Here is a 56346-nt window from a genome sequence, read left to right as displayed (position 1 = left end):
ATGCGGTACGGCATCGAGGACGGCCGCGAGCGGACCCTCACCGAGGTGGGCAAGCAGCACGGCCTGACCCGGGAGCGGATCCGCCAGATCGAGAAGCACGCACTGCTCGAATTGAAGCGAATGGCTCACGACACGGGTTTTGACGCTGCGGCGTGAGCTCTGGTCCAGTAACCTCCGAAATGGGTCACTTCGCGTGACCCCCTGAAGCTGAGTCCCGGCGCCCACCCCCCCTGGCGCCGGGGCTCATTTCTTTGCGGCCGCCCCTTCGCGTCCCTCCGTGCCCGCCGCTTCGGGGCCTATGCCGCCCTCCTCGTGTCCAGGGGTGTCACCGGGCTGCCGCGCGGCTCAGGCGGGCGCCCAGGTCGTCCAGGTAGTCCACCAGCTGCGGCGGCTCGTGCACGGTGAACTCGCAGTCCACCAGCGCCAGTCGGACCGCCACCCACTCCAGCGAGTCCGCCAGCGCGGCCCGCAGCCGGCAGCTGTTCCCGCCGGTCGGCTCCAGCGGGCCGACCGAGGCCGGCAGCCGCGCGGACACGAACTCCGCCGGTGCCGCGAAGCTCACGTCGACCTCCATCTCCGGTCGGCTCCGGGCGATGGAACCGGCGAGGAACTCCGCCGCGTCCCCCGTCGGCAGCTCGCGCGGCGCGAACCGGGCCCCGGTCGCGAACGGTTCGCTCACCCGGTCGACCCGGAAGGTGCGCCAGTCCGAACGCCCCAGGTCGTACGCGACGAGGTACCAGCGCCACCCCGTGCTCACCAGCCGGTACGGCTCGGCCTCCCGCTTCGTCTCGGCGCCGTCGCCCGCCCGGTACGCGAACCGCAGCCGCTCCCGCCCGGTGATCGCCGACGCCATCACGGTCAGCGTCCGCGGGTCGATGGTGGAGCCGTCGCCGCGGGTCAGCGGCATCGTCGCGTTCTGCAGGGTGGAGACCCGGTGCCGCAGCCGGGACGGCAGCACCTGCTCCAGCTTGGCCAGGGCCCGTACGGACGCCTCGTCCACCCCCTCGATGGCGTGCCCGGCACCCGCCCGCAGCCCCACCGCGATGGCCACCGCCTCCTCGTCGTCGAGGAGCAGCGGCGGCATGGCGGTGCCCGCGACCAGCCGGTAGCCGCCGATCGAGCCGCGCGTGGCCTCGACCGGGTAGCCGAGGTCGCGGAGCCGGTCGATGTCGCGGCGGATGGTGCGCGGGCTGACTTCGAGCCGCTCGGCGAGTTCGCTGCCCGGCCACTCGCGGGGCGTCTGGAGGAGCGACAACAGGTTCAGCAGTCGTGCCGGGGTGTCGGTCATGGGCTCAGCCTTCTGCCGGTCTCGGCGGTTTTGAGGGGGCCATGGCAGCCTTGGTGGCCTCGGGGTCTCGGTGGCCTCAGTGATCTCGATGGTCCCGGTGACCTCAGGGGCTCGGCGGGCCCGGTGGTTCCGGTGGTTCCCGTGGTTGCCTGGTTCTCGCGGTCGGGGCGGTGCTGTGGTCTCCTCAGGATGCTCGCCCATTGGGTCACGACCTGTCCTAATGGCCCTCTAGTTTCTTCCCATGACTTCTTCCACATCTCTGCCGTCCGCGGCATCCGGGCCCGCGGGGCCCTCGGCACCGTCGGACCGGCGACGCTGGTTCGCGCTCGCCATCGTGATGACCGCGGCCTTCATGGACCTGGTCGACGTCACGATCGTCAACATCGCCATCCCGAGCATCCGGGAGGACACCGGCGCCTCGTTCAGCTCGATCCAGTGGATCACCGCCGGATACGCCCTGGCCTTCGCGGCCGGGCTGATCACCGGCGGCCGACTGGGCGACATATACGGCCGCAAGAAGGTCTTCCTCATGGGGATGGGCGGCTTCACCCTGGCCTCCGCGCTCTGCGGTTTCGCGGCGGGCCCGGAGATGCTGGTCGCCTCCCGCATCCTCCAGGGCGGCACCGCCGCGCTGATGGTCCCGCAGGTGCTGTCGATCGTGCACGCCACGTTCCCGGCGCACGAGCGGGGCAAGGTCTTCGGGCTCTTCGGCGCGATCGTCGGACTCGGAGCCGTCTCGGGACCGCTGCTGGGGGCGCTGCTCACCGAGTGGAACATCGCCGGCCTCGAATGGCGGCCGATCTTCCTGATCAACCTGCCGGTCGGCATCGCGGGCCTGGTCCTGGGCCGGAAGTTCATCACGGAGTCCAAGGCCCCGAAGGCGCTCCGGCTCGACCTGATCGGCGTCGCCCTGGTGACCCTGGGCATGCTGATGCTGATCTACCCGCTGACCCGCGGACGCGAGCTGGGCTGGCCGCTGTGGGGGTACGCGTCGATGACCGGCAGCCTGCTGGTGTTCCTGGCGCTCGTGGTGTTCGAGCGGGCGAAGGCGCGGAAGGACGGTTCGCCGCTGGTCGAGCTGTCGCTGTTCCGGGTCAAGAGCTTCGCCGCGGGCATCGCCGTGCAGCTGACCTTCGGCATCGGGCTCGGGATCTTCTTCCTGGTCTGGACGCTCTACATGCAGATGGGGCTCGGCTGGAGCGAGCTGCGGGCCGGTGTGACCGGTGTGCCGTTCTCGGTCGCCGTGTCGTTCGCCGCCGGGATCTCCGTGCAGAAGCTGGTGCCCCGCTTCGGCCGGAAGGTCCTCCAGGCGGGGGCGCTGCTGATGATCGCGGGCCTGCTGATCTACATCTGGGAGTCCGACCGGTACGGCATGGGCATCGAGTCCTGGCAGATGGCGCTGCCGCTGGTCGTCATGGGTGTCGGCATGGGGCTGATCGTGGCGCCGCTGACGGACGCGGTGCTGTCCGAGGTGCCGAAGGAGCACTCCGGTTCGGCGTCCGGGCTGATCAACACCGTGCAGCAGATGGGCAACGCGCTCGGGCTCGGGCTGGTCTCGGTCGTCTTCTTCGGTGCGATCGGGGACGGGCTGAAGCCGCAGCAGGTGGGACCGGCGTTCGGGGAGGCGTTCCGGGACTCGCTGTGGTGGGTGGCCGGGGTGCTCGCGGTGATCTTCCTCGTGATGTTCGCGCTGCCCGCACGGCCGCGGCAGCACGTGGAGGGCGGCGACGGCACGGGCGACGCGGCGGGAGTGACGGATGCGGCAGATGTGGCGCACGCGCCGGGGAGCGCGGCGGCGGACGGTCCGGGGCTCTCCAAGGAGCCCGCGCTGACGCCCTGAACCGTACGAGTCCCGGGCCTCGCCGGGAGAACGCGCAGGTGCCCGCACCGTCCTCCAGGCGCGGGCACCTGCGCGTTCACGTGGGAGCGGCCGAGGTGCACGAGCCGGGGCACACGAGCTGATGCGCGCGGGCCGGGGCGCACGAGCCGGGCCCGTGGCCGAGGTTCCTGCCCCGGGTCCCGCGGGCCGAAGCCCGTGACCCCGGGGCGGTGAGCCGGGCTCCGGGGTCAGCCGATGCGCGTGCGGTTCTCCATCGCCCCGCGTGCGGTGGCCTCGTCGCCGTACACCTCGCACATGTGGCGGCCGTCGGGCGTGGCCGTGTGCTCGACCTCCCACAGGCTCGTCTCGCTGCCGTCGAGCAGCAGGAAGGCGTGCTCGTACAGGGTGAAGCCGACGTTCCGTCCGTCGACCCGGCACTGCCGCCCGAAGACCTGGGTGATGTGGTGGGCGAAGGCGGCGCGCAGCAGCCGGGCGGTCTCGTCCCCCGGCATGTCGCTGTTCTCCGCGCGACGCAGTACGCGGCGGGCGTGGTCGGCGGAGTTGTCCGGGGCGTACGTGCGGGGCAGCGGGGCCGGAGGGGCCGTCATCAGGAACGTGAGCACCTCCAGGTCGGTCTGCGAGCCCTCGTCCCCGAACACCGGGGCCTCGCCGAAGCTGCCCGACAGCCGGGCGGCGGCGAGCCGGACGTCGGCCTCGTCGTCGTACAGCTCGTGGTGGCCCAGGTCGTACGGCATGGGCCCGGTGCGGAGTCCCGGCGCGCCCCGGGGACCGCTGTGCACCAGCTCCCACAGGGTGAGGGCGGTGCCGTCGGACAGCAGGTACGCATGCCGGTGAATCTCATGGTGCAGGACGGAACTGTGGTGCGAGGAGTGCAGGGAACTGCTGTGGGCGAGCGCGGTACCGAGTCTCTCGACCGTGCTGTCGGGCAGGTCGAAAGAGTTGAGTGCCCGTCGCATGAGTCGGTCGAGATGCTGCTCGGTTGTCTCGTACGGATCGCTCAAGGTGCTGTCTCCAGGCCGTTGCCGCGTGTTACTTGCTGCGTGCTTAACGTAGTCCCTGGGTCCGACATTGTGACCGGGTTCGTGAAAACGTATGGCGCACGCGGATGGTTCCTGCCGCTTCGTCCGAACTTCCCTACCCCGTAGGCGAGTCGGGAACCGGATGATCATGTTCCGTCCGCTCCGGACGTATGTGTGTGCGGTAGAGGTCGCCGTACGAGAGGTGGCTTTTCCCGCCGGGGCCGCCGTCGACGGTCCGGGCCGCGCGGACGCCCTTCACGATGGCGCGGGTGAGCGCGTCCGCGGCGGCCGCCAGCAGTTCGTTGAGCGCGATCGGGTTCCGCGGGTCCAGTTGCCGGGCGCCGGTGGCCAGGGCGAAGACCGTGTCCCCGTCGGTGAGCAGGTGTACGGGGCGGACGGCGCGCGCCAGCCCGTCGTGCGCGGTGCCCGCGAGTTTCTGGGCCTGGGCCCGGGTGAGGCCGGCGTCCGTGGCGACGACGGCGAGCGTGGTGTTGAGCGGAGGCGCCGCTTCCGTCTCCTGGGCGGCGGTGAGGCGCCGCTGCGCCGCGCGATGGACCTCCGGGGCCGGGTACGCCGGTGGTTCGGCCGCCCCGTACTCCCCGTACAGCACCCCGGTACGCGGATCGAGCACCGAACCCGCCGCGTTCACCACGGCCAGGGCGCCCACCGTGATGCCGGACGGCAGCCGCACGCTCGCCGTGCCCACGCCCCCCTTGAGCGGGCCGGCGAGCGCACCCGTCCCCGCGCCGACGTTCCCCTCGGCGACCGGAGTCCCCGGCTCCGTGCGCGCCGCGTCCTCCACCGCCGCGCGACCCGTGGAGGCGTCCGGGCGGGCCCGCCAGTCGCCGCCCCGTCCCAGGTCGAAGAGGCAGGCGGCCGGGACCACCGGCACCACCTGCGACGGGTCGGGGCCGACCCGCACCCCGCGCCCCCGCTCCTCCAGCCAGGCCATCACGCCGGACGCCGCGTCCAGGCCGTACGCGCTGCCGCCCGTCAGGACGATGGCATCGACGCGCTGCACCAGGTTGCGCGGATCGAGCGCGTCCGTCTCCCGGGTGCCGGGGCCGCCGCCGCGTACGTCCACGGCCGCGACCGCGCCGCCCTCGGGGGCGAGGACGACCGTGGTGCCGCTCAGCGCCCCCTCGCCCGCCAGCCGCGCGTGGCCGACGCGCAGCCCCGCGACGTCGGTCAGCGCGTCGAGGGGGCCGGTGGCGTCGGCCGGCACGCCGGCGGAGCTCATCAGCCCCGGGCCGGGGGACGACTCCGGATCCGAGCCCGAGCCCGAGCCCGGGGTCGGGGCCGGGGCCCGGGGCGGGCTCGGCGGTTCTTCCGTCATGGCGTACTCCTCACACTCTCCACGCTTGTCGTGTGCTCCGTGCCCCGTCCACCCGTGCTTCTCACGCTCCTGCCGGGCTCACCCGGCCATGTCGGGCCGCCGGGACAGCAGTACGCCCGCGCTCACGGTCGCCGCCGCCACCAGACCGGCTGCGAAGACCGCCCAGGAACCGGCGAACGTACAGGCCAGGATGGCCAGCGCGGCCACGGGGAGGGCCAGTTGCTCCGCGAGGTCGCGCTTGAAGTGGCGTGCGTGCAGTGCCCACACCGTCAGCATGAAGAGTGCGGAGGGCACGGTCACCGCGGCGGCGGCCACCTCGGTCGAGACGTGGGCCTTGCCCACGGCTTCCTCCACCGCGACCTCGATGCCCGCACCGATGGCGGCCGCGGAGCCGAGGATCAGGTAGTGCCCGTATCCCCAGACGAACGCTTCCCTGCTGCCGCGCAGATAGTCATGGATCGGCACGGCGAAGTAGATCCACCAGGCGGAGAAGACGATCAGCAGCCCGCCCGCGGCGATCGGCAGCAGCTCGCCGAGCGTGTCGTGCTCGTCCAGGGCCTCCTGGACCGCGACCGTGGCCGCCGCGATCGTCTCGCCCAGCACGATGATCGTGAACAGGCCGTACCGCTCACCGATGTGGTGCGGGTGCCAGCTGGTCCGACGGTCCCGCTCGGCGATCGCCGGAACGGCCATCTCCGCGAGCACGAGCACGACGAAGACGGCGGCACGGCCCCCGAGCGGGGCGTCGTCGGGCAGTGCCAGCATGGCGATCCAGCCCAGCTGCACCACCATGATCCCGACGGCGTACCGCAACGCGACGCGCCGTTCGGAGCCCTGGGTGCAGTGCGCGGCGCGCAGCCACTGGCTGGTCAGGGCGAGCCGCATCACCACGTAGCCGATGACGACGACCGTCCAGTCGCCCGCGTCGAAGGCGCGCGGCACGCCTGCGGCGAGGACGAGCACGCCGGTGATCTGGACCAGCGTGACGACGCGGTACAGCGGGTCGTCGGTGTCGTAGGCCGAGGCGAACCAGCTGAAGTTGACCCAGGCCCACCAGATGGCGAAGAAGACGGCCGCGTAGCCGCCGATCCCGATGAGGGCATGGCCCTCGGCGACGGCGTGGACCAGGCGCCCACCCGCCTGGGCCACGGCGACGACGAAGCACAGGTCGAAGAAGAGTTCCAGCGGGGTCGACGTGCGATGTTTCTCGGTGCGGCTGCGAGCCGTCATTACAGGCATGGAAGGCAGCACATCAGACGGGGACCGGCCGTGCCGAACGGGGAGGGCCCCGGACGGACGAGCAGCGTCACCCCACCGATCCGCAAAACAGGACCGACCATCACATACAACCCTACGGTGACGGGGTGACCGAGCCACCAGAAGCCTCCGCCGCAGCCGAGCGGCCCGCCCCCGGCGTCCGCGCCGGCCCCGCCGGAGCCCGGTCCGTCACGGCGCGCGCGACCGCGGCCGGGGTCGCCGTGTCCGCCCTGCTGATCCTCGCGATCGTGTTCGGGAGCCGGCTGCTGGAGAACTTCGACTCCGCGCTCCTCCCGTACGCCGTCGCCACCGTCTTCCTCGCCTTCGGCGTCGCCTACCGCTACACGGTCTGGGTCTCCGCCCCCGGCGCCCGGCGCCTGTTCAAGCAGGGGTGGCGGAGCTTCTTCTCCGCGGCCAACTTCCGCAGGGCGCCCACCGCCCTGCCCCGGATGATCGCCACCTATCTGGGCTTCCAGAAGTTCCTCGGGGCCCGATCCCACGCCCGCTGGGCCGCCCACCAGCTGATCTTCTGGGGCTGCGTCCTCGCGGCCCTGATCACCTTCCCGCTGACCTGGGGCTGGTTCACCTTCACCTCCGGCACCGGTTCGGGCCCCGGCTACGAGATGCGCATCTGGGGCTTCAGGATCATCGGATTCGACTCCCTGAACATCCTGGGCTGGCTGATGTTCCACGGCCTGGACATCGCCGCCGTGCTCGTCATCCCCGGCGCCTCGTACTTCCTGTGGCGGCGGATGAGGGACCGGGGCGCCATCACCGGCCAGCGCTTCGCCTACGACCTGGTCCCGCTGATCGCCCTCATCGTCATCTCCGTGACCGGTCTGCTGCTCACCTTCTCGTCGATCTTCCTGCACGGCGGCGGATACGAGTTCCTGGCGATCCTCCACATGGTGTCGGTGGTCTTCACCCTCATCTACATTCCGTTCGGGAAGTTCTTCCACATCGTCCAGCGCCCGGCCGCGGTCGGCATGCAGCTGTTCAAGTACACCGCCCGGCAGGACCAGGAGGTCTTCGGCTGCCGCCGGTGCGGGGAGCCCATCGACACCGGCCCGTACGTCGAGAACCTCCGAGGCACCATGCGCGACCTCGACCTCGGCTTCGACGAATGGGCCGAATACTGCCCGCGCTGCAAGCGGGTGCTGCGCGGCAGCGCCTATCTGACCCAGGTGAAGAAGGGCTACCAGTGACCGCGGACCCACGCGCGACCGGTTCCCGTACGGCCGTTCCTCTCGACCCCGCCCTCGCCCCGCCCGGCACCCGGGCCTTCCGGGACGCGGGAGGCATCCCGGCCGACCGATGGCGCGCCGACCAGGACGGCGAGACCCTCGTCCCCACCCACTGCTGCTTCTGCGGGGTCCAATGCGGGATGTATCTGCGCGTCGACCACGGCGGCAAGGTCTTCGGGGTCGAACCCCGCAACCACGACATCAACCGGATGCGGCTGTGCCCCAAGGGCATCAACGCCTACCAGCAGGTCAACCACCCCGACCGGCTCACCGCCCCGCTGATGCGCCGCTCCCGCGACGAGGACTTCCGCGAGGTCTCCTGGGACGAGGCGCTCGACTTCACGGTCTCCGAGATCAGGCGCATTCAGCAGAGCCACGGCAACGACGCCTTCGGGCTCCTGGGCGGCGCCAGCCTCTTCTCCGAGAAGACCTATCTGGTCGGCAAGTTCGCCCGGGTCGCCCTCAAGTCCCGGCACGTCGACTACAACGGCCGGCTCTGCATGGTCAGCGCGGCGGGCGCCAACAAACTCGCCTTCGGCATCGACCGGGCCGGCAACCCCTTCTCCGACATCCTGCTCACCGACTGCCTGCTGATCGCGGGCTCCAACGTCGGCGAGTGCTTCCCCGTGATGACCCAGTACGTGTGGGGAGCCCGGGACCGCGGCGCGAGCCTGATCGTCGTCGACCCGAGGGAGACCGCGATCGCCCGCACGGCCGACATCCACGTCGCCCTCAGGCCCGGCACCGACTCGGCCTTCTTCAACTCCGTGCTCCACGTGGTCGTCGAGGAGGGGCTGACCGACGAGGCGTATCTCGCCGCCCACGCCACCGGCTGGGAGGAGGTGAAGGCCAAGGTCGCCGAGTACCCGCCCGCCAGGGCCGCCGAGATCTGCGGCGTGCCCGCCGAGCAGATCGTCCAGGTCGCCCGCGCCTTCGCCCGCGCCCCGAAGGCCATGGCCTGGCACGCCCGGGGGATCGAGCACCACTCGCAGGGCGTCGAGAACTGCCTCGGCGTGATCAACCTCTGCACCGCCACCGGCCACATCGGCAGGCCCGGCGCCGGCTACGGCACCATCACCGGTCAGGGCAACGGGCAGGGCGGCCGCGAACACGGCCAGAAGGCCGACCTCCTCCCCGGGGGCCGCTCGATCATGAACGAGGAGCACCGCAGGCAGATCTGCGAGATCTGGGGCATCGAGGAGTCCGAACTCCCGCCCGCCGGCACCTCGATGATGGAGATGGTCTGGCAGATGCAGCGCGGCGAGATCCGCGGCCTGATCGGCATCTGCAACAACCCCTTCGTCTCGCTGCCCAACTACGCGGTGGTCAAGGAGGGGTACGACGCCACCGAGTTCCATGCCCAATTCGACTTCTTCCTCTCCGAGACCGCCGCCAACGCGCATGTCGTCCTTCCCGTCACCACCTGGGCCGAGGACGAAGGGGTGATGGCCAACGCCGAGGCCCGGGTGGTCAAGCACAACAAGGCCCAGGACCCGCCTCCCGGCGTGCGGACCGACACCTGGGTGATGTGCGAACTCGCCAGACGCCTCGGCGTGGGCGACAAGTTCGCCTTCCCCGACTCCCGCGCGGTCTTCGACGAGCTGCGGGTCGCCTCCGCCGGCACCGTCAACGACTACTACGGCATCACCTACGAACGGCTGGAGGAGACCGGCGGGATCGCCTGGCCCTGCCCCTCCACCGACCACCCCGGCACACCCCGGCTCTTCGAGGACGGCCGGACCTACCACCCCGACGGCAAGATCCATCTGCAGGTCGTCGAGTGGCACTCGCCGATGGACCCGTACGACGACGAGCACCCCATGTCGCTCACCACCGGGCGGACCGTCGCCCACTTCCTCTCCGGCAACCAGACCCGCCGTCTGGGCGCCCTCGTCGAACAGACCCCGCGCCCCTGGGCGGAGATCCACCCCTCCCACGGATTCCGCAACGGCGAACCGGTCCGCGTCGTCACCCGGCGCGGCAGCGAGGTCTTCCCCGCCCTGGTCACCGAGGCGATCCGCCCCGACACCGTCTTCGTCCCGTACCACTGGCCCGTCCCCACCGCGGCCAACGCCCTCACCATCGACGCCCTCGACCCCCGCTCCAAGATTCCCGAGTACAAGGTGTGCGCCTGCCGCATCGAGCACGCCGAGAAGATCGACGAGGTCCCCGCGCCCCCCGTCGCGCCCGGCCACGTCGCCTACCCGGAGACCCAGGTCTCCCGCACCGACCCGCTGCCGCCCACCTCCCCCCAGGGCCGCGGCACCTCGGAGAGGGGCTGATCGCCCATGATGGGCAGAACGATCTTCATCGATCCCGGGCGCTGCATCGGCTGCCAGGCATGCGTCTCCGCCTGCCGGGAGTGCGACTCGCACCGCGGCAAGTCGATGATCCACCTCGACTACCCCGACGAGGGCCATTCCGTCGCCTCCCTTCCCACGGTCTGCATGCACTGCGAGGACCCGGTCGCGCCGTGCGCCGAGGTCTGTCCCGCCGACGCGATCCTGGTGACCGCGGACGGGGTGGTCCAGCAGGCCGACACCACCCGCTGCATCGGCTGTGCCAACTGCGTCAACGCCTGCCCCTTCGGCGTCCCGAAGATCGACCTGGGGGCGAAGCTGCAGATGAAGTGCAACCTCTGCTACGACCGCACCGCCTACGGCCTCGCCCCCATGTGCGCCACCGTCTGCCCGACCGGGGCGCTGTTCTACGGAACGGTCGAGGAGCTCCAGGCCGAACGCCCCGGGGTCCAGGTCGCCGACACCTTCACCTTCGGCCGGAGCGAGGTCCGCACCGGCGTGGCCATGGTCGTTCCCGCCGACCGGGTCCGGTGGCCGGTGCCCGGCGGCCTTCCGGTCGTCGAGATCAACGGGAAGGACGTCCGCCGATGAGCGCCCCCGACCAGCCGTCCACCGACGGCCCGGACCCCGGCCGGCCGGCCTCCGGCCGACCGGGAGACGGCAGGTCGCTCGTCGATCAGTCGGTTCCCGGGCGGCCCGCCGCCGACCGCCCGGCCGGCGGGGACCCGAGGGAGGCCCTGCACGACCGGATCGCCGCCGACTCCCTCACCACCCGGCGCGACTACCTCCGGATCGTGGCGACCGTCTCCGGGGGCCTCGCGGTCGGCGGGCTCGGCGTGGCCGGCGGAATCCTGCCGCGCCACGGCGACCCCGACGACGACGCCAAGGCACCCGCGCCGAAGCGGATCGCCGGTCAGCTCCTGCCCGGCGAATCCGTCTCCTTCCACTACCCGGACGAGGAGGACCGGGCGGTGGCGGTACGGCTCGACGACGGCACCCTCGTCGGCTACTCCGCGATCTGCACGCATCTCGCCTGCGCGGTGCTCTGGCGCAAGGACCGAGGCTCCGGGGGCGAGCTGTACTGCCCCTGCCACGAGGGCGTCTTCGACGCCCGTACCGGCGAGGTCACCGCCGGGCCACCACCCCGCGGGCTGCCCAAGGTGGTGCTCGTCGAACAGACCGACGGCAGCATCTGGGCGATCGGTACGACCCACTCGGGCGAGAGCGTCGAGCACGGCCTGTGCCGCCTGCTCGACGAGGACCGCCCGGACCTCGCGTCCCGCATCGGCTGTCCCTCCGTCAGGGGCGGAGGGGCGGAGGCCCCGGAGGCCGGGACCTCGCCCGCACGGGCCGCCGAAGCCACCCAGACCCCCGGCAGGCGGACATGAGCGGCTCTTCGCGGCCCTGGAACCGGCAGCCCGGGAGCGAGGGGGGCCAGGGCCGGACAGCGGACGGCCGGGAGCCCCCGGGGCAGGGGCCCTCGGGAAGTCCGGCGTCCTCGGAGTTCCGGGAGTATCCCGAGTACCACCCGGGCAGCGCCCGCCCCGAGCTCAACCGCCCCCTGCACGAGCGCTATCCGCAGATCCGCCCCACCAGTGGCTACGGGGACCCGAGGGTCCGGCACACCGGTCCCGGTCCGGGGGCGGGCACCGACCAGGAGCCCGAGCGCTCCTCGAAGCTGACGGCCCGGCTGGCCCTCGCCATGACGGTCGTCGTCGGACAGCTCTGGGGGCTGACCGTCACCATCGACGCGTGGATGGAGGGCGACACCGGCACGGCCTGGTGGGGCGCCGGTTTCCTCGCCCTGTCGTTCCTCGTAGTGCTCGGCCTGTGGCTGCTCGACCCGGAGGACCGCTGACCGTCGCCGTACCCTTGACGTATGAGCACCGCCCCCGCCTCCGGCCCGCGTGAGTCGAAGCCGTCGCAGCCGGAACAGCCGAAGCCGAGACCGGCTCTGATCTTCGACGATCCGCTGGACCAGCAGTCCGCGGACGATACGGACCGGGGGTGGGGCGAGCGGGCCCCGGCCGGTGGCAGCGCCGCCGATCTGGCGCGCTTCCTCGACGAGAAGCCGCCCCACCACATCTGAATCCCCCGCTCCGTGGTGGTCCGGCGACGCTGCCGCCGGCGCCCCTGTCGCGCCTGCCGCTCCTGTCGCGCGTACTGCTACTGGCCGCCGCGCCCGGGGTCCTGGTCGCGGCTCTCGCCCGTCGGGCCGCCACGCTGGGCGACGAGGGCGTCGCGGATCTCCTTCAGGACCTCCAGCTCGCTCACCTCCAGCGTCTCCTGCACGCCCTCCTTCGCGGCCTGCATCGCCGCTCGCCTGGCGAGGTACTTGGCCATGGGCAGGACCATCAGGAAGTAGACGACGGCGGCCGTGATCAGGAAGCTGAGGGTGGCGCTGAGCACCGAACCCCACAGGATCCGGATGCCCTCGGTCACCTCGCCCGTCTTCGGGTCGGTGACGCACGGCCCCTTGAGGCAGGAGCTGTAGCCCTCCAGGTCCTTGGTGCCGAACGCACCGACCAGCGGATTGATGACGCCCTTGACGATCGAGTTCACGATCTGGGTGAACGCGGCACCGATGACCACGGCGACCGCCAGATCGATCACGTTGCCGCGCATCAGGAAGGCTTTGAACCCTTCCAGCAGACTGACCTTCTTCTCGCTCACGGATGAGCCTTCCTTCGCGTGTGCCGTAGGCGGAACAAATTCCTCCGCAACTTACGGCAGCACCCGGTGGAACCACCCAATTCTTGGGATTAGTCGGGTGACTTGACCGATTGTCAGTACGAATCAGCACAGGGCCACCGCCAGTCGGGACGAGATGCCGGCACCGGCCAGCGAGGCGGCCGTCTCCCGGGGGACGGAGAGCACGACGAGCGCCCCGTCCCCCGCGGCACCGTCCGCCGGGGCCGACGGTACGGCCGCCACCCGCGCGCCCTTCGCCAGCACCCGGACGTCTGCTCCGGAGCCGTCCTCACCGGAGGCGATCACGTCGACGTGGTCGCCGGGCCGCAGCAATCGCACCGCCCCCGCGTCCGCGATCCGTACCGGCGCGGACACCAACCGGGCCTCCGGCCGCCGTACTTGCCCCGGAACCGCGCCGCCCGCCCCGCCCGCGCCGGCCCCGTACGCCGGGCCGCCGCCCGTCCCCGCACCGGTACCGCCCAGTCCCGTGGCGGCCAGCGCGGCAGCGGTCAGGGCCAGCCCGGCCGCCAGGGCCCGGCGCTGCCGCCACACCGCCCGCCGCAGCCCGCGCCCGCCCCCACCGCGCACCCGCAGCGGCTCGAACGCGGGCACCCCACAGAGCGGCGGAGCCGACGCCGGGGGCGGTGCGTGAGGTGACGCACGGGGCGGTGGAGGCGACGCCGAAGCCCGTAACGGAGCGGACGGTGACGGGGGCGGCGAGCCGGGAAACGAGCCGGGTACCGCACCGGACGGTGCCGCGTGCGACGGCGTGGGCGGGGGAAACAGGGGCGACGGAGGCATGGTCGACACCACCTCGGACGAAGGGATCTCGTGCGGACACCCCTCACGATCCACCGTTCGCGAACTTCCCGTCGGAGCCTGTGGACGGCCCCGGCGTGTGTGGACAACTCCGTCACCCACACACGCCGCAACCGTCACACACCGAAAGCCCGGAAGCCCAGAAGCCCGAAAGCCCGAGAATCAAGAAGCCCGAGAACCGAAAGGCCGGACCCGGCCTAGGGAAGCTCGATCCCCGTCTTGAGTCCGTCCAGCGCGTGCGAGCACGGGCAGTCCCGGTCCGCCTCCGCGGGCAGCGCGGCCACGACGTCGAAGAGCACCGCGCGCAGCCGGTCCACATTGGCGGCGAACACCTGCAGCACCTCCGCGTGCGAGACGCCCTCGCCGGCCTCCGCGCCCGCGTCCAGGTCCGTCACCAGGGTCGTCGTCGTGTAGCAGAGGCCCAGTTCCCGGGCGAGGACGGCCTCCGGGTGGCCGGTCATCCCGACCACCGACCAGCCCATCGCCGCATGCCAGCGCGACTCCGCCCGGGTCGAGAAGCGCGGCCCCTCGACGACCACCAGCGTCCCGCCGTCCACCGGCTCCCAGTCGTTCGCCCGCGCCGCCGCCAGCGCCGCCCGGCGCCCCTCGGGGCAGTACGGGTCGGCGAAGCCCAGGTGGATCACGTTCGGCTCCGCGCCGTCCGCCCGGGTCTCCCCGTCGTAGTACGTCTGCTTGCGGGTCCTGGTGCGGTCCACCAGCTGGTCGGGGACGAGCAGGGTGCCCGGTCCGTACTCCGGGCGCAGGCCGCCCACCGCGCACGGGCCGAGCACCTGGCGCACGCCGACGGAGCGCAGCGCCCACAGGTTGGCCCGGTAGTTGATGCGGTGCGGCGGCAGGTGGTGGCCCCGCCCGTGGCGCGGCAGGAAGGCCACCCGGCGGCCGCCCACCTCGCCGAGGAAGAGGGAGTCGCTCGGCTGTCCGTACGGGGTGTCCACACGCACCTCCGTGACGTCCTCCAGGAAGGAGTACAAGCCCGAGCCGCCGATGACACCGATCTCTGCGTTCGCCATGCGTTCACAGTAGCGGCGCGGGAAAACACGCAGGACCCCGCCGAGGTGTCGGCAGGGCCCTGGTGAAAGCGCGGAAGCGCGGAAGCGTGAAAGTGCGAAGGGGCTCGGCTCAGGCGGCCGAGGTGCCACTCGTCGAGGACGAGGAAGCCGACGAGGACGAGGAGGCCGACGCCGTGGAGGACGTGGACGACTTCGAGTCGGACCCCTTCGAGGACGAGGAGTCGGCCGAGCCGGAACCGGACGACTTCGCCGAGGACGACGCCGGCGTGCTGCTCGACGAGGAGCCGCGGCTGTCGTTCCGGTAGAAACCGGAGCCCTTGAAGACGATGCCGACCGCCGAGAACACCTTCTTCAGGCGTCCGTCGCAGCTCGGGCACACGGTGAGGGCGTCATCGGTGAACTTCTGCACCGCCTCGAGGCCCTCGCCACATTCGGTGCACTGGTACTGATAGGTCGGCACTTGCTCCTCCTGGCACTCTGACTCAATGAGTGCTAACGAGGCTCCATAGTGACGTATTCCGCTGCGTCAGTCCACCGTGACCGGCTTCCGGTGACCGACACCACGTGCCACGGTCCGTCCCGCGGCGGTGGGCGAGAGCCGTGAACGCAAGGTCATCAGGGTGATCAGCGCCAGTACGGTCCCCACCAGGGGGACCAGGAATCCGGTCGAGGCCCCATGGGCGTCCGCGAGCCGTCCGGCGACCGTCACCGCGGCCGCCTGGCCGAGCGCGACCGAGCCCGTCAGCCAGGTGAACGCCTCGGTCCGGGCGGAGGCCGGGACCAGGGCCTCGACCAGCGTGTATCCGCTGATCAGGGCCGGGGCGATGGACAGTCCGACCAGCAGTCCGAGGCCGGCGAGCAGGGGCACCGAGTGCATCGCCCACAGGCCGGACGCGGTCAGGGTCAGTGCCGTGTACCCGACGAGCAGGCGCCGTCGCGGGCCGCTCTTCCAGGCGATGGCCCCGCAGGCGATCCCGGCCAGCATGTTGCCGGCCGCGAAGACGCCGTACAGCAGGCCGTTCACGCCGGGGCTGCCGACCTCCTCGGCGAAGGCGGTCAGCGAGACCTGCATGCCGCCGAAGACGGCGCCGATCCCGAGGAAGGCCACCGCGAGCACCCGTACGCCGGGGACGGACAGGGCGGAGGCGTGCCGTTGGTCCGCGCCGGACGGGGCGGTACGCACCGCGGGCTGGGTGCGGTGCTGGGCGGCGAAGAGCAGCCCGCCGACCAGCGTCAGCACGGCCTCGGTGACCAGGCCGGCCGCCGGGTGCACGCCCGTGCACAGCGCGGTGGCGAGCACCGGTCCGATGACGAAGGTGAACTCGTCCGTCACCGATTCGAAGGCGGCCGCGGTGGGCAGCAGCGGCGACGGCTCGCGGCCCGGTGCCGCCCCCAGCACGGCCGCCCAGCGGGCCCGCACCATCGGGCCGATCTGCGGGACGGACGCACCCGTGGGCACGGCCGCCGCGAACAGCGCCCACAGGGGCGCGTCGGCCAGCGCGAGCGCCGTCAGCGCCGACACCGACGCGGCGTGCACCAGGACACCGGGCAGCAGCACGGCACGCTGGCCGAAACGGTCGGCGAGCTTGCCGGTCTGCGGCGCGAACAGGGCCATGGCGACACCGGTCACGGCGGCGACGGCGCCCGCGCTGCCGTACGAGCCGGTGGTGTGCTGGACCAGCAGGACGATGCCGATGGTCAGCATCGCGAAGGGCTGCCGTGCGGCGAAGCCCGGAAGGAGAAAAGTCCACGCACCCGGGGTGCGCAGCAACTGCCCGTAACCCGGGCGGTCGGAGACCGTGGACGCCACGGTCCATGCCTTTCTGCCGCCTGGTGGCCGGACTCCCGCGGGCGGGCCCGGACGGATGGTGCGGGCTCGTGCGGATGCGGCCGAGAGCTGTCCTCTTCGCGCGGAACTGCGGTAGATGCCGGGCGCTCAGCAGGGCGGAGGACGCCACGACCGCCATACGGTCGCGCCAGCTCTGCATCAGGCAGAGTTGGTCGTTCAGATTTCCTTCAGGATACAGGCATTTGTCCCCGCCTGCCTGTGATTGTGCGCCGGGCCACCCTTCACGGACGGGACAAATGAGACGGACGAGACACGCGAGGCGCACGGATGACCGCGCGACGCACCTCGGGGCCCGGCCGAGCGGACCCCGTGCCCTGTACCCCGGACCCCGGACCCCGTGCCCCCGAAGGTGTGCCTCGGCGGTGTGCCTCAGTGGTGCGTCTTCGGGCCGCCGGTCCTGCCGAGCCTCGTCACGGTCTTCAGCGCGTGCGCCACCTCGTGCCGCCGGCCCTGCTTCGCGTGCGCCGTCGGGCTCTCGCCGCCCTTGGCGCCGGTGCCCAGCCAGCCCGCGAGCTTGCCGCCCTCGCCGACCGCGCGCAACCGGTCCTCCGCCGCGTCGCGCACCGGATCGGTGGCGACCACCAGCAGTTCGTCGCCGCGCCGCAGCACGGTCGACGGCGCCGGTACGAAGCTCTTCCCGTCCCGTACGACCAGGGTGACCGCGGCCCCGGCGGGCAGCCGCAGCTCCCCGACCTCCACGCCGTGCATCTTCGAGCCCCCGGGGATCGCCACCGACAGCAGATGGCCGCGCAGCCGCTCCAGGGGCGCCGACTCGATGCCCAGGTCGGCCGTCTCGGACGGATCCTCGGCGATCTTCAGGGCCTTCGCCAGCCAGGGCAGGGTCGGCCCTTGGATGAGGGTGTAGACGACGACGAGGACGAAGACGATGTTGAAGACGCGGGTGGAGCCCTCGATCCCGGAGACCATCGGGATGGTCGCCAGGATGATGGGCACGGCCCCGCGCAGCCCCGCCCAGGACATGAGGGCCTTCTCCTGCCAGGGCAGCCGGAACGGCAGCAGCGAGATGAAGACCTCCAGCGGACGGGCCACCACGGTCAGCACCAGGCCCACGATCACGGCGGGCCAGAAGTCGTCGATCAGGTCGTGCGGGGTGACCAGCAGGCCGAGCAGGACGAACATGCCGATCTGGGCCAGCCAGCCGAGCCCGTCGGCGAAGCCGCGGGTGGCGGGCCAGTGCGGCAGCTTGGCGTTGCCGAGGATCATCGCGGCCAGGTAGACGGCGAGGAAGCCGCTGCCGTGGACCAGGGCGCCCGCGGCGTACGCGCTGACCGCGATCGCCATCACGGCGATCGGGTAGAGGCCGGACGCGGGCAGCGCCACGCGGCGCAGGCCGAACGAACCGAGCCAGCCGACGGCGATGCCCACGGCGGCGCCGATGGCCAGCTCCAGGGCTATCTCCCCGACCAGTACGTACCAGCTGTCCACCGGGCCCCTGGTGGAGAAGGCCACCACCAGGATCACCACGGGGGCGTCGTTGAAGCCGGACTCGGCCTCCAGCACGCCGGTGACCCGGGCCGGCAGCGGCACCTTGCGCAGTACGGAGAAGACCGCGGCGGCGTCCGTCGACGAGACGACCGCGCCGATGATCAGTGCCTGCCGCCAGTCGAGACCGACCAGGTAGTGCGCCCCGGCCGCCGTGACGCCCACGCTCACCGCGACGCCGACCAGCGAGAGCATCGCCGCGGCGGGCAGCGCGGGTCTGATCTCTTTCCACTTGGTGCCCAGACCGCCCTCGGCGAGGATCACGACGAGCGCGGCGTAGCCGATGACCTGGGTCAGCTCGGCGTTGTCGAACTTGACGTCGAAGATCCCGTCCTGCCCCATGACGACCCCGATGCCGAGGTACAGGAGCAGGCTGGGGAGCCCGCTGCGCGAGGAGACGCGCACCGCCGCCACCGCGACGAGCAGTACGAGTGAGCAGACGAGCAGGAGTTCGTTGAGCGTGTGGACAGTCAGTGCCGTTCCTTCCCCGCGTGCGTCTGCCGAGCCGAACGATTCGAACGAAACGACCGGATTCGGCCGGTCGTGCCTCGGTATCGGCCATGAGTGGCCGGTACTTCGTTACCTTACCTAATCTTTAACGCTTTCTTGACGCGGTCGAGCGTCCGTACGATCACTACTCAATTCGAGCCATCCCGATACCGCGTCGGAGCCGCCGGGCCGCTGCGCCTATGGTTGCTCCTGCACTCCCAGGACCACCTGCCCCTCGAAGGACAGCGATGCCCGCCAACACAACCGCCTCTTCCGGCTCCACCGGGTCCGCCGGTGCGAAGACCGGCAGGAAGAAGGGGCGACGTGCCCGCCTGATCGTGCTCGTTCTGGTGCTGGCGCTCGTCGCGGGTATCGGTTACGGCGCGTACTGGTCCGTGTCGACCGTGCGGGCCTCGTACCCGCAGACGACCGGCTCGATCAAGATCGACGGCCTCGAAGGCACGGTCGACGTCAAACGCGACGGCTACGGCATCCCGCAGCTGTACGCGGACTCCGACGCCGACCTCTTCCGTGCCCAGGGCTTCGTCCATGCCCAGGACCGCTTCTGGGAGATGGACGTCCGCCGTCACATGACCGCGGGCCGGCTCTCCGAGATGTTCGGCTCCGGACAGGTCGAGACGGACGCCTTCCTGCGCACGCTGGGCTGGCGCAAGGTCGCGCAGGAGGAGTACGACACCGTCCTGTCCGAGGAGACCAAGAAGAACCTCCAGTCGTACGCGGACGGCGTGAACGCCTACCTGGAGGGGCGGGACGGCAAGGACATCTCCGTCGAGTACGCGGCCCTCGGCTTCACCAACGACTACAAGCCGGGCAAGTGGACACCGGTCGACTCCGTCGCCTGGCTCAAGGCCATGGCCTGGGACCTGCGCGGCAACATGCAGGACGAGATCGACCGCTCGCTGATGGGCAGCAGGCTGGACGCGAAGCAGATCCAGGACTTGTACCCGGCCTACCCGTACAAGAAGAACGAGCCGATCGTCGACCAGGGCGCGATCTCCCCGGTCACCGGGAAGTTCGACCCGGCCGCGACGCCCTCCGACAACATCGGCGCGGACACCGTGCAGGGCGCCACCGAGGGCCTGAACACCCAGCTCGCCTCGCTCTCCGACACCCTTGACCGGATCCCGGCGCTGCTCGGCCCGAACGGCAACGGCATCGGGTCCAACTCCTGGGTGGTCTCCGGCGAGTACACGACCACGGGCAAGCCGCTGCTCGCCAACGACCCGCATCTGGCCCCGCAGCTGCCCTCGCTCTGGTACCAGATGGGGCTGCACTGCCGTGAGATCAGCGCCACGTGCCAGTACGACACCGCCGGTTACAGCTTCTCCGGGATGCCCGGTGTGATAATCGGCCACAATCAGGACATCGCCTGGGGCTTCACCAACCTCGGGGCGGACGTCACCGACCTCTTCCTGGAGAAGGTCTCCGCCGACGGCTACCTGTACGACGGCAAGACCAAGCCCTTCACCGTCCGCGACGAGACCATCAAGGTCGCGGGCGGCAAGGACCGGACGATCACCGTCCGCGAGACGAACAACGGCCCGCTGGTCTCCGACCGCAGCAGCGAACTGGAGAAGGTCGGCCAGAAGGCCCCCGTCACCAACGAGGCCCCGGACCGGGCCGAGGGCTACGCGGTCGCCCTGAAGTGGACCGCGCTGGAACCCGGCCACTCCATGGACGCCGTCTTCGAGCTGAACCGCGCCAAGGACTTCGCGTCCTTCCGCAAGGCGGCCGAGCACTTCGAGGTCCCCTCGCAGAACCTCATCTACGCCGACACCGACGGCAACATCGGCTACCAGGCGCCGGGGAGGATCCCGGTCCGCCTGGAGGGCGACGGCACGATGCCCAGCCCCGGCTGGTCCTCGAAGTACGGCTGGGAGAAGGAGCCGATCCCGTTCGACGAGCTGCCCTACGAGTACAACCCGAAGCGCGGCTACATCGTCACCGCCAACCAGGCCGTCATCGACGAGAAGAAGTACCCCCACCTGCTGACCAAGGACTGGGGCTACGGCAGCCGCAGTCAGCGGATCAACGACCTCGTCCGGACGAAGCTCAAGGACGGGGGGAAGATCTCGACCGAAGACATGCAGAAGATGCAGATGGACAACACCAGCGAGATCGCCGCGAAGCTGGTGCCCGAGCTGATGAAGATCAACATCTCGGACAAGAGCGTCCGCGAGGCGCAGAAGCTGCTGGAGGGCTGGAACTACACCCAGGAGTCCGACTCGGCCGCTGCGGCGTACTTCAACGCGGTCTGGCGCAACATCCTCAAGCTGGCCTTCGGCAACAAGCTCCCCAAGGAGCTGCGGGTCGAGGGCGAGTGCCTCAACGTTCCCCGGGCGGGCGACTCCGGTCCGGTCGACGAGCAGAACAAGCTGGTGCGCGAGTGCGGCCAGCGCGCCGCGGACTCGGCGCAGCCGGACGGCGGCGACCGCTGGTACCAGGTGGTCATCAACCTGCTGGACGACCAGGACAGCGACTGGTGGAAGACGCCGAAGAGCGGCCGGGACCTGGCGACGGAGAACCGTGACCAGCTCTTCGCCCGCGCCATGGAGGACGCCCGCTGGGAGCTGACCGCCAAGCTCGGCAAGGACATCAGCACCTGGAGCTGGGGCCGGCTGCACCAGCTGACGCTGAAGAACCAGACCCTCGGTACCGAAGGCCCCGATCTGCTCCGGCGGGCCCTCAACCGCGGCCCGTGGGACCTCGGCGGCGGCGAGGCTGCGGTCAACGCCACCGGCTGGAACGCGGCGGGCGGCTACGAGGTCGTCTGGGTGCCGTCGATGCGCATGGTGGTCAACGTGGGGGACTGGGACAAGTCCCGCTGGATCAACCTCACCGGCGCCTCCGGGCACGCGTTCAGCGCGCACTACACCGACCAGACCGAGAAGTGGGTCAACGGCGAACTGCTCGACTGGTCCTTCGGCACGAACGCCGTCTCCAAGTCGACGGTCGACAGCCTGAGGCTCAAGCCGTAGGACGCGTCCGCTGAAGCCCTCGGGCGGCCCTCGGAGCTCTCAGGAGCCCCCGGAGGCCGCCCGAGGTCGTTCCGGGGGCCTCCGGCGGTTCACGGGGCCGCTCAGGGCTTCGGCTCCGCCGGGGCCGACCGGTGGACCGCGGCCGGGGTCACCGCCACGTCCACGGGACGGTCGTGCGGTTCCTCCGGAACCCGTGCGACCACCTCGTCGTCGTACAGCAGGACCACCAGCGCCGGATGCGCGCCGGCCGCGGCGAGCCGGGCCAGCACCCGGTCGTAGCTGCCGCCGCCGCGTCCCAGCCGCATCCCGCGCCCGTCCACCGCGAGCCCCGGCAGCAGGACCGCGTCGGCCTCCAGGACCGCGTCCGGACCGAGGCGCTCCCCGCCCGGCTCCAGCAGCCCGCGACCGGCCCGCAGGAGCCGGGCGGCGCCCTCGTACGGTGCCCAGTCCAGGTCGTTGTCGGGGAGCAGCACCGGCAGCAGCACCCGCACGCCCCGCGCGCGCAGGGCGTCCAGCAGGGCGCGGGTGCCCGGCTCGCCGCCCACCGAGACGTACGCGGCGACGGTGCGGGCCCCGGACAGCTCCGGCAGATCCAGGGCGCGCCGGGACAGAACCGTCGCGGCGTTCTCCACGTCCTCCTCGGTCAGAAGGCGCCTCGCGGCCAGCAGTTCATGTCGGAGAAGTGCCTTTTCGGGCTGATTTGCACTCAAGGGACACCTGTGAATCACTCGAATATGCCTATAGGCGTACAAAGTTAACCGGAAACTCATCTTTCACTCATGCGAGGCGGTTATCGTTCTGCGCATGACTCAGTCGCCCCCCAGGATCAGCAAGGCTGTCATTCCGGCCGCGGGACTCGGTACCCGCTTCCTGCCGGCCACCAAGGCCACTCCCAAGGAGATGCTGCCTGTCGTCGACAAGCCGGCGATCCAGTACGTCGTCGAGGAAGCGGTGACCGCCGGTCTCTCCGACGTGCTGATGGTCACCGGTCGCAACAAGCGTCCTCTTGAGGACCACTTCGACCGCAATTACGAGCTGGAGTCCGCGCTCACCCGCAAGGGAGACGCCGAACGGCTCAAGAAGGTCCAGGAGTCGAGCGACCTGGCCACCATCCACTACGTCCGGCAGGGCGACCCGCGCGGCCTCGGACACGCGGTGCTGTGCGCCGAGCCGCACGTGGGGGACCAGCCGTTCGCGGTCCTCCTCGGCGACGACCTGATCGACCCGCGCGACCCGCTGCTGGCCCGCATGGTCGAGATCCAGGAGCGCGAGGGCGGCAGCGTCGTCGCGCTGATGGAGGTCGCGCCGGAGCAGATCCACATGTACGGCTGCGCCGCCGCCGAACCCACGGCCGAGGGCGATGTGGTGCGTGTCACGGGCCTGGTCGAGAAGCCCGAGAGGGACGAGGCGCCCAGCAACCTCGCCATCATCGGCCGCTACGTCCTGGACCCCGCCGTCTTCGGCATACTGCGCAGGACCGAGCCGGGCCGCGGCGGCGAGATCCAGCTCACCGACGCCCTCCAGCTCCTGGCCGAGGACGAGAAGGCCGGCGGCCCCGTGCACGGCGTCGTCTTCAAGGGCCGCCGCTATGACACCGGCGACCGAAGCGATTACCTCCGTGCCATTGTCAGACTCGCGTGCGAACGTGAGGACCTGGGTCCGGACTTCAGGACCTGGCTTCGCGGTTACGTCACGGAGGAGATGTAGCACCTTGAGCAACACGATGTGGTCGGTGGACGAGCACCTGGCAGACATTCTCGAAGCGGTGCATCCGCTCGAACCCATCGAGTTGCAGCTGCACGATGCCCAGGGCTGCGTCCTCGTCGAGGACGTCATGGTGGAGATCGCCCTGCCGCCCTTCGACAACAGTTCCATGGACGGGTACGCGGTCCGGGTCGCCGATGTCGAGGGCGCCGACGAGGAATTCCCCGCGGTGCTCACGGTCATCGGGGACGTCGCGGCCGGGAGCGACGGGCTGCCCGAGGGCCGCCGCGTCGGCCCCGGCGAGGCCGCCCGCATCATGACCGGCGCCCCGCTGCCGGCCGGTGCCGAGGCCGTGGTCCCGGTCGAGTGGACCGACGGGGGCACGGGCGCCGGCCCCGCCGACACCATGCGCGCCCACCGGGACGCCCCGCAGGACGCGGGCGGCGAGGTCCGGGTGCACCGCCCCGTGGAGGCCCGCGCCCACGTCAGGGCCCGCGGCAGCGACGTGAAGCCGGGCGATCTGGCGCTGAGGGCCGGGTCGGTGATCGGCCCGCCGCAGATCGGCCTGCTCGCCGCGATCGGCCGCGCGACGGTGAAGGTGCGGCCCCGGCCGCGCGTCGTCGTCATCTCCACCGGCAGTGAACTGGTGCAGCCCGGCGAGGAGCTGGCCCCCGGCCGGATCTACGACTCGAACAGCTTCGCGCTCACGGCCGCGGCCAGGGACGCCGGGGCCATCGCCTACCGGGTCGGCGCCGTCACCGACGACGCCGACACCCTGCGCGCCACGATCGAGGACCAGCTGATCCGCGCCGACATCGTCGTCACCACCGGCGGCGTCAGCGTCGGCGCGTACGACGTCGTCAAGGAGGCCCTGTCCTCGGTGGGCGACGAGGACGAGCCGGGCGGCGGCATCGACTTCCGCAAGCTCGCCATGCAGCCGGGCAAGCCGCAGGGCTTCGGCTCGATCGGCCCCGACCACACCCCGCTGCTGGCGCTCCCGGGCAACCCCGTCTCCTCGTACGTCTCCTTCGAGCTGTTCGTACGGCCCGCGATCCGGGCCCTGATGGGCCTCCCGGACGTGAACCGCCCCACCGTCCGGGCCGCCCTCGACGTCGAGAAGGCGCTGACCTCCCCGGCCGGCCGCCGTCAGTTCCTGCGCGGCACGTACGACGAGGAGGCCGGCACGGTCGCCCCCGTCGGAGGTTCCGGTTCGCACCTGATCGCCGCGCTCGCCCGCGCGGACGCGCTCATCGTGCTGCCCGAGGACGTCACCTCCGCCGAGCCCGGTACGGACGTCGAGGTGGTCCTGCTCCGCTGATTCCCGGGCGGTGGCGGTACGGTGTCTGCCGCTGTGCCTTCCCGGGGAACACCTCCCGGGGCCCCGGGCCCGCACCCCGGTGCGGGCCGCGCACGGGGAACGGCGCCCTACCGCGAGGCGGAGTGAGTGAGTACCCAGAACAGGCTGACGCACATCGACGAGGCGGGCGCGGCCCGGATGGTCGACGTCTCCGAGAAGGACGTCACCGCGCGGACGGCCCGTGCGAGCGGCCGGGTGCTCGTCTCGCCGCGCGTGGTCGAGCTGCTGCGCGGCGAGGGGGTCCCCAAGGGCGACGCCCTCGCCACCGCCAGGATCGCCGGGATCATGGGGGCCAAGCGCACCCCCGACCTGATCCCGCTCTGCCACCCGCTCGCCGTCTCCGGCGTGAAGGTCGACCTGGGCGTCGCGGACGACGCGGTGGAGATCACGGCCACGGTGAAAACCACGGACCGCACCGGCGTCGAGATGGAGGCCCTGACCGCCGTCTCGGTCGCCGCGCTCACCGTGATCGACATGGTCAAGGCGGTCGACAAGGCCGCGGTCATCACGGACGTACGGGTCGAGTCGAAGACCGGCGGAAAGTCCGGCGACTACCGGCGCACCGGGCCGGACGGAGCGCCCGAGCAGACCGGAGCGGACGCGTGACGGCGCCCGGACCGGGACGCCCGGACGACACCATGGCCGGCGGCGCCCTGACCGCCCCGTACGCCGCCCTCGTCGTCACCGCCTCCAACCGGGCCTCGGCCGGGGTCTACCCGGACCGGGGCGGCCCGCTCGTCGCCGAGGGGCTCGGCCGGCTCGGCTTCGCCGTGGACGGGCCGCAGGTGGTGCCCGACGGCGACCCGGTCGAACAGGCCCTGCGCGCCGCCGTGACCGCCGGGTACGACGTCGTCGTCACCACCGGTGGCACGGGCATCTCGCCCACCGACCGCACCCCCGAGGCCACCCGCCGCGTCCTGGACCGCGAGATCCCCGGCATCCCCGAGGCGATCCGGGCCGAGGGCCGCGACAAGGTCCCCACCGCCGCGCTCTCGCGAGGGCTCGCGGGCGTCGCCGGAAGCACGCTCATCGTGAATCTGCCGGGCTCCACCGGCGGGGTGCGCGACGGCCTCGCCGTCCTCGAACGCCTCCTGGTGCACGCCGTCGACCAGCTGCGCGGCGGCGACCACCCCCGACCCGGGAGCCCGAGCTGAACGTCTCGACCTGGCCGGTGGTCCTCGGCGACGGCGATGTCGTCCTGCGCCCGATCAAGCTGCGCGACCAGCGCGTGTGGCGCGAGGTCAACCGGCGCAACCGCGAGTGGCTGCGCCCCTGGGAGGCGACCGTGCCGCCGCCCGCCCCGGGCGGCCCGGTGGCCCGGCGCCCCACGTACCGTCAGATGATCCGGCACCTGCGCGCCGAGGCCAACGCGGGCCGGATGCTGCCCTTCGCCATCGAGTACCGGGGCCGTCTGGTGGGCCAGTTGACGGTCGCCGGGATCACCTGGGGATCGATGTGCTCGGGCCACGTCGGCTACTGGGTCGACCAGGAGGTGGCCGGGCGGGGCGTGATGCCGACGGCGGTCGCCCTCGTCGTCGACCACTGCTTCCGCACGGTCGGGCTGCACCGCATCGAGGTGTGCATTCGGCCGGAGAACGGGCCCAGCAGAAGGGTCGTCGAGAAACTGGGATTCCGCGAAGAGGGGCTGCGTCCGCGATATCTCCACATCGACGGCGCCTGGCGCGACCACCTCATCTACGCGCTCACCGCGGAGGAAGTGCCCGAGGGGATGCTCCGCCGCTGGCACCGGAAACGACCTGGAACACCCCGGGAAATAAAATAAGTGTTCGATATTGGTCGGCAGTTGGAGTCACCGATCGGACATCGGGCGCACACAAACCTCCATGGGCGATCCGAACAATCACAAAAAAACTCCTTGATATCAGCCGGATCGTGCGACACACCGGTCCAATTGGCGGATGCCTCCGCGCAAACCCCTCTACGGTGTGAGATGTGAGCAGCAGCGGCCTCATCTACGCAGTCATCGTCGGGGCCTGGGCCGCCTACTTGGTGCCGATGTGGCTCCGCAGGCAGGACGAGCTCAACGAAGCCCGTCCGACGGAACGCTTCAGCACCGCCATCCGGCTGCTGTCCGGACGGGCGGGGATGGAGCGCCGGTACGCCAAGGAGTTGCGGGAGCGGACTGCCGAGGAGGCGGAGCCCGACGTCGACCCGGACGCCGAAACGGACCGATTGGAATCCGTGGACGTCCGGGCCTTCGCCGCGCCCGACGCACATACCGAGGCGCGGGTGCACGACCCGGCGCGTGCGCCCGAGCGCGCGGCCGAGCAGTGCCCCGAGCCGGCCCGGGAGCGGCGCGCCCGCCCGCGTCCGGCCGTGCCGGAGGCCGAGCGCGTCCGGCGGGCCCAGCGCCTCCAGGTCCTCGCGCGCCGTCGGCGCACCACCGTGGTCCTCTTCCTGGCCTTCACCCTCGGCGCGGTCGTGGCGGCGGTCGGCGGGCTCCACTTCCTCTGGGCACCCGCGGTCCCGGCCGTGCTGCTGAGCGCGTACATCGTGCATCTGCGGACCCAGGAGCGGCGCCGGTTCGCCTTCACCATGGACCGGCGGCGGGCGGAGGTGGCGGCACAGCACCTGCGTGAGAACCGTCACCGCGGCCACCAGTCGGCCACGGCGACGGCCCCCGTCGAACCCGACGAGGAGCCCGAGGCGCGCCACCCCGAGCCGGAGCCCGCGCCCGCGGTCTCCCCGCAGGAGGCCGGCCGCCGCGCCCTGGTCGAGCAGACGGACCACGCGGAATGGGTCGACCAGCAGCGCGAGCGCGGCCGGACCCAGGGCGACAGCTGGGAGCCGGTCCCGGTCCCGCTGCCGACCTACGTCACGGCCCCGGTCGCCCCGCGCGCCACGGGCGGCGTCGAGGTCGGCAACCCGGAGACCTGGAGCGCGGCCCGCTCCAGCGCCGCGGAGCCCAGCCAGACGGGCACGTCGCACCCCACCACGCCCCCCGTCGAACCGGCGCCGCGTCAGCGCACCAACCAGTCCCGCCGCAGCCGCGACCGCGGCCGCACCCCGCTCTTCGACCAGTACGAGGACGGGGAGCGGCCCCGTGCCGCCAACGAATGAACCCGCTCCCGGCCCGGCCGCGACGCCGACTCGGCTGACCAGCACGGACCGGATTTCCGAGCACCCCCTCAGGGGTGCTAGAGTTTCACTCGTTGCAAGGGCCTGTGGCGCAGTCTGGTAGCGCACCTCGTTCGCATCGAGGGGGTCTGGGGTTCAAATCCCCACAGGTCCACAACAACACAAGATCCCGTCCGATCGAAAGATCGGGCGGGATCTTGCTGTTTCCGGAGCTTGGTCGGTGGGAGGCGCAGCAAGGGACTCGGGCAGGACCGCCCAGTACCGCAGGGCCCGATGACCGGTTTCGAGGAGCCGCGCCCGCGCCGGCCGCCCGTTGACCTTCTCGTCGGCCTCCTCCAGGAGTTCGGGCAGCCGCTCGGCGCAGATCACGGCCCGTGCGTACGCCTCCGTCCGGAGCGGGCCGGGGATGACGCCCGGTGACCGTTCCTCGATGGTCTCGGCGCGCTCCTCGGCCTCCAGCACGCGTTCGAAGTGCTCCGCGTGGCCATTGCGCCTGGACCGAGGAGCAGGGCGCCGGCAAGTCGGCCTCGGTACGGGGTCAGTGGGCGGCGTCCAGGCGGGTTCGCTGGTCTTCCGTCAGTTCCAGGTCGACCGCCGCCAGGTTCTTCTTCAGCTGCGCCACCGACGAGGCCCCGGCCAGCGGGACGATGGGCAGCCGGTTGCCGATCTGCCAGGCCAGGACGACCTGGTTGAGGTCGGCTCCGGTCTCGGCGGCGACCTCGCGCAGCACCGCGAGCCGGGCGGGGGTGCCGGGGTGGTCGTAGTCCTGGGGGACCGGCTTGTCGGGGCGGGTGTACGCGCCGGCGAGCAGCGGGGAGTACGCGACCAGGGTCAGCGCGGGCTCGGCGCGCAGGTAGCTGAGCAGTTCGGGTCCGGCGTGGCCGAGGCTGCCGTCCTCGAAGAGCGGGCTGGGGACGTCGTACCGGGGGCGGAGGTGGCTGTGCTGGTACTGGAGCACCTCGTAGCCGGGCAGTCCGGCCGCCGCCGCGAGCGACCGGGCGCGCTCCACCCGCCAGACGGCGTGGTTGCTGGCGCCCAGCAGCCCGACCGTCCCCTCGGCGGTCAGTTCCCCGAACGCCTCCACGGTCTCGCGGAGCGGGACGGTCCGGTCCTCGATGTGTGCGTAGAGCAGGTCCAGCCGTTCCACCCCGAGCCGTTCCCGGCTGCGCTCGGCGGCCTCGCGGACGGCCTTCGCCGAGAGCCCTTCCGGGTTGTCGAGGAACCCGGTGCCGGGGGCGAGCGGTGCGGCGCCCAGCTTGGTGGCGATGACGATCTCGTCGCCGACGCCGCGGCTGCGCCGCCACTTCCCGAGCAGCCGCTCGCTCTGGCCGCCGAGGTCGCCGCCGACCCAGTAGGCGTAGTTGTCGGAGGTGTCGATGAAGGTGCCGCCCGCCTCGACGAAGTGGTCGAGGACGGCGAACGAGGTCTTCTCGTCGGTCACCGACCCGAAGAGCATCGCGCCGAGCGCGAGGACGCTCACCTCGCGTCGGGTGGCGGGATCGGTGCCGATGGTGCGGTACTTCATGACTGTCCCCTCCGGTCGCGGCCGCCGCCGGTCGGTGGCCGCGGTCAGGAGTGTGCTCGTTGAAGTGCACTCCAGGGCAAGGGCGTTGCGGCCTTGCCGGTGCGCGCGGGGGCGGAGCGACGCGGATGAGGGGCGGCGAGGGCCAGGTCACGAGGCCGTTCCGGCGGGGGCCGTTCTCGCGGGACGCGGCGTCGGCCCCGGAAGGGAGGTCGCCTACCCTGAACGCGTTCACCCGCTTTTCGCTCATGAATTCCCCGTTCCGAGAGGAGCGTCCCGTGACGGTCGGCAGGCCCGACTCCCGGATCGACACCAGCAAGCCCCATCCCGCGCGTGTTTACGACTGGCTCCTGGGCGGCAAGGACAACTACCCCGTCGACCAGGAGGTGGCGGAGAAGCTGCCCGCGGAGGCGCGGGGCAACGCGGCGCGGAACCGGGCCTTCATGCACCGGGCCTCCGCCTGGCTGGCGCGGTCCGGGGTCGACCAGTTCCTCGACATCGGCACCGGCATTCCCACCGAGCCCAATCTGCACCAGGTCGTCCAGACCGTCGTGCCGGGCGCCCGGGTCGTCTACGCGGACAACGACCCGATCGTCCTGCGCCACGCGGAGGCGCTGCTGATCAGCAGCCCCGAGGGCGCCACCGACTACATCCACGCGGATGTGCGGCAGCCGGAGGCGATCCTCGAACGCGCCGCCGAACTGCTGGACTTCGACCGGCCGATCGCGCTCTCCCTGATCGCGCTGCTGCACTTCCTGCCGGACGACCAGGACCCGTACGGCATCACCCGCACCCTGGTCGACGCGCTGCCGTCGGGCAGCTTCCTGGTGCTCTCGCACGGCACGGCCGATCAGCACCCGGAGCTGAGGGAGAAGACCGAGACCGCGTACCGGAAGGGGGCGATCCCGTTGCGGATGCGCACCCGGGGCGAGGTCGAGCCCTTCTTCGAGGGGCTGGACCTCGTCGAGCCGGGCCTGGTCTTCGCCACGGAGTGGTACCGGGAGGCGCCCGCCCCGGTCCAGGAGCGCAGCGGTTTCTACGTGGGCGTCGGCCGGGTGCGCTGAGCCGCAGGGGAAGCGCCTCCGGGCCGATGAGTTCCGGGCGGTGCGGCGGTCCTGTCTTCCTGAGGCACGAGCGAGAAGGTGGACCGATGAGTGATCTGCGCGATCTTCTGGAGAAGCACACCGGCCCCGGCGCGGCGCCGGGAGCCGTCGCCCTGGTGGCCCGGGGCGACCGGGTCGAGGTGGTGGCGGTCGGCGACGCGGACGTGGCCGGTGCGACCCCGATGGTCAGGGACTCGATCTTCCGCATCGCGTCGATGACCAAGCCGATCGTCGCCGCGGCCGCGATGATGCTGGTCGACGACGGCCGGATGGCGCTGGACGACCCGGTCGGGACGTGGCTGCCGGAGTGGGCGGCGCCGAAGGTGCTCCGTACGCCGGCCTCCCCGGTCGAGGACGTGGTTCCGGCCGCCAGGGCCGTCACCGTGGAGGACCTGCTCACCTTCCGGGCCGGGATCGGTTTCCCGGACGACTTCTCGCTGCCGGGGGTCGCGCCGCTGTTCGACGAGTTGAAGCAGGGGCCCCCGCAGCCGCAGTCCGTCCCCGCCCCCGACGAGTGGATGGCGGCCCTCTCCCGGGTCCCGCTGCTCCACCAGCCGGGCGAGGCATGGCTGTACAACACCTGCTCCGACATCCTCGGGGTGCTGATCGCCCGGGTCTCGGGCCGGTCGTTGCCCGAGTTCCTGGCGGAGCGGCTGTTCGAGCCGCTGGGCATGACGGACACCGGGTTCGCGGTCCCGGCGGACAAGGCCGACCGGTTCACCGGTTGCTACCGGGCCGATCCGGAGGACGGTGGCCTGCGGCTGCTCGACGCCCCCGACGGGCAGTGGAGCAGGCCGCCCGCCTTCCCGTCCGGCGCCGGCGGGCTGGTCTCGACCGCGGACGACTGGTGCGCCTTCGCCCGGATGCTGCTCGCGGACGGGAGCGTGGAGGGGAGCGCGGGCAGGGGTGCCGGCGGGCGCCGTCTGCTGTCCGTCGATTCGGTGCGGCGGATGACCACCGACCACCTGACCCAGGCGCAGCGCGACGGCGGCAGGCTGTTCCTGGGCGGGCAGGGCTGGGGCTACGGCGGCTCGGTCGACGTCGCGGCCGTCGATTCGTGGAACGCGCCCGGGCGCTACGGCTGGGTGGGCGGCACCGGGACGGCGGGCCACCTCACACCCTCCACCGGGGCCGTCACCGTCCTGCTGACCCAGCTCGCGATGACCGGACCGGTCGCGGGCCCGTTCACGCAGGAGTTCTGGCGGTACGCGGCCGACGCCTGAGCCGGGGCCGGAGGGGCCTTTCGGAACACGCGTCAGCGCAGCGGCTTGGCGTAGCAGCGGCTGCTCTCGTACGTGCGGTAGTGGCCGAACTTCTCGCACGGGCTGTACCCGCTGGACGTGTACAGCGCGATCGCCTCGGGCTGCCGGGTGCCGGTCTCCAGCACCATGCGGGTGCGGCCCGCCGCCCGCGCGTCGTCCTCCAGGGCGGCCAGGATGCGGCGGGCCAGCCCGTTGCCGCGGCCCTCGGGGATCACGAACATCCGCTTGAGCTCGGCGTCGCCGTCCGAGTAGCCCAGGTCGTTGCGGTCCTGGGCGCGCCAGCCGCCGGTGGCGACCGGGCGGTCGAGCGCGTCGTAGGCGAGGAGGTACAGGCCGTTCGGCGGCCGGAACATCGACGGGTCGAGCGGTGTGACGTCGCCCTCGTCGCCGTACCGCTCGGCGTATTCGAGCTGCACCTGGGCGTTGAGTTTCACCGCGTCCGGGTGGTCGAAGGGGCGAGGGTGTATATTCATACGGTTCATGGTACATGTATGCGGGCGGCTGGTGTCGGTATCGTGCCGGAATGCTCACCACTGTGACCACGGTCAATGTAAACGGGCTCCGTGCCGCCGCCAAAAAGGGCTTCGTCGAGTGGCTGGCCCGTACCGAAGCCGATGTGATCTGCCTGCAGGAGGTGCGGGCCGAGCCGCAGCAGCTCCCCGACGAGGTGCGCGACCCCGAGGGCTGGCACACCGTGCACGCGCCGGCCGCCGCCAAGGGGCGGGCCGGTGTCTCCCTCTACACGCGACGGGCGCCCGAGCGGGTGCAGGTCGGGTTCGGCGGCTTCGGGATCGCCGGGAGCGAGGAGTTCGACACGAGCGGCCGTTACGTCGAGGTCGACCTGCCCGGCGTCACGGTCGCGAGCCTCTACCTGCCCTCCGGCGAGGTCGGCACGGAGAAGCAGGAGGAGAAGGAACGGTTCATGGCCGCGTTCCTGCCCTATCTGAAGGGGCTCAAGGAGCGTGCCGCCGCCGACGGGCGCGAGGTGGTGGTCTGCGGCGACTGGAACATCGCCCACCGGGAGGCCGACCTGAAGAACTGGAAGGCCAACAAGAAGAGCTCCGGCTTCCTCCCCGAGGAGCGGGAGTGGCTGTCCCGGGTCCTCGACGAGGCCGGGTACGTCGACGTCGTGCGGGAGCTGCACCCCGACGTGGAGGGGCCGTACTCCTGGTGGTCCTACCGGGGCCGGGCCTTCGACAACGACACGGGCTGGCGGATCGACTACCAGATGGCCACGCCGGGGCTGGCCGCCCGGGCGGTGAAGGGCCTGGTCGAGCGGGCCGCCACGCACGGCGAGCGGTGGAGCGACCACGCGCCGGTGACGGTGGTGTTCGAGCGCTGATCCCGGGTCCGGGCGCGGCTCCGGGCCCGTCGGTCCACGGGGGGGGGGGGGGGGGGGGCCGCGGCGGGGGGGGGGGGGGGGCGGGGGGGGGGGGGGGGGGGGGGGGGGGGTGGGGGGGGGGGGGGGGGGGGGGGTGGGTTGGGGGGGGGGGGGGGCGGCCTCCGCCCCCCCCCCCCCGGCCCGGCGGGGGGGGGGGGGGGGGGGGGGGGGGCGGGGGGCGGCCCCCCCCCCCCCGCCCGGCGCGGCCCCCCCCCCCCCCCCCCCCCCCCCCCGCTTCCCGCTACCGGCGCAGCAGTGTCACCACCGCCGCGCCGCCGAGGCCGATGTTGTGGGTCAGGCCGACCTGGGCGCCCGGTACCTGCCGCTCGCCCGCCTCTCCCCTCAACTGCCAGGTGATCTCGGCGACCTGGGCGATGCCGGTGGCGCCGAGCGGGTGTCCCTTGGAGATCAGCCCGCCCGACGGGTTGACCACCCAGCGCCCGCCGTAGGTGGTGGCCCCGGATTCGACGAGCTTGCCCGACTCGCCCTCGCCGCACAGCCCGAGCGCCTCGTAGGTGAGGAGTTCGTTGACGGAGAAGCAGTCGTGCAGCTCGATCACGTCGAGATCGGCGGCGGACAGGCCCGAGGCCGCGTACACCTGCCGGGCGGCGGCCCGCGACACCGGCAGGCCCACCGCGTCGATGCAGGTCCCGGAGGCGAAGGACTCCTCGGTGTCGGTGGTCATGGCCTGGGCGGCGATCTCCACCGCCCGGTCGTGCAGGCCGTGTTCGTCGACGAAGCGCCGGGACACGACGACGGCCGCGGCGGCCCCGTCGGAGGTGGGCGAGCACTGGAGCCTGGTCAGCGGGGAGTGGACGGGCTTCGCGGCGAGCACCTCCTCGACCGTGTACGGGTCCTGGAACTGGGCGTACGGGTTGTTCACCGAGTGCCGGTGGTTCTTGGCGCCGACCGCCGCGAGCTGCGCCTCCGTGGTCCCGTACCGGGCCATGTGCTCGCGGGCCGCGTTGCCGAAGATCTGGGCGGTGGGCGGGGTCCGTTCGAAGCCGTGGGCGGCGGCCATGATCCCGTAGTGCCGGGCCACGGGCGAGGCCCTGAAGTCCGCGGCGCCGCCGTCCGCGCCCCCGCCGCCGAGCGAGCCGCGGGTCATCTTCTCGAAGCCGAGCGCGAGGACGCAGTCACCTGCGCCGCCCTCGACGAACTGCCGGGCCGTCATCAGGGCGGTGGAGCCGGTGGCGCAGTTGTTGTTGACGTTGTAGACGGGTATCCCGGTCAGGCCGAGTCCGTACACGGCGCGCTGCCCGGCGGTGGAGGGCTGGAAGCAGTAGCCGACGACGGCCTGCTGGATCTGCCCGTAGGAGAGCCGGGCGTCGGCGAGCGCCGCCGTTCCGGCCTCCTTCGCCATGTCCCAGTACTGCCAGTCGCGGGTCTGCGGCTTCTCGAACCTCGTCATCCCGACCCCGACGACGTACGCCTTGGCGGGTTGCGCGGCTGTGGCGGGTTTCATGGGTGGTGGGTCCTTTCAATCGCGCGGGAGGCCGAGGATGCGCTCGGCGACGACATTGAGCTGGACCTGGGTGGTGCCGCCCGCGATGGTCAGGCAGCGGGACATCAGGAAGCCGTGCAGGGCCCGCTGCCCGGCACCCTCGCCCGTGGCGCCGGCCGGTCCGAGGAGTTCGAGGGCCAGTTCCGCGACCTTCTGCTGGTGGGTGGTCTGGACGAGCTTGCGCACGGAGGCCCCCGCGCCGGGTTCGAGGCCGGAGACCTGGCGCAGGGTGGTCCGCAGTCCGATGCAGCCCAGCGCGTGCGCCTCGGCGGCGAGCGCTCCGACGCGGGCCCGGTGGGCGCCGTCGAGTTCGCCGCAGCGGGCGATCAGCGCCTCCAGGCCGGTGTCGAAGGTCATCTGGTCGGCCATGTGGACGCGTTCGTTGCCCAGGGTGTGCCGGGCGACCCGCCAGCCGTCGCCGGGTTCGCCGACGACGGCGTCGGCGGGCAGCAGGACGTCGTCGAAGTACACCTCGTTGAAGAGGGAGTCGCCGGTGATCTCCTTCAGCGGCCGGATGTCGATGCCCGGGGTGTTCCGCATGTCGACGACGAAGTAGCCGAGTCCCCGGTGCTTGGGGGCGTCGGGGTCGGTCCTGGCGAGCAGGATGCCGTGGTCGGCGCTGCGGGCGGCGCTCGTCCAGACCTTCTGGCCGTTGATCCGCCAGCCCTCCTCGGTGCGCTCCGCCCTGGTGCGCAGCGAGGCGAGGTCGGAGCCCGCGCCGGGCTCCGAGAACAGCTGGCACCACAGGAGTTCGCCGCGCAGTGTGGGCGGAAGATAGCGCTCCCGTTGGGCGGCCGTGCCGTGGGCGATGAGTGAGGGCACCACCCAGGTGGCGATCCCCAGGTCGCTGATCCGCACCCCCTGTTCCGCCAACTCCTGTTGTACGACCAGCTGTTGTACGGGGTCGGCGCCCAGGCCCCAGGGGGCGGGCAGGTGCGGGGCGGCGTAGCCGGTGGGGGCGAGGGCGCGGCGGGCCTCCTTCGGGTCGAGGCCGCGGGCGGCCGCCACGACCCGGTGTGCCTCGGCGCGGTGGGCGGCGGCCCGTTCGGGGAGTTCGAGGGCCAGTTCGCGGCGGGCGCCGCTCCCGGCCAGCCGCACGGCCCGCAGCCGGTGGGCGTCCCCGGCGCCCAGCAGCTGCCGTGCCACCAGGGCCCGGCGCAGGTACAGGTGGGCGTCGTGCTCCCAGGTGAAGCCGATGCCGCCGAGGATCTGGATACAGTCCTTGGCGCAGCCGTATGCCGCGTCGAGGGCGTCCGAAGCGGCGAGGGCGGCGACCATGGACCGTACGTCCGGGTCCTTCTCGCCGTCGGCGGCGCGGGCCGCGTCCCACACCAGCGCGCGGGCCCGCTCGACCCGGACGAGCATGTCGGCGCAGAGGTGCTTGATGCCCTGGAACTGTCCGATGGGACGGCCGAACTGTTCGCGCGTCCTGGCGTGTTCGGCGGCGAGGTCGAGGGCCTTGGCGGCGGTTCCGCAGGCTTCCGCGGCGAGGAGGACGGCGGCGAGGTCGCGGACGTGCGCGGTGTCGGTCCGTACGAGGCGCTCCGCGGGGACGAGGACGCCCTGGGCCACGACGTCGGCCGTGCGGCGGGTCGGGTCGGCGCCCCGGTGCGGGTGCGCGGTCAGCCCGTCGGCGGCGGCGTCGACGGCCAGCCAGATGGTGCCGGAGGCCGATTCGGCGGCGAGCAGGAGCAGGTCCGCGTCGGCGCCGGAGAGGACGGGCGGGGAGGCGCCGTCGAGCAGGTAGCCGCCCTGTTGTTCGACGGCGGTGAGGGTGCCGGGGCCCAGGGCGGCGGCGCCGACCCGGCTGCCGGAGGCGAGGGCGGGCAGCGGTTCGCCGCCGCCCGCCGCGTGCAGTACGGCACCGGCGAGGGCGTTCGCCAGGTACGGCCCGGGGAGCGCGGCCCGGCCCGCCTCCTCCAGGACCACGGCCAGGTCGAGGAGCCCGCCGCCCCCGCCGCCGTGCTCCTCGGGGAGGTGGAGGGCGAGCAGGCCCTGTTCGGCGAGGACGTCCCAGTACCCGGGCCGCCCGCCGGGGGCGCCGGTGCCGTCCGCGTCGAGGAGCGCGCGAAGCTCCTCGGACGGTACGGCGCGCGCCAGCACGCCCCGTACGGCCTGCGCCAACTCCCTGTGTTCTTCGGTGATTCCGATGCCCATGCGGATCCTCGCCGGTCGCAGCCACTGGAACGGCGCAAGAGTAGAACACGTTTCAATCTGACGGAAGGTCAGGAAACCGCCGACTCTCCCCGACCCCTCCGGGAACGGCCGCGCGCGCCCGCGCACCGGGATACCGGAACCACCGCGCACGCCCGCGCGCCACGAGGCCGGAACCGCCGCACACGCCCGCGCGTCACCACCCCGGGCCGCCGTGCGGTTCGTACCGTGCGCGCCCTCGCCCGGGTCAAGTGCCCCTCCGCACGGGGCCGGTGCGCCCTCGCGCCCCGTGCGTTCCGCGTTTTCCGGAATACCTTGGACGACCGGAAGGTTTCACCCTGCACGCACTTGGCGGGCGGCCCCGCCCGCCGTCGGGCCCGCGCACCTCGCCGGGCCCGCACACTCCGCCGGACCCTTCACCGCACTCGACCCCGCCGCCCGGAGGCCGCACGCATGCCACAGACGTCGAACGAACAGCACGCCGGGGAACCCGCCGAACCGTCCGCACCCCGGGCGGGCGGCGGCGTCGTCCCCGTACTCGCCTTCGCGGGTATCACCGTCGCGGTGATGCAGACCCTGCTCGTCCCCGTCATCAAGGACCTGCCCGCCCTGCTGCGCACCGACCCGGCCGACGCCACCTGGGTGCTGACCTCGACGCTGCTCGCGGGGGCCGTCGCCACCCCGATCATGGGCCGCCTCGGCGACCTGCACGGCAAGCGCCGGATGCTGCTCGCCAGCCTCGCCGTGATGGTGGTCGGCTCCCTCATATGCGCCTTCACCGACGATCTCGTCGTCATGATCGCGGGGCGGGCGCTCCAGGGCTTCGCGATGGGCGCCATCCCGCTGGGCATCGGCATCATGCGCGACGAGCTGCCGCGCGAGAAGCTCGGCTCGGCGATGGCGCTGATGAGTTCCTCGATCGGGGTGGGCGGCGGCCTCGCGCTGCCCGCCGCCGCGCTGGTCGCCCAGCACTTCGACTGGCACACCCTGTTCTTCGGCTCGGCCGCGCTCGGCGTGCTGTCGATGGCGCTCACCGCCCTGATGGTGCCGGAGCCCGAACTGCGCGCGCCCGGCCGGTTCGACCTGGTCGGCGCGCTCGGACTGTCGCTCGGCCTGGTCTGCCTGCTGCTGCCCATCACCAAGGGCGGTGACTGGGGCTGGACCTCGGGCGCCGTGATCGGGCTGTTCGCCGCCGCCCTGGTGGTCCTCCTCCTGTGGGGCCTGTTCGAACTGCGCAGCCCGACCCCGCTGGTCGACCTGCGGACCTCCGCCCGGCGCGAGGTGCTGCTGACCAACCTCGCCTCGGTCATGGTCGGGGTCGCCTTCTACGCCGTCTCGCTGATCCTGCCGCAGCTGCTCCAGCTGCCCACGTCCACGGGGTACGGCCTGGGACATTCGATGGTGGTCGCCGGGCTGTGCGTGGCGCCGCTCGGTCTGACGATGATGTTCGTCGCCCCGCTGTACGCCCGGCTGTCGGCCCGCCGGGGCCCCAAGGTGTCGCTGATGCTCGGCCTGCTGGTCATCGCGGTCGGCTACGGCGCGGGGCTCGGCCTGATGGGCGCCGCCTGGCAGACCGTGCTGATCGCGGTGACGATCGGGGCCGGCATCGGGCTCGCGTACTCCTCGCTGCCCGCGCTGATCATCGGCGCCGTCGACCCGTCCGAGACGGGCGCGGCCAACGGCCTGAACACCCTGATGCGCTCGATCGGCACCTCGGTGTCGAGCGCCGTGATCGGCATGGTGCTGGCCGACACCGCCCTCCCGACGGCCGCGGGACCGCTGCCCTCGATGGAGGGGTTCCGCATCTCGTTCCTGATCGCGATGGGCGCGGTGGTGGTCGGGCTGGTGCTGGCCTCGTTCCTGCCCGCGCGGCGCGAGGCGCTGCGCCCGGCCCTCCTGGCGAGCAGCGAGGACGACATCGAGGAGCCCGCCCCGGCCCCCGCTCCCACCGCGTCCCGCACCGTGGCCGGTTCGGGCGGCTTCCGCGGCCGGGTGGTGGGCACGGACGGGGTGCCGGTGGCCCGCGCCAACGTCACGCTGATCGACCACCGGGGCCGGCAGGCCGGTCTCGCCGTGACCGACGAGCACGGCCGCTACGTCCTGCCCGCCCCGGCCGGCGGGAACTTCGTGCTGGCCGGTTCGGCCGCCGGGTACGCGCCACGCGCCTGCCCGGCGACGTACCCGGGTGACGGCCTGCCGGTCGACACCGATCTGGTGCTGGGCGTCAACGCACCGGGGCGTCGAACCGCGGTGTCGTGGTGAGCAGATGAGAGACGTCCGCCCCGGCCGGCAGCTCCTGCGGCGGTGCGCCGCGGGTGAACAGCCGGGCGGGGCGGGCGCCCTGCACCCGGGCCAGCTCCCCCTCGACCCGCAGCCACGAGCCCTCGCGCAGGCCGAGCACCGGCACGTCGTTCTCCTCCAGGAACTCGGTGAGCCGCTCCTCGCGGGTCTCGCCCTTGTGGGTGCTGGCCGGGTCCGGGTCCAGGTAGTGCGGGTTGATCTGGAACGGGACGAGGCCGAGCGTCTCGAAGGACGGCGGCTGCACGATGGGCATGTCGTTGGTGGTGCGCAGGGTGGGCGCCGCCATGTTCGTACCGGCGCTGGCCCCCATGTACGGCAGCCCGTCGCGCACCGCCTCGGCCACGGCCTCCCGCAGACCGGTCCGGTACAGGGCGCTCAGCAGCCGGAAGGAGTTGCCGCCGCCGATGAACACGGCGTCGGAAGCGGCGAGTTCGGCGATCGGGTCGGGGTTCTCGTGGACACCGCGGACGGTGATCCCGGCCGGTTCGAGGGCGCCGCGGACGCGCGCGGTGTACGTGTCGTGGTCGGCGAGCGCGTAGGGGACGAAGGCCAGCCGGGCGCCCTCGGGCAGGAACGCGGTGACGGTGTCGAGGGCGTGTTCCAGGTAACCACGGCCGTACTGGGTGGAGTTGGAGAGCAGCAGCAGATTCATCGGGTTCCTCTCGGGTCGCTTCCGGGTCGTCAGGTGGTGCGGGGGCGGCGGGCCCGGGGCCTGGGGCGCTGCGGCGGGTGGGTGAGCCGCTTCTCCAGCAGCTGGGCGGCGTGCCGCAGCGCGTCGAGCCGGTCGTCCGGCGCCCCCGAGAAGAGTTCCTCGGCGCCGCCGAGGCTGAGGCTGCCGTACGGTTCGCGGCCGAGGAAGACCGGTACGGCGACGGTCGCGATGCCGGTGTCGTACTCGCCGACCGTCCAGGCGTGGCCCTGGGCCCGGATCTTGAGGAACTCCTCCTCCAGCCGGTCCGGGTCGGTGACCGTCCGGTCGGTGAACCGGGCCATGGGGCGGCCCCGGAAGAGCCGGTGGCGCTGCTCGTCGGGCAGGTACGCGTAGTACGACTTGCTGGTCGCCCCGGCGTGCGCCGGGTAGAGCTCACCGACCAGCGGGTAGTAGCGCAGCGGCCCGGCCACGCCCTCCTCGGCGGCGACGCACCGCATGTGGAAGCTGTCCGGCAGGCAGAAGAGCACCGTGTCGCCGGTGACCCGGCACAGCTCCTCCAGGACCGGTCCGGCCAGCAGCTCCAGCGACCCGGACCGCTCCCAGAGCCTGCCCAGGCGCAGCACGGCGGGGCCGATCCGGTAGCGGCGGGTGACCGGGTCGGAGACCAGGAAGCCGCGCCCGGCGAGGGTGGCGAGCAGCCGCTGGGCCACCGAGGTGTCCCAGCCGAACTCCTCGGCGACCTCGGTGACGCCCCAGTCGGGCCGGGTCCGCTCGAAGGCGAGCAGCACGAGGAGCGCCCGGTCGACGGTTTGCAGGGCCCCGGCGGGGGTGCGCCGGTCCAGATCGAAGTCCGCCATCGTCATCTCACCATTCAGACCTGAATTGCAAATAACGGGAAACAGTTGCGTTCAACGCTATCCGATCCCGAATGTGGCCTCAGCACCCCGCCCCGCACTTCCTCCCGTCGAGCGTCGGCCCGGGTGTCCGGATCAGCCCGGGTGTCCGGATCAGCGGGATCGGTGAGACCGGGTGAGCGAGAAAGGCCCCCCATGTTGAAGTACGTGCTGGACATCGTCGATCTGTTGGACGATCCCCAGGTCAATGGCAAGACGGTCGTCGAGTACCTCGACTCCGTGAGCGGCGCCGAGGGCTCGTCCGCGAAGGCCACCACGGTCATCGGCGAGCAGGGCTCGACGGACTTCGTGATGGTCCGCGTCCCGGGCTCGCGAGGGCGTTCGGCCGGGGGCGACGCCCGCACCCTGGGCGTGGTGGGCCGGCTCGGCGGCATCGGTGCCCGGCCCGAGGTGACCGGTCTGGTCTCCGACGCCGACGGCGCGGTCTCCGCGCTCGCCGCCGCCGCCAAGCTGCTGGACATGCGCCGCCGCGGCGACGTACTGCCCGGCGATGTGATCGTGGCCACCCACATCTGCCCGAACGCGCCGACCGAGCCGCACGACCCGGTGCCGTTCATGGGCTCGCCCGTGGACATCGCCACCATGAACCGGCACGAGGTGACCGACGAGATGGAGGCCGTGCTCTCCATCGACACCACCAAGGGCAACCGGATCATCAACCACAAGGGCCTCGCCCTGTCGCCCACCGTCAAGGAGGGCTGGGTGCTCCGGGTCAGCGAGCCGCTCGGCGAGCTGCTGGCCGTGGTGACGGGTGAGCCGTTGGTCACGTATCCGGTGACCACGCAGGACATCACCCCGTACGGTAATGGGGCACACCACATCAATTCGATCCTCCAGCCCTCCACCGCGACGACCGCCCCGGTCATCGGTCTGGCCATCACCTCGGCCGCCGCGGTGCCGGGCTGCGGTACGGGCGCGAGCCACGAGACGGACATCGCGTCCGCCGCCCGCTACGCCGTGGAGGTCGCCAAGGGCTACGGCAGCGGCCACCTGGACTTCCACGACGCGGTGGAGTTCGACAACCTCGTCAACCGCTACGGGTCGCTGGCGCACCTGCAGACCTTCGGCCGCACACCCCAGGAGTCCTGATGGCAGCCACCCCGCAGGCCGAGGCCGGGGCCCCCGAGTCCAAGGCCATCGGCAGCGACGACTACTCGCTGTCCCGCGTCCCGCGCGACAAGCGCTTCGGCTTCTGGTCGATGCTGCTCCAGTGGCTGGCCCAGTCCGGCTCGATCTCGCAGTTCACCCTCGGCGCCACCATCGGCGTCGGCATGACCTTCGGGGACGCCTTCCTCGCCTTCACGCTCGGCGCGGTGATCCTGGAGGTCGTGATCTTCGCGATCGGCCTGGCCGGCATGCGCGAGGGCCTGGCGACGCCCATGCTGACCCGCTGGGTCGGCTTCGGCCGCAACGGCTCGGCGCTGGTCAGCTTCATCATCGCGGTCAGCCTGGTCGGCTGGTTCGGCGTCCAGAACACGATCTTCGGCAACAGCGTCTCGGCGCTGATCGGCGGCCCGGCCTGGATGTGGTGCGTGCTGGCCGGCATCGCCATCACCGCCCTGGTGATCTTCGGCTTCAAGTACATGGCCACCTTCGCCAAGATCGTCACGCCGCTGTTCTTCGCGATGGTCGCCTGGTCGGTCATATCGACGCTGAAGGACCACTCCATCGGTGAGCTGATCAGCTCCCCGCCGCCCGGCGAGACGATCCCGCTCGCCGTCGCCGCCACCGCCATCGCGGGCGGCTACATGACCGGCGCGATCGTGTCCCCGGAGATGACCCGGTACAACCGGAAGGGCTCGCACGTCTTCCTGCAGAGCGCCTCGTCGATGATCCTCTCCGAGTACATCGTCGGCCTGACCGGCGTGCTCCTCGGCCACCTGGTCAAGAGCAGCGAGGTCTCGCACATCGTGCTCTCCACCTCCGGCGCCTTCGGCGTGATCGTGGTCCTGATGTCCACCGCCAAGATCAATGACTGGAACCTGTACGGCTCCTCGCTCGGCGTCGTCAACTTCTTCCAGGTCGTCTTCCGCAAGCGGCTGCACCGCGGCGCGGTCACGATCGTGCTCGGCATCGCGGGCACGGCCCTGTCCGCGGTCGGGATCATGACCCACTTCACCGAGTTCCTCTCCGTCCTCGGCGTCGCCATCCCGCCCATCGGCGGCATCATCGTGGCCGAGTACTGGGTCGTGAAGCGGATGCGCAAGCCGCTGGACGAGACCCGCGAGTCCGAGACCCTGCCGACGTCCTCGCCGACCTGGGTCCCGATGTCCATCGCCATCTGGATCGCGGCGTTCTGCGTCGGCAAGTTCTACGACGGCGGCATCCCGGCCCTGAACTCGCTGGCCACCGCGTTCGTCCTGTACAGCGTCCTCGGCCTGCTGGGCTGGGTGAAGCCGTACGGCACCTCCACCCTGGACGACGAGGACGTCTCCGCCCCCGCCGCCCGCGCGACAACCCCTGTGGGAGCAGCATGACCACCCCCGACCCCACCGCCGCCCCGCTCGTCCCGGCCTCGGCCGAGGCCCAGGACGAGGTCATCGGGCTCTGCGCCGAACTGATCCGGTTCGACACCTCCAACCCCACCAGCGACGAGCGCGCCTGCGCCGACTGGGTGGTGGGCCGCCTCGCCGAGGCGGGCATCGACTCCGAGTTGGTCGAGTCCGCCCCGGGCCGCGCCAACGTCATCGCCCGGATCGCGGGCGCCGACCCGGAGCGCGGTGCCCTCCTGGTCCACGGCCACCTGGACGTGGTGCCCGCCGACGCCGCCGAGTGGCAGGTCCCGCCGTTCTCCGGCGAGATCCGCGACGGCTACCTGTGGGGGCGCGGCGCGATCGACATGAAGGACACGGTGGCCGTCATGCTGGCCACCGCCCGGCACTTCGCCCGCACCGGCACCAGGCCGTCGCGCGACCTGGTCCTGGCCTTCCTCGCCGACGAGGAGGCGGGCGGGAAGTTCGGCGCCCACTGGCTGGTCGAGCACCGCCCGGAGCTGTTCGCCGAAGTCACCGAGGCGATCGGCGAGGGCGGCGGATTCTCGTACGCGCTGGACGACACCCGGCGCCTCTACCCGATCGAGAACGCCCAGCGCGGCATGGCCTGGATGGAGCTGACGGCGACCGGGCGGGCCGGCCACGGCTCCTCGCCCAACGACGAGAACGCGGTCACCGACCTCGCCGAGTCGCTGACCCGCATCGGCCGCCACACCTTCCCCGTCCGGCTGATCGAACCGGTGCGGGCACTGCTCCAGGAGGCCGCCGGCCTCCAGGGCGTGGAGCTCGACCTCGACGCCGAGGACCTGGACGCCGAACTGGCCAAGCTGGGACACGTCGCCGACTTCATGCAGGTGGTGCTCCGCAACTCCGCGAACCCCACCATGTTCTCCGCCGGCTACCAGACCAACGTCATCCCCGGAAAGGCCACCGCCCGGGTGGACGGCCGCTTCCTCCCCGGCCACGAACAGGAGCTGATCGACACGATCGACAGCCTCCTGCTCCCCTCGGTCACCCGCGAGTGGGTCAACCACGACATCGCGATGGAGACCACGTTCGACGGGCCGCTGGTCGACGCCATGTGCGCCGCCGTGCGCGCCGAGGACCCGGACGGCCACCCGGTCCCGTACTGCAACCCGGGCGGCACCGACGCCAAGGCATTCACCCACCTCGGCATCCGCTGCTTCGGCTTCAAGGGCCTCAAGCTCCCGCACGACCTGGACTACGGCCGGCTGTTCCACGGCGTGGACGAACGCGTCCCGCTGGAGGGCCTGCGCTTCGGCGTCCGCGTCATGACCCGGCTCTGGCAGAGCTGCTGATTCCCCACTCGGCACCCCTGCCAGGGGCCCCGACCCGGGCCCACCCCACGTACGCCCCCACCGGACTCCATGCCGTCGGTGGGGGCGTACGTCCTGCTCGGTAGAGTTCCGGGCATGGGTGCGACGTCTGCCCGGCCCGCCGGGCGTCCCGCTTCGTGGTGGCGCGAGCAGTGTCTCGAACTGCTCGACGCGGGCGACTGGTACGGGCTGTACCGCACGGCGATGGCGTGGCGGGTCGGCGGCGGAGGATCGTTCACCCCGGACGCCTGGCTGATGGACGTGTGCTCGGCCCTGCTGCACCATCAGCCGAAGACCGCGCTGCACTGCTGCGACATGGCGCTGAGCACCTGGGTCGAGCGCCCCGGCGACCGGGCCGTGCTCCGCTTCGTCCGCGGCCTGCTGATCGCCGACCACGTCAAGGACCCGCTGCGCGCCCTGGACGACCTGGAGTCCGCGCTGCACGGCCCGGACTGGCTGGCGGCGCATGCCGCACCCGAGCTGGAACGGGTGACGCGGGAGGCGAACCGCTCACGGGTGCGGAAACCCCGCGCGACTCCCGCGCCCGAGCTGGACACGGCCCACCGGGACCTGACCCGTTCGCACGCCTCGGGCCCCGTCCCGTCCCCGACGGAACCGCTGCCGGCCGACGGAGCGGTCCCCTCGCTCTGGGACCAGGCGATGAGCCGCCTTCGGCCCACGCCCTAGTACCAGGGGCGGGTGTCGTGCGCGGGCAGTGGACGCAGCTGCGGCCACTGCTGGAGCAGGCGGGCGGCCAGGGCGGAGCCGAGGCGGCCGACGGCGTGCAGGTGGTCGTGGTCGCGGGTCATGTCGGCGACCACGCCCAGGCGGTGGACGAGCCGCTCGCGGGCGGAGATGTAGCCCCACTCGAAGTCCTCGGAGGGCACCCGGGCGAACTGGTCGACCGTCCCGCGGTGGGCCCGCTCGACGAGCGCGTCGCCCCGGATCAGCCAGCCCGCACACGCGTCGGCGAGGTCACCCGGCACGTCCTTCCCGGTGAGGCCGCGCCAGGTGGTCCGGTAGACGTCCTCGACCTCCGCGAGCGGGGCCGCCGTGACCGACATGGCACACCAGCAGGTGGGGAAACCGATGCGGAAGTAGGCGAGTTCGGTCAGGCCGTTGCCGAGCGAGGCCCCCTCGAAGTCGACGAAGCGGACGCCGTCGGCGGTGCGCACGTCGTTGCCGGGACAGGGATCGCCGTGCAGCAGCGCGTGGTACGGGGTGGGGTCCAACCGCTCCAGGAGACCGGCGAGTTCATCGGGAACCGCGGGCGGCACGGGCACGTCGAGCGCCCTTGCCAGGGCGAGGAAGGACTCCGCGTCGGCGGCCGTGGGCCCCGACCAGACCGGCAGTGCGCCCGCGTCGGCGGGCCCGGTCAGGGCGTGCAGCCGGGCGAGCGACTCGGCGTACCCCGGCATCCAGTCGTCCGTCCTGCCGAGGTCTTCCAGGTGCTCCAGGACCATCACCCGCGAGGACGGGTCCGTGGCGAGCAGCGCGGGGGCCACGGCGGGCCCGGCGGCCCGCCCCGCCAGGCGCAGCCCGGCGACCTCCCGCGCGAAGCGCGTGTCCGCGTCGGCTGCCGCGTCCCCGCCGTCGACGATCTGCTTGACGATCACCGGCCGCCGGTCGGCCGGCCGCACCCGCCACACCCGCGACCGCGGGCTGCTGCCCAGGAGTTCGACCCGCTCGGGAGTGCCCACGGTGGAGAGCAGCGCCTCGCTGAAAGGAACCCGGTTCGACATGCCGACGAGCGTAACCCCGGGACTTCGTTGCGTTTGGTGCGCCGGGCACCGCCCGGTCGTGACGACCGCGGGGCGGGAATCCCGCGGCGCACGGCATCAGTAGCTGTCGTAACCGGGCTCGCCCTTCGGCCGGTAGATGCCGAGGACAGTGCCGCCCGTCGTCGTCGAGACGCTGACCGGCTCCAGCGCGGTGGGGACCGCTCCGTCGGCGAACAGCCGCTTGCCGGTGCCGATGATCACCGGGTGGATGGTCAGCCGGTACTCGTCGACGAGGTCGTGCCGCATGAGGGTCTGGGCGAGGTCGCCGCTGCCGACGACGTTGATGTTGCCGCCATCGGACGCCTTCAACGTACGTACGGCATCGACGATGTCGCCCTCCAACAGCGTGGAGTTCTGCCACTGGACGGACGTCAGGGTCCGGGAGGCGACGTACTTGTGCATGCTGTTCATCCGCTCGGTGAACGGATTGCCGGGATCGGCGGTCGGCCAGTACGACGCGAAGATCTCGTACGTCTTGCGGCCGAGCAGCATCGCGTCGGAGTGCTCGTACCAGCCGGCGATGGCCGCGCCGACCTCGTCGTCGGCCACCGGTTTCTGCCAGCCGCCGTGCTCGAAACCGCTCCCCGCGTCCTCGTCCGGACCGCCCGGTGCCTGCATGACGCCGTCGAGCGTCAGGAACGTGCAAACGATGACCTTGCGCATGGTGTGGATCCCTTCGTCGAAAGGTAGACCACACGATCGCCGGAAACTCATCGGCGCCACTTCCTCCGGCCTCCGCGACGGCTTCAGCACCACCCGGCGCACCGCAACGCGGCCCGAGGAGCACCGGAACGTGACGGAGACCCCCGCCGGGGCGGGGGCGGGGGCCTCCGTTCGGGAGGCGCGTCAGGCGTTGGAGGTGATTGAGGTGACGAACGCGGTCCAGGCGGCGTCCGGGAACACGCAGACGCCCTGCCCGGGGTCCTTGGAATCCCGGACAGCCATCACCCGCCCGTCGAGCCGAGCGCCCTCGACGCACTCGCCGCCCTGGTTGTTGCTGTAGCTGGACCTGAACCAGTGGGCACCCACGAGCTGATGAGTGGTCATGTAGATCAATGCTCCTTGATTGCTTCTCTGATCATGCCGAGAGACTCCTGCGGCCCCACGGCAAGAATCTGGAGGTCGTTGAACGCCTCTTCGTACAGGACCACATCGGCCCGCTTCCGCATGACTGAGGCCCCGCCCAGGTACTCCAGATAGACGATGGACTCCGCGTCGTCGAACCGGAGCAGTGTGAAGGCGCCGTTCATCCCGGGGTGCACGCCCGCCTTGAAGGGGACGACCTGCACCCGCACCGAGGGCCGCTGGGCCACCTCCGCCAGATGCTCCATCTGCGCACGCATCACGGCCGAACTACCGACCTTGCGGCGGAGAACCGCCTCGTTGACGACCGCCGCGAACTTGAGCGGAGCCGAATCGCGGCGCAATGCCTCCTGCCGCGTCATCCGTACGCCGACGAGTCGGTCGATCTCGTCGGCGGAGAGCCTCCCGGAGGCTCCCTGGTAAATGGCTCGTACGTAGTCTTCGGTCTGGAGGAGGCCAGGGACGAATTCACCCTCGTACTTGTGCAGAGCTGAGGCCGTGGCTTCCAGCCCCAAGTACGCCTTGAAGGTGGGTGCGATGACCGGTCGGTACTCGGGCGACTGCCACCAGTCCTTCTTGGTCTTGGTGACGGCTGCATACCCCAGCAGCAGAGCGCGCTTCTCGGGATCTGGCTTGTAGATCTCGCAGAGCGCCATCACGTCCGAGGTCTCCACGACCGAATTCTCCCCCGTCTCCAACCGCGTCAGCTTCGACGGGCTACAGAATCAGAGTGCGAACGACCTGGGTCGATGTGAGACCGGCTTCCTGCCGGAGCTGCCGGAGTTCACGCCCTAACTGAAGACGGCAGAGTGCGGGCGTCACCGACTCCACATCCGTGATCATCTACTGCCTCCCAGGACTTGTTACCCAGTGTGACGGAGAATGTTCCGCTGCCGCAAGGAGTGTTCTGCGTCGGCGCAGAACACCCCCACCCAGGAGCGCGAACGCGTCGAAAAGGCACAGAAATTCACGCAGGAATCTGCTGGCAGAAAACTGCCGCGACACCCACAGGCTACCCTCCGCACCGGCTCGATTACCAAATGTCGCCGAAACGGACCCTTCGGTCGCCGCACGCGCTTCCTCCCGGACAACTGCCGTGCGATTACAGCCAGGTTGACGATCAACCAGAGGGCTTCCCTGCGAAGTCATAGCCTTTCCGGGGCGCCGCGCCACGCACGGCGGGCGCCAGAAGCTCCGTGCGTGACGAACATGGCGAGGTATGCAGACATGTGGGGTCGAGGGACGCTGATCGACGACCGTTACGCACTGGTCGGACGGCTGGGCGGTGGCGCCATGGGCGAGGTCTGGCGCGCCGAGGACCAGGTGCTCAAGCGCCAGGTCGCCGTCAAGTTCCTTCGCCCCTCGGGACTTGAGGACAATTCCTTCCTCCCGCGCTTCCGGAAGGAGGCCAAGGTCCTCGCCTCCATCCGGCATCCGGGCGTCGTCGGTGTCCACGACTACGGCGAGCAGACGTTCCCCGGGAACGGCGACGGTCACGGCACGGCGACGCATGTCGCGTACATCGTCATGGAACTCATCGAGGGAAAGACGCTGGAGGAGCTGCGCGAGGAGCACGGGCTCCTTCCGCCGGCCAGGGTGCTCGACCTCGCCGCCCAGGCGCTCGACGCGCTGCACACCGTGCACCGGCTCGGCATCGTGCACCGTGACATCAAGCCGTCGAACCTGATGCTCCGCGAGGACGGCCGGGTCACGGTGACCGATTTCGGCATCGCCCGCACCGGGACCGGCACCCGGCTGACCGACCCGCACGGGATCATCGGCACACCGCGCTACATGTCCCCCGAACAGGCCCGGGGTCTGCCCGTCCTCCCGGCCTCCGATCTCTACTCCATCGGCGCGGTCTGCTACGAACTGATCACCGGAACACCGATGTTCAGAGGGGCTTCACCCGTCGAGGTCGCCCTCAAGCACATCGAGGAACCGGTGCCGGCCCTCCCCGAGGACGTTCCGGAAGCGACCAGGGCTTTTCTCTCCCAGGCGCTCGCCAAGGACCCCGAGGACCGCTACGTCAACGCCGCCGTGATGGCCGCCGCGGCCCGCCGGGCGGCCAAGGAACGCAACAACACCGACAACCACCACGACGCCGCCGAGGCACGCGACACCGCCAAGAAGCGCGACGCCGCGGAAGAACCCGGCCGGGACACGCAGCCCCGCCCGCACGCCCACCCGCGTTCCCGTCGGCGCCTCCGCCCGGTGTTTCTCCTGGCCGCGTTGTTCGTCTCCGCAGCCGCCGTCACGGCCCTGTACTTCGCCCCACTGCCCTGGAAGTCCGACTCCGGCTCCACAACGGACTCCGGCGCCGACTCCGCCGCACCGGCCGGGGACGCGGGAGGGAACAAGCTGGGCGCGGGCTGGGAGGATCGCGGCGTCATCCAGCCCCAGAAGTTCCCGTCCACGAGCACGTTCTGGATGGTCAACATCAACCCGGAGGACCCCAAGGCCGAATTCGTCGTGGTCGACAAGGACCAGAAGTTCCGGTTCTGGTGGAACAAGGGCCCTTCGGACACGGGCTGGAACCCCTTCGCCCCGGGGCAGAACTCCTACGCGCCTCCGGCCGGGGCCGTGGGCAGCGCCCTCCGCTTCGGTGACATCGACGGGGACGAGTTTCCCGACTGCATGATCGTCGACCCGGACGGCCGGATGAAGGTGCGCACCTGGAAGAAGGAGAATCCGTCAGGCGCCCGCATGTGCATGAACGACTACACCGGCACCCCCGACGTGTTCTCGCAAGGAGCCACCGGCGACCGGCCGTCCGTCGGTCCGAAGGACCGCGTCCTGTTCGCGGACGTCACCGGAGGCGGGCGGGACGACTACCTGCTGGTCAAGCCGGACGGTACGACGACGGCCTGGTACAACAGGGATTTCCAGTCCGCAGGCGGGCGGGAGTACCTGGACTGGGCCCCGCCCGAGGACATCGACGGCGTCCGGACGGAGCCCGAGGAGATCCTGTACGCGGACATCGACGGGGACCGGCGTGACGACCGCATCCTGATCACCGCCGAGGGCGGCGCCCGTGCCTGGATCAACGTGGGCGGCAAGGGGGCGGGCGGTGAGTTCCGGGAGATCGGAAGGATCGCGAAGAACTCCGGAGTGCCCCCGCAGGAGGTGCGGTTCGCCGATGTCGACGGGGACGGAAGGGCCGACTTCCTCCGCATCGAGCGGAACGGCGTGATCCACGCCTGGCTCAACAAGCTCAAGCCGGAGCGCTTCGGCAGCTGATACCCCGGGCACCCCGCCCTTGCACGGCGTCACCCGGCGTGATGGAGAACGTCCTACTGTCGCAAGGGGGGTTCTGCGGGAGCGCAGAACCCCCATTTCGGGCACGCGAACGCGCTGGAACAGCAAGGACTTTCGCGCGGAAACCCGCTCGCAGAAAACCGCTGCGGCACTCCCCCGGCTGCCGTCCGCACTGCGACGATTACCGAAGGTTGCCGGAACGGGCACGCACGACGGCATCGCCGCGCGGCCCGTCCGCCTGCCGCCACTCCCCCAGTTCCGCAGATCCGTAGGTCCGAGCCAGGAGCCCCCCCCCCCATGACACATCCCTCGACGCCCTCCTCGACGCCCCTCTCCCCCGGCCAACCGCAGCGGGCGGCCGACGGCGGCCCTCCCCCGGACGTCGAGTCCGCGCTCCGGGCCGCCGACGACGCCCTCGCCCTCCGGCTCGGCACGGTCACACGCCAGGAGATCGACGTCCGGACCGGCGAACTGCGCGGGCACGTCGTCCTCCTCGCCGATGCGGTGCTCGACCACGCGCGGACCGCTGCGGCCCGCTCCGTCCGGTGGGAGGTCGACCAGCTCCTCGCCGCGACGCCGAGGGACGGCGCGCTCGTCTTCAGCGCGTACCAGCATCTGCGCGACCTCGCCCGGATGCTGCGCCGGCTGGCCGACTCCGCGGCGGAGCACGGAGTGACGGCATGAGCGTCGATGCCCGGCCGCGGGACCACGGGCCGTGGGACTGCACGACCTTCGCGCCCCCCGGGCCGGACCTGCCCCGCGTGCCTGCGCCCGGTCCGGTCGCTCGACCGCTGTTTCCGGGGCGAGATCCCCGGAGCGGCCGGGGAGCCGGTCGTCCTCCACCGCCACGTCGACTGCGCGAGCCCGGAGCGCCCCTCGCCCGGCCGGGGGGCGTCCCGGGGCCGGACGGGCTCCCCCGCCGACACCTCCGGCGAGGACGTACGGCACGATGGGGCGCCGTCGAACGCGTAGTCCCGAAACCGTCCCCGACCCGTCCCCACCAGGAGGAACCCGTGCCCGCCGAGTCCGCCGTCGAGCCGTCGCCCGAGATTCTCGCCGCCTTCCGGGCCGCCAAGGGCTTCATGCCGGTGGACGAGGGGCTCGCGCTGTACCGGGCCGCCGTCGAGGCCGCCGCGCTGGGGCTGCCGGTCCTGGAGGTCGGCACGTACTGCGGGCGCTCCACCATCCTGCTCGCCGACGCCGCGCGGGCGGCCGGTGTGACGGCGCTCACCGTCGACCACCACCGTGGCAGCGAGGAGCAGCAGCCGGGCTGGGAGTACCACGACCCGGCCGTCGTGGACCCGGAGGTGGGGCGGATGGACACGCTGCCGACCTTCCGCCGGACCCTGCACGCGGCGGGGCTGGAGGACCACGTGGTGGCGCTGGTCGGGCGGTCGCCGCAGGTCGCGGCGGTCTGGGGCGGGAAGCTCGGGTTCGTGTTCATCGACGGCGGGCACACCGACGAGCACGCCAACGGCGATTACGAGGGTTGGGCGCCGCACGTGGCCGAGGGCGGGCTGCTGGTGATCCACGACGTGTTCCCGGACCCCGCGCACGGCGGCCAGGCCCCGTACCGGGTCTATCTGCGGGCGCTGGAGTCCGGCGCGTTCACCGAGGTCTCGGTGACGGATTCGCTGCGGGTGCTGCGGCGTACCGGGACCGGCATCTGAGGGCGGCCGTCCGAGGGCCCCGATAGCATCGCGTGGTGCCGTACGACGAGAGCGTTCCCCCCACACCGCGCCGCCGGCCCCTGATCGCCGTCGCCGTGCTCGCAGCCGTGTGCCTGAGTGCCGCGGGCTGCGGCGCGGGCGACGACGGGGGCGGCGGCACCGATGCCCGGCCGGGGCCGGGCCGCAGCGGTACCGCCTCCGTGCCGCCCTCCGCGTCGGCATCGCCGTCGAGGAGCGCTCCGGCACCGGGGAAGAAGTCCGCCTCCCCCACTACTCCTTCCGCTTCCGCTTCCGGGCCCGCGAAGAAGGTCTCCGGGCCGTTGTCGGGCAAGACCGTGGTGATCGATCCCGGACACAATCCGAACAATCGCCTGCACACCCGGGAAATCAATCGCCAGGTGGACATCGGGACCGGGCACAAGGAGTGCGACACCACCGGCACCTCGACCAATTCCGGTTATGCGGAGGCCCGGTTCACCCTCGACGTGTCGCACCGGTTGCGCGATCTCCTCGCGAAGCAGGGGGCCGAGGTCCTGCTGACGTACGACAACGACCGCTCGTACGGGCCGTGCGTCGACGAGCGGGCCCGGATCGGCAACAAGGCGAAGGCCGACGCGGTGGTCTCGGTGCACGCGGACGGTTCCGCGGTCGGCAACCGCGGCTTCCACGTGATCCTGCCCGCGGCCGTGCGGGGCGGGGCTGCGGACACCTCGAAGATCGTCGGACCCTCGCGCGATCTGGGAACCAGGATCGCCGGTCTCTTCGTCCGAGCCACCGGAAGCGCTCCCTCCAATTACATCGGCGGCAATACCGGATTGGACACCCGCAAGGATCTGGGCGGACTGAATTTGTCGACCGTGCCCAAAGTCTTCATCGAATGCGGCAATATGCGTGATCCCAAGGACGCCGCACTGCTCACCAGCCCGGACTGGCGCCAGAAGGCCGCGCAAGGCATCGCCGATGGCATCAGTAGCTACCTCAAGGGGTAACAAGAGGTGGTTCTGGGGCGAAAATGGGGGGATGTGCACCCAGCTTCCGGGCAGGGCCACGACCCGACCGGTCAGACGATAGATTCATCCGTACGATGGGGGCCTCCCCCGAGCTTCGTGCCGTGCCCGCCGTACCCGTGCAGGCGGCAGCGACGACCGCCCAGACGAGACGACCGACTAAGGACCTTCACGTGAATATCCGCTCCCTCACTCGAGGCGACGGCGTGGTGATCGGAGCAGCGGTCGTGCTGTTCATCGCCTCTTTCCTCGACCTCGACGGCTTCGACTGCCCCGCGGGCATCAAGTGCTCCTACGAGTCCGCGAACGCCTGGGATTCGCTCGGAATCCTCATGAGCTTCTTCCTGGCGGGCATCATCGGCGCGGTGCTGGTGATCGTGGGCCGTTCCATGCCGACCCGCAAGGTCGTCGGCTTCGACCTCGTCCAGTTCGGTGCCGCGTTCACCGTCTTCTCGCTGTGGACGGCCTTCTGGACGACCATCGACGCCGGTGACGCCGGCGCCGGCATGATCCTCGGCCTGCTCTCGACCATCGTGCTCGCGGGCGGCGCGGTCGCCACCCCGCTGGTCCCCGCTCTCAAGGCCCCGCTGATGGGAGCCCCGGGTCCGCAGGCGGTGCAGCCCCCGTACGGCCAGGGCCAGCCCGGCCAGGGCTACGGCTACCCGGGCGGCGCCCAGCAGCCGTCGTACGGCGGCCAGCCCTCCTTCGGCGGCCAGCCGCAGGCAGGTCAGCCGCAGGCCGGTCAGCCCGACCCGCAGAACGCCCAGCCGCAGGCCGCGGCCACGGGTGCGCCGGCCGGCGACTTCACCCCGTTCTGGTTCGCGGTGCCGGTGGCCCGCCCGCTGTACGGCGAGGACGGTTCGCCGTCGCCGATCGCCGAACTGGCGCCCGGCACCTGGTACCTCGCGGTCGAGCAGCGCGGTCAGACCCTGATCGCGCAGACCCAGGACGGCCGTCGTGGCGTCCTCCAGGACACCACGGGCATCCAGCGCGGCTGAGTCCACGCACCACCCGTACGACGACAGCGGCCCCCCGCCCCTTCCGGGCGGGGGGCCGCTGTCGTACCCTCCGTCCGTGCGCATCGATCTGACTGAGCGTCAGAAATGCTGGGAGGTGTCGGATGCGGCTCGGACTCGCGCTCGGCTACTGGGGCCGGGGACCCGACCCCGCCCATCTCGAACTGGCCAGGACCGCCGAGCGGTTGGGGTACGCCTCGGTGTGGACGGCGGAAGCCTGGGGCTCGGACGCGTTCACCCCGCTGACCTGGATCGCCGCGCACACCTCCCGCATCCGACTGGGCACCGGCATCGCGCAGATGGCGGCGCGCACCCCGACCGCGACCGCCATGCACGCCCTCACGCTCGACCACCTCTCCGGCGGCCGGATGATGCTCGGCCTGGGACTGTCCGGCCCGCAGGTGGTGGAGGGCTGGTACGGGCGGCCGTTCCCCGCGAGCCCGTTGACCGCGACCCGTGAGTACGTCGACGTCGTCCGCCAGGTGCTCCGCCGCGAGGCCCCCGTGGAGCTGGACGGACGGTTCCACTCCCACCCGTACACCGGCCCGGACGCCACCGGGCTGGGCAAGCCGCTGAAGCCGATCACCCACCCGCTGCGGTCGCGGCTGCCCGTGCTGCTCGGGGCGGAGGGACCGAGGAACATCGCGCAGACCACCCGGATCGCCGACGGCTGGCTGCCGCTGTACTGGTCGCCGCTGCGCACCGACGTGTACGCGGCCTCGCTCACCGACCTCCCCGAGGACTTCATGATCGCGCCGCTGGTCCGCGCCCGGATCTGCGACGACGTGGCGGAGGGGCTGCTGCCGGTGAAGGCGATGCTCGGCTTCTACATCGGGGGGATGGGGCACGCGGCCCGCAACTTCCACGCCGACCTGATGGCGCGGATGGGGTACGAGGACGAGGCCCGGCACATTCAGCGGCTGTTCCTCGAAGGGCGCAAGGAGGAGGCGGTGCTGGCGGTGCCCGACGCGTTCGCGGACGAGATCTCGCTCGTCGGCCCGCGCGAACGGATCGCGGAACGGCTGGCGTCGTGGCGCGCGGGACCGGTCACCGATCTGCTGGTGACGGCGCCGGACCCGCACACCCTGCGGGTGCTCGCCGAACTCAACGGCTAGGACACGCTTCGGAAGCGGCGCCGTCCGGCCGGAGGGCGGGCCGGCACGTCCGGTCCGTCACGCACCCGGGCACGTCCGGCCCATCACACTCTCCGATACGTCCGGCCCATCACGCATCCCGACACGTCCGGCACGTCATGCGCGTCACGCGCCCCGGGGGTCCGCGGCTTCCGGCTGCCGGGCGGCGGCGCAGCCCCCGGCCTCGGGGACACCGAGGAAACGCTCGGCCCAGCTGCCCAGCTCCTCCAGGGCCGGCCGCAGGGCCTCGCCGGCGGGAGTGAGCCGGTAGGTGACGCGCAGCGGCGGGCCGGCGTCCACCTCGCGGCTCACCAGACCCGCCTCGCCGAGTTCGGCGAGGCGGTCGGAGAGCATCCGCTCGCTGATCCCGCTGACGGCGCGGCGCAGTTCGGCGAAGCGGCCCGGACCGCTCATCAGGCTGGCGAGGATCACGCCGTTCCAGCGCTTGCCCAGAAGGACGAAGACACCTTCCACCGCGCCGCCCACACCCGCGCACTGCCCCGCATCATGCTGCCCCATCGCCATGCGGCCATGGTATCGCCCACCCCCATGGCACTTCTGAAAAGTAAGCTACTCTTACTTTGTAAGTAGCTAATGAAGCCGCTGTGCGGTGCCGGGCTGCACCGGTCCGCCGTGCCCGCGCGTCTCCGCGCACCAGTTTCCGAGGAGTGTTTTCCATGGCCGTTCTGCTGCACATCGACTCGTCCCTGTTCCCGCTGGAGGGCTCCGGCTCCCGTCAGGTCACCGACGCCTTCCGCAAGAGCTGGGAGGAGGCGCACCCGCAGGGCAGCGTCATCCGCCGGGACCTGGCCGCCACCCCCGTGCCGCACCTGGACGCCGCCACCGTCACCGCCGAGACCGTCCCCGCCCTGCGCGAGGAGCTCATCGCCGAATTCGAGAAGGCCGATCTCGTCCTCATCGGCGCCCCCATGTACAACTTCACGATCCCGT

Annotated in this window: 52 protein-coding genes, 1 tRNA gene and 1 pseudogene (2 of these 54 running past the window's edge); 31 read left to right on the top strand and 23 right to left on the bottom strand. The window is 71.8% G+C overall.

The annotated features are described in order from the left end of the window. Window positions 1–156, top strand: partial view of an RNA polymerase sigma factor RpoD/SigA gene (locus tag ACFYW1_RS10045; RefSeq protein WP_388989772.1) — the 3' end only. Its footprint begins 843 nt before the window's first position; the window shows 156 of its 999 coding nt (coding positions 844–999); its start codon lies beyond the left edge, outside the window; the stop codon is at window positions 154–156. A 169-nt stretch (window positions 157–325) separates the two neighbouring features. Here the strand turns inward: ACFYW1_RS10045 and ACFYW1_RS10040 are convergent, their stop codons facing one another. Next, the gene (locus ACFYW1_RS10040; RefSeq protein WP_388989770.1) at window positions 326–1288 is read right to left on the bottom strand and encodes a helix-turn-helix transcriptional regulator; all 963 of its coding nucleotides are present in this window, start codon (window positions 1286–1288) and stop codon (window positions 326–328) included. Window positions 1289–1529: 241 nt separating this feature from the next. Here ACFYW1_RS10040 and ACFYW1_RS10035 point away from each other — a divergent pair, with 241 nt between their 5' ends. Further along, entirely contained in the window at window positions 1530–3128 is a 1599-nt protein-coding gene (locus ACFYW1_RS10035; RefSeq protein ID WP_388989768.1) for an MFS transporter, read from the top strand. Window positions 3129–3355: 227 nt separating this feature from the next. On the opposite strand, the gene ACFYW1_RS10030 is transcribed toward ACFYW1_RS10035, so the two are convergent. The 3 genes from ACFYW1_RS10030 to ACFYW1_RS10020 all read right to left on the bottom strand — a co-directional run bounded on the left by ACFYW1_RS10030 (window position 3356) and on the right by ACFYW1_RS10020 (window position 6722). After that, window positions 3356–4129: a DUF6227 family protein gene (locus ACFYW1_RS10030; protein WP_388989765.1), complete on the bottom strand. Its 774-nt coding sequence runs from the start codon at window positions 4127–4129 to the stop codon at window positions 3356–3358. Window positions 4130–4262: 133 nt separating this feature from the next. Continuing rightward, complete coding sequence (locus ACFYW1_RS10025; RefSeq protein ID WP_388990172.1) at window positions 4263–5387, bottom strand: P1 family peptidase; 1125 nt, start codon at window positions 5385–5387, stop codon at window positions 4263–4265. Window positions 5388–5561: 174 nt separating this feature from the next. Next, window positions 5562–6722, bottom strand: a complete 1161-nt coding sequence (locus ACFYW1_RS10020; RefSeq protein WP_388989763.1) for a low temperature requirement protein A — start codon at window positions 6720–6722, stop codon at window positions 5562–5564. 125 nt (window positions 6723–6847) lie between these two features. Here ACFYW1_RS10020 and ACFYW1_RS10015 point away from each other — a divergent pair, with 125 nt between their 5' ends. From ACFYW1_RS10015 to ACFYW1_RS09990, 6 genes are read left to right on the top strand one after another with little or no spacing between them, the layout of a single operon-like run. Further along, window positions 6848–7945 carry an MFS transporter gene (locus ACFYW1_RS10015; RefSeq protein WP_388989761.1) on the top strand — a complete coding sequence of 366 codons (1098 nt, stop codon included), beginning with the start codon at window positions 6848–6850 and terminating at the stop codon, window positions 7943–7945. Further along, window positions 7942–10266 carry a molybdopterin oxidoreductase family protein gene (locus ACFYW1_RS10010; RefSeq protein WP_388989759.1) on the top strand — a complete coding sequence of 775 codons (2325 nt, stop codon included), beginning with the start codon at window positions 7942–7944 and terminating at the stop codon, window positions 10264–10266. Before ACFYW1_RS10015 ends, ACFYW1_RS10010 begins: the two co-directional genes overlap by 4 nt. Before the next feature lie 6 nt (window positions 10267–10272). Continuing rightward, complete coding sequence (locus ACFYW1_RS10005; RefSeq protein ID WP_388989757.1) at window positions 10273–10875, top strand: 4Fe-4S dicluster domain-containing protein; 603 nt, start codon at window positions 10273–10275, stop codon at window positions 10873–10875. Beyond that, window positions 10872–11672 (top strand): ubiquinol-cytochrome c reductase iron-sulfur subunit, encoded by an 801-nt coding sequence (locus tag ACFYW1_RS10000; RefSeq protein ID WP_388989755.1) that lies wholly within the window; start codon window positions 10872–10874, stop codon window positions 11670–11672. The genes ACFYW1_RS10005 and ACFYW1_RS10000 overlap by 4 nt, the downstream gene beginning before the upstream one ends. Then, entirely contained in the window at window positions 11669–12142 is a 474-nt protein-coding gene (locus ACFYW1_RS09995) for a hypothetical protein (protein WP_388989753.1), read from the top strand. Before ACFYW1_RS10000 ends, ACFYW1_RS09995 begins: the two co-directional genes overlap by 4 nt. A gap of 21 nt (window positions 12143–12163) precedes the next feature. Next, complete coding sequence (locus tag ACFYW1_RS09990) at window positions 12164–12373, top strand: hypothetical protein (RefSeq protein WP_388989751.1); 210 nt, start codon at window positions 12164–12166, stop codon at window positions 12371–12373. A gap of 77 nt (window positions 12374–12450) precedes the next feature. Here the strand turns inward: ACFYW1_RS09990 and mscL are convergent, their stop codons facing one another. The 6 genes from mscL to ACFYW1_RS09960 form a co-directional block, all read right to left on the bottom strand. Continuing rightward, window positions 12451–12957: a large conductance mechanosensitive channel protein MscL gene (gene mscL / locus ACFYW1_RS09985; protein ID WP_388989749.1), complete on the bottom strand. Its 507-nt coding sequence runs from the start codon at window positions 12955–12957 to the stop codon at window positions 12451–12453. Between the two features lie 123 nt (window positions 12958–13080). After that, entirely contained in the window at window positions 13081–13587 is a 507-nt protein-coding gene (locus tag ACFYW1_RS09980; RefSeq protein WP_388989747.1) for an RcpC/CpaB family pilus assembly protein, read from the bottom strand. A gap of 404 nt (window positions 13588–13991) precedes the next feature. Continuing rightward, window positions 13992–14825, bottom strand: a complete 834-nt coding sequence (locus tag ACFYW1_RS09975; RefSeq protein ID WP_388989745.1) for an S-methyl-5'-thioadenosine phosphorylase — start codon at window positions 14823–14825, stop codon at window positions 13992–13994. Window positions 14826–14934: 109 nt separating this feature from the next. Continuing rightward, window positions 14935–15285, bottom strand: a complete 351-nt coding sequence (locus ACFYW1_RS09970) for an FmdB family zinc ribbon protein (protein ID WP_388989743.1) — start codon at window positions 15283–15285, stop codon at window positions 14935–14937. Between the two features lie 66 nt (window positions 15286–15351). Further along, window positions 15352–16635, bottom strand: coding sequence for an MFS transporter (locus ACFYW1_RS09965; protein ID WP_388989741.1), 1284 nt, complete (start codon window positions 16633–16635; stop codon window positions 15352–15354). Between the two features lie 408 nt (window positions 16636–17043). Beyond that, the gene (locus ACFYW1_RS09960) at window positions 17044–18591 is read right to left on the bottom strand and encodes a potassium/proton antiporter (RefSeq protein ID WP_388989738.1); all 1548 of its coding nucleotides are present in this window, start codon (window positions 18589–18591) and stop codon (window positions 17044–17046) included. 323 nt (window positions 18592–18914) lie between these two features. Here ACFYW1_RS09960 and ACFYW1_RS09955 point away from each other — a divergent pair, with 323 nt between their 5' ends. Then, window positions 18915–21665 (top strand): penicillin acylase family protein, encoded by a 2751-nt coding sequence (locus tag ACFYW1_RS09955; RefSeq protein WP_388989736.1) that lies wholly within the window; start codon window positions 18915–18917, stop codon window positions 21663–21665. 101 nt (window positions 21666–21766) lie between these two features. On the opposite strand, the gene ACFYW1_RS09950 is transcribed toward ACFYW1_RS09955, so the two are convergent. Then, window positions 21767–22375: a 5-formyltetrahydrofolate cyclo-ligase gene (locus ACFYW1_RS09950; RefSeq protein WP_388989734.1), complete on the bottom strand. Its 609-nt coding sequence runs from the start codon at window positions 22373–22375 to the stop codon at window positions 21767–21769. Between the two features lie 94 nt (window positions 22376–22469). Between ACFYW1_RS09950 and galU the strand changes: the two genes are divergently transcribed. The 7 genes from galU to ACFYW1_RS09915 all read left to right on the top strand — a co-directional run bounded on the left by galU (window position 22470) and on the right by ACFYW1_RS09915 (window position 27979). After that, complete coding sequence (gene galU / locus ACFYW1_RS09945; protein WP_388989732.1) at window positions 22470–23372, top strand: UTP--glucose-1-phosphate uridylyltransferase GalU; 903 nt, start codon at window positions 22470–22472, stop codon at window positions 23370–23372. 4 nt (window positions 23373–23376) lie between these two features. Further along, window positions 23377–24687, top strand: coding sequence for a gephyrin-like molybdotransferase Glp (gene glp / locus ACFYW1_RS09940; protein WP_388989730.1), 1311 nt, complete (start codon window positions 23377–23379; stop codon window positions 24685–24687). Between the two features lie 126 nt (window positions 24688–24813). Then, window positions 24814–25332: a cyclic pyranopterin monophosphate synthase MoaC gene (moaC, locus tag ACFYW1_RS09935; RefSeq protein ID WP_388989728.1), complete on the top strand. Its 519-nt coding sequence runs from the start codon at window positions 24814–24816 to the stop codon at window positions 25330–25332. A 32-nt stretch (window positions 25333–25364) separates the two neighbouring features. Then, window positions 25365–25880 carry a molybdenum cofactor biosynthesis protein B gene (locus tag ACFYW1_RS09930; protein WP_388990170.1) on the top strand — a complete coding sequence of 172 codons (516 nt, stop codon included), beginning with the start codon at window positions 25365–25367 and terminating at the stop codon, window positions 25878–25880. A 17-nt stretch (window positions 25881–25897) separates the two neighbouring features. After that, window positions 25898–26509, top strand: coding sequence for a GNAT family N-acetyltransferase (locus ACFYW1_RS09925; protein WP_384216871.1), 612 nt, complete (start codon window positions 25898–25900; stop codon window positions 26507–26509). Window positions 26510–26679: 170 nt separating this feature from the next. After that, window positions 26680–27807 (top strand): gephyrin-like molybdotransferase receptor GlpR, encoded by a 1128-nt coding sequence (gene glpR / locus ACFYW1_RS09920; RefSeq protein ID WP_388989725.1) that lies wholly within the window; start codon window positions 26680–26682, stop codon window positions 27805–27807. Between the two features lie 98 nt (window positions 27808–27905). Next, window positions 27906–27979: transfer RNA gene (locus ACFYW1_RS09915), tRNA-Ala, on the top strand. On the opposite strand, the gene ACFYW1_RS09910 is transcribed toward ACFYW1_RS09915, so the two are convergent. Both ACFYW1_RS09910 and ACFYW1_RS09905 read right to left on the bottom strand, forming a co-directional pair. Further along, on the bottom strand, window positions 27961–28287 hold the full coding sequence (locus tag ACFYW1_RS09910) for a Scr1 family TA system antitoxin-like transcriptional regulator (RefSeq protein ID WP_388989723.1): 327 nt from the start codon (window positions 28285–28287) through the stop codon (window positions 27961–27963). The two genes, ACFYW1_RS09915 and ACFYW1_RS09910, sit on opposite strands and share 19 nt — an antisense overlap. A gap of 76 nt (window positions 28288–28363) precedes the next feature. Then, window positions 28364–29350 (bottom strand): aldo/keto reductase, encoded by a 987-nt coding sequence (locus ACFYW1_RS09905; RefSeq protein WP_388989721.1) that lies wholly within the window; start codon window positions 29348–29350, stop codon window positions 28364–28366. Between the two features lie 275 nt (window positions 29351–29625). Between ACFYW1_RS09905 and ACFYW1_RS09900 the strand changes: the two genes are divergently transcribed. After that, window positions 29626–30411: an SAM-dependent methyltransferase gene (locus tag ACFYW1_RS09900; RefSeq protein WP_388989718.1), complete on the top strand. Its 786-nt coding sequence runs from the start codon at window positions 29626–29628 to the stop codon at window positions 30409–30411. 86 nt (window positions 30412–30497) lie between these two features. After that, complete coding sequence (locus ACFYW1_RS09895; RefSeq protein WP_388989716.1) at window positions 30498–31673, top strand: serine hydrolase domain-containing protein; 1176 nt, start codon at window positions 30498–30500, stop codon at window positions 31671–31673. Window positions 31674–31705: 32 nt separating this feature from the next. Here ACFYW1_RS09895 and ACFYW1_RS09890 read toward each other — a convergent pair whose 3' ends face one another. Continuing rightward, complete coding sequence (locus tag ACFYW1_RS09890) at window positions 31706–32185, bottom strand: GNAT family N-acetyltransferase (RefSeq protein WP_388989714.1); 480 nt, start codon at window positions 32183–32185, stop codon at window positions 31706–31708. 50 nt (window positions 32186–32235) lie between these two features. Between ACFYW1_RS09890 and ACFYW1_RS09885 the strand changes: the two genes are divergently transcribed. Further along, window positions 32236–33054 (top strand): exodeoxyribonuclease III, encoded by an 819-nt coding sequence (locus tag ACFYW1_RS09885; protein WP_388989712.1) that lies wholly within the window; start codon window positions 32236–32238, stop codon window positions 33052–33054. 280 nt (window positions 33055–33334) lie between these two features. On the opposite strand, the gene ACFYW1_RS09880 is transcribed toward ACFYW1_RS09885, so the two are convergent. Both ACFYW1_RS09880 and ACFYW1_RS09875 read right to left on the bottom strand, forming a co-directional pair. Then, complete coding sequence (locus tag ACFYW1_RS09880; protein WP_388989710.1) at window positions 33335–34558, bottom strand: lipid-transfer protein; 1224 nt, start codon at window positions 34556–34558, stop codon at window positions 33335–33337. 15 nt (window positions 34559–34573) lie between these two features. Further along, window positions 34574–36754: an acyl-CoA dehydrogenase gene (locus tag ACFYW1_RS09875; RefSeq protein ID WP_388989708.1), complete on the bottom strand. Its 2181-nt coding sequence runs from the start codon at window positions 36752–36754 to the stop codon at window positions 34574–34576. A 450-nt stretch (window positions 36755–37204) separates the two neighbouring features. On the opposite strand from ACFYW1_RS09875, the gene ACFYW1_RS09870 reads away from it, so the two are divergent. Continuing rightward, window positions 37205–39013 (top strand): MFS transporter, encoded by a 1809-nt coding sequence (locus ACFYW1_RS09870; protein ID WP_388989706.1) that lies wholly within the window; start codon window positions 37205–37207, stop codon window positions 39011–39013. On the opposite strand, the gene pepE is transcribed toward ACFYW1_RS09870, so the two are convergent. Next, a complete protein-coding gene (gene pepE, locus ACFYW1_RS09865; RefSeq protein WP_388989704.1) occupies window positions 38976–39704 on the bottom strand; it encodes a dipeptidase PepE in 729 nt (242 codons plus the stop codon). The two genes, ACFYW1_RS09870 and pepE, sit on opposite strands and share 38 nt — an antisense overlap. A gap of 29 nt (window positions 39705–39733) precedes the next feature. Next, complete coding sequence (locus ACFYW1_RS09860) at window positions 39734–40561, bottom strand: IclR family transcriptional regulator (protein ID WP_388989701.1); 828 nt, start codon at window positions 40559–40561, stop codon at window positions 39734–39736. 192 nt (window positions 40562–40753) lie between these two features. Here ACFYW1_RS09860 and ACFYW1_RS09855 point away from each other — a divergent pair, with 192 nt between their 5' ends. The 4 genes from ACFYW1_RS09855 to ACFYW1_RS09840 all read left to right on the top strand — a co-directional run bounded on the left by ACFYW1_RS09855 (window position 40754) and on the right by ACFYW1_RS09840 (window position 45134). Beyond that, window positions 40754–41707, top strand: coding sequence for a DUF1177 domain-containing protein (locus tag ACFYW1_RS09855; protein WP_388989699.1), 954 nt, complete (start codon window positions 40754–40756; stop codon window positions 41705–41707). Further along, the gene (locus tag ACFYW1_RS09850; protein ID WP_388989697.1) at window positions 41707–43095 is read left to right on the top strand and encodes a cytosine permease; all 1389 of its coding nucleotides are present in this window, start codon (window positions 41707–41709) and stop codon (window positions 43093–43095) included. Before ACFYW1_RS09855 ends, ACFYW1_RS09850 begins: the two co-directional genes overlap by 1 nt. Continuing rightward, complete coding sequence (locus ACFYW1_RS09845; RefSeq protein ID WP_388989694.1) at window positions 43092–44429, top strand: M20/M25/M40 family metallo-hydrolase; 1338 nt, start codon at window positions 43092–43094, stop codon at window positions 44427–44429. Before ACFYW1_RS09850 ends, ACFYW1_RS09845 begins: the two co-directional genes overlap by 4 nt. 114 nt (window positions 44430–44543) lie before the next feature. Next, entirely contained in the window at window positions 44544–45134 is a 591-nt protein-coding gene (locus ACFYW1_RS09840) for a hypothetical protein (protein WP_388989692.1), read from the top strand. Here the strand turns inward: ACFYW1_RS09840 and ACFYW1_RS09835 are convergent. The 4 genes and pseudogenes from ACFYW1_RS09835 to ACFYW1_RS09820 all read right to left on the bottom strand — a co-directional run bounded on the left by ACFYW1_RS09835 (window position 45131) and on the right by ACFYW1_RS09820 (window position 48154). Beyond that, window positions 45131–46189 carry a phosphotransferase gene (locus tag ACFYW1_RS09835; RefSeq protein WP_388989690.1) on the bottom strand — a complete coding sequence of 353 codons (1059 nt, stop codon included), beginning with the start codon at window positions 46187–46189 and terminating at the stop codon, window positions 45131–45133. The genes ACFYW1_RS09840 and ACFYW1_RS09835 overlap by 4 nt on opposite strands. Window positions 46190–46285: 96 nt before the next feature. After that, on the bottom strand, window positions 46286–46891 hold the full coding sequence (locus ACFYW1_RS09830) for a dihydrofolate reductase family protein (protein ID WP_388989688.1): 606 nt from the start codon (window positions 46889–46891) through the stop codon (window positions 46286–46288). A 183-nt stretch (window positions 46892–47074) separates the two neighbouring features. Then, window positions 47075–47275 (bottom strand): DUF397 domain-containing protein, encoded by a 201-nt coding sequence (locus tag ACFYW1_RS09825; protein ID WP_388989686.1) that lies wholly within the window; start codon window positions 47273–47275, stop codon window positions 47075–47077. 5 nt (window positions 47276–47280) lie between these two features. Next, window positions 47281–48154, bottom strand: a pseudogene (locus ACFYW1_RS09820) (helix-turn-helix domain-containing protein). A 384-nt stretch (window positions 48155–48538) separates the two neighbouring features. Between ACFYW1_RS09820 and ACFYW1_RS09815 the strand changes: the two are divergent. The 6 genes from ACFYW1_RS09815 to ACFYW1_RS09790 all read left to right on the top strand — a co-directional run bounded on the left by ACFYW1_RS09815 (window position 48539) and on the right by ACFYW1_RS09790 (window position 55377). Beyond that, complete coding sequence (locus ACFYW1_RS09815) at window positions 48539–50551, top strand: protein kinase (RefSeq protein ID WP_388989684.1); 2013 nt, start codon at window positions 48539–48541, stop codon at window positions 50549–50551. A 315-nt stretch (window positions 50552–50866) separates the two neighbouring features. Continuing rightward, window positions 50867–51253, top strand: coding sequence for a DUF6415 family natural product biosynthesis protein (locus tag ACFYW1_RS09810; RefSeq protein WP_388989682.1), 387 nt, complete (start codon window positions 50867–50869; stop codon window positions 51251–51253). A gap of 329 nt (window positions 51254–51582) precedes the next feature. Then, on the top strand, window positions 51583–52239 hold the full coding sequence (locus tag ACFYW1_RS09805; protein WP_388989679.1) for a class I SAM-dependent methyltransferase: 657 nt from the start codon (window positions 51583–51585) through the stop codon (window positions 52237–52239). A gap of 35 nt (window positions 52240–52274) precedes the next feature. After that, complete coding sequence (locus tag ACFYW1_RS09800; RefSeq protein WP_388989677.1) at window positions 52275–53228, top strand: N-acetylmuramoyl-L-alanine amidase; 954 nt, start codon at window positions 52275–52277, stop codon at window positions 53226–53228. Between the two features lie 191 nt (window positions 53229–53419). After that, on the top strand, window positions 53420–54244 hold the full coding sequence (locus ACFYW1_RS09795) for a hypothetical protein (protein ID WP_388989675.1): 825 nt from the start codon (window positions 53420–53422) through the stop codon (window positions 54242–54244). A 122-nt stretch (window positions 54245–54366) separates the two neighbouring features. Further along, window positions 54367–55377 (top strand): LLM class F420-dependent oxidoreductase, encoded by a 1011-nt coding sequence (locus ACFYW1_RS09790; protein ID WP_388989672.1) that lies wholly within the window; start codon window positions 54367–54369, stop codon window positions 55375–55377. 144 nt (window positions 55378–55521) lie between these two features. Here ACFYW1_RS09790 and ACFYW1_RS09785 read toward each other — a convergent pair whose 3' ends face one another. Further along, complete coding sequence (locus ACFYW1_RS09785) at window positions 55522–55914, bottom strand: winged helix-turn-helix transcriptional regulator (protein WP_388990168.1); 393 nt, start codon at window positions 55912–55914, stop codon at window positions 55522–55524. A 158-nt stretch (window positions 55915–56072) separates the two neighbouring features. On the opposite strand from ACFYW1_RS09785, the gene ACFYW1_RS09780 reads away from it, so the two are divergent. Beyond that, window positions 56073–56346, top strand: partial view of an FMN-dependent NADH-azoreductase gene (locus tag ACFYW1_RS09780; protein ID WP_388989670.1) — the start only. It continues 338 nt past the right edge of the window; the window shows 274 of its 612 coding nt (coding positions 1–274); it begins with the start codon at window positions 56073–56075; its stop codon lies off the right edge, out of view.

Origin of the sequence: Streptomyces sp. NPDC002669, assembly GCF_042889165.1 — a bacterium.
GTDB lineage: Bacteria > Actinomycetota > Actinomycetes > Streptomycetales > Streptomycetaceae > Streptomyces.
The sequence above is the reverse complement of the archived record's forward strand: the minus strand, read 5'-3'. Positions and strand labels throughout refer to the sequence as shown.

Excerpts from the sequence above, each read along its gene's own strand:
- ACFYW1_RS10040 (WP_388989770.1), bottom strand. The coding sequence starts at position 1,288 with ATGACCGACACCCCGGCACGACTGCTGAACCTGTTGTCGCTCCTCCAG.
- ACFYW1_RS10035 (WP_388989768.1), top strand. The coding sequence starts at position 1,530 with ATGACTTCTTCCACATCTCTGCCGTCCGCGGCATCCGGGCCCGCGGGG.
- ACFYW1_RS10025 (WP_388990172.1), bottom strand. The coding sequence starts at position 5,387 with ATGAGCTCCGCCGGCGTGCCGGCCGACGCCACCGGCCCCCTCGACGCG.
- ACFYW1_RS10020 (WP_388989763.1), bottom strand. The coding sequence starts at position 6,722 with ATGCCTGTAATGACGGCTCGCAGCCGCACCGAGAAACATCGCACGTCG.
- ACFYW1_RS10005 (WP_388989757.1), top strand. The coding sequence starts at position 10,273 with ATGATGGGCAGAACGATCTTCATCGATCCCGGGCGCTGCATCGGCTGC.
- ACFYW1_RS10000 (WP_388989755.1), top strand. The coding sequence starts at position 10,872 with ATGAGCGCCCCCGACCAGCCGTCCACCGACGGCCCGGACCCCGGCCGG.
- ACFYW1_RS09995 (WP_388989753.1), top strand. The coding sequence starts at position 11,669 with ATGAGCGGCTCTTCGCGGCCCTGGAACCGGCAGCCCGGGAGCGAGGGG.
- ACFYW1_RS09990 (WP_388989751.1), top strand. The coding sequence starts at position 12,164 with ATGAGCACCGCCCCCGCCTCCGGCCCGCGTGAGTCGAAGCCGTCGCAG.
- ACFYW1_RS09975 (WP_388989745.1), bottom strand. The coding sequence starts at position 14,825 with ATGGCGAACGCAGAGATCGGTGTCATCGGCGGCTCGGGCTTGTACTCC.
- ACFYW1_RS09955 (WP_388989736.1), top strand. The coding sequence starts at position 18,915 with ATGCCCGCCAACACAACCGCCTCTTCCGGCTCCACCGGGTCCGCCGGT.
- galU (WP_388989732.1), top strand. The coding sequence starts at position 22,470 with ATGACTCAGTCGCCCCCCAGGATCAGCAAGGCTGTCATTCCGGCCGCG.
- ACFYW1_RS09930 (WP_388990170.1), top strand. The coding sequence starts at position 25,365 with ATGGCCGGCGGCGCCCTGACCGCCCCGTACGCCGCCCTCGTCGTCACC.
- ACFYW1_RS09905 (WP_388989721.1), bottom strand. The coding sequence starts at position 29,350 with ATGAAGTACCGCACCATCGGCACCGATCCCGCCACCCGACGCGAGGTG.
- ACFYW1_RS09895 (WP_388989716.1), top strand. The coding sequence starts at position 30,498 with ATGAGTGATCTGCGCGATCTTCTGGAGAAGCACACCGGCCCCGGCGCG.
- ACFYW1_RS09890 (WP_388989714.1), bottom strand. The coding sequence starts at position 32,185 with ATGAATATACACCCTCGCCCCTTCGACCACCCGGACGCGGTGAAACTC.
- ACFYW1_RS09885 (WP_388989712.1), top strand. The coding sequence starts at position 32,236 with ATGCTCACCACTGTGACCACGGTCAATGTAAACGGGCTCCGTGCCGCC.
- ACFYW1_RS09880 (WP_388989710.1), bottom strand. The coding sequence starts at position 34,558 with ATGAAACCCGCCACAGCCGCGCAACCCGCCAAGGCGTACGTCGTCGGG.
- ACFYW1_RS09875 (WP_388989708.1), bottom strand. The coding sequence starts at position 36,754 with ATGGGCATCGGAATCACCGAAGAACACAGGGAGTTGGCGCAGGCCGTA.
- ACFYW1_RS09870 (WP_388989706.1), top strand. The coding sequence starts at position 37,205 with ATGCCACAGACGTCGAACGAACAGCACGCCGGGGAACCCGCCGAACCG.
- pepE (WP_388989704.1), bottom strand. The coding sequence starts at position 39,704 with ATGAATCTGCTGCTGCTCTCCAACTCCACCCAGTACGGCCGTGGTTAC.
- ACFYW1_RS09860 (WP_388989701.1), bottom strand. The coding sequence starts at position 40,561 with ATGGCGGACTTCGATCTGGACCGGCGCACCCCCGCCGGGGCCCTGCAA.
- ACFYW1_RS09855 (WP_388989699.1), top strand. The coding sequence starts at position 40,754 with ATGTTGAAGTACGTGCTGGACATCGTCGATCTGTTGGACGATCCCCAG.
- ACFYW1_RS09850 (WP_388989697.1), top strand. The coding sequence starts at position 41,707 with ATGGCAGCCACCCCGCAGGCCGAGGCCGGGGCCCCCGAGTCCAAGGCC.
- ACFYW1_RS09845 (WP_388989694.1), top strand. The coding sequence starts at position 43,092 with ATGACCACCCCCGACCCCACCGCCGCCCCGCTCGTCCCGGCCTCGGCC.
- ACFYW1_RS09840 (WP_388989692.1), top strand. The coding sequence starts at position 44,544 with ATGGGTGCGACGTCTGCCCGGCCCGCCGGGCGTCCCGCTTCGTGGTGG.
- ACFYW1_RS09835 (WP_388989690.1), bottom strand. The coding sequence starts at position 46,189 with ATGTCGAACCGGGTTCCTTTCAGCGAGGCGCTGCTCTCCACCGTGGGC.
- ACFYW1_RS09830 (WP_388989688.1), bottom strand. The coding sequence starts at position 46,891 with ATGCGCAAGGTCATCGTTTGCACGTTCCTGACGCTCGACGGCGTCATG.
- ACFYW1_RS09825 (WP_388989686.1), bottom strand. The coding sequence starts at position 47,275 with ATGACCACTCATCAGCTCGTGGGTGCCCACTGGTTCAGGTCCAGCTAC.
- ACFYW1_RS09815 (WP_388989684.1), top strand. The coding sequence starts at position 48,539 with ATGTGGGGTCGAGGGACGCTGATCGACGACCGTTACGCACTGGTCGGA.
- ACFYW1_RS09810 (WP_388989682.1), top strand. The coding sequence starts at position 50,867 with ATGACACATCCCTCGACGCCCTCCTCGACGCCCCTCTCCCCCGGCCAA.
- ACFYW1_RS09790 (WP_388989672.1), top strand. The coding sequence starts at position 54,367 with ATGCGGCTCGGACTCGCGCTCGGCTACTGGGGCCGGGGACCCGACCCC.
- ACFYW1_RS09785 (WP_388990168.1), bottom strand. The coding sequence starts at position 55,914 with ATGGGGCAGCATGATGCGGGGCAGTGCGCGGGTGTGGGCGGCGCGGTG.